The organism is Ditibartonella apis (assembly GCF_001952075.1).
Classification (GTDB): domain Bacteria; phylum Pseudomonadota; class Alphaproteobacteria; order Rhizobiales; family Rhizobiaceae; genus Bartonella; species Bartonella apis.
Window position 1 is genome coordinate 810,172 of sequence record NZ_LXYU01000001.1, and the last position, 57,671, is coordinate 867,842.

General features: G+C 46.2%; 52 protein-coding genes and 1 riboswitch (1 of these 53 running past the window's edge). Of the genes, 22 read left to right on the plus strand and 30 right to left on the minus strand.

Translation table 11 applies throughout. The features are described from left to right. On the plus strand, positions 1-158 hold the 3' end of the coding sequence (gene edd, locus PEB0122_RS03655; protein ID WP_075869230.1) for a phosphogluconate dehydratase. It extends 1,678 nt beyond the left edge of the window; only the last 158 of its 1,836 coding nucleotides appear in the window; its start codon lies beyond the left edge, outside the window; the stop codon is at positions 156-158. 122 nt (positions 159-280) lie between these two features. On the opposite strand, the gene folD is transcribed toward edd, so the two are convergent. From folD to PEB0122_RS03675, 3 genes are all read right to left on the minus strand, one after another. Continuing rightward, complete coding sequence (gene folD / locus PEB0122_RS03660) at positions 281-1,180, minus strand: bifunctional methylenetetrahydrofolate dehydrogenase/methenyltetrahydrofolate cyclohydrolase FolD (protein ID WP_075915493.1); 900 nt, start codon at positions 1,178-1,180, stop codon at positions 281-283. A gap of 453 nt (positions 1,181-1,633) precedes the next feature. Beyond that, positions 1,634-2,344 carry an LrgB family protein gene (locus PEB0122_RS03670; RefSeq protein WP_075869873.1) on the minus strand — a complete coding sequence of 237 codons (711 nt, stop codon included), beginning with the start codon at positions 2,342-2,344 and terminating at the stop codon, positions 1,634-1,636. Between the two features lie 19 nt (positions 2,345-2,363). Further along, entirely contained in the window at positions 2,364-2,771 is a 408-nt protein-coding gene (locus tag PEB0122_RS03675) for a CidA/LrgA family protein (protein ID WP_075869228.1), read from the minus strand. A 91-nt stretch (positions 2,772-2,862) separates the two neighbouring features. On the opposite strand from PEB0122_RS03675, the gene PEB0122_RS03680 reads away from it, so the two are divergent. The 7 genes from PEB0122_RS03680 (at position 2,863) to PEB0122_RS03710 (ending at position 10,495) form a co-directional block, all read left to right on the plus strand. Further along, entirely contained in the window at positions 2,863-3,744 is an 882-nt protein-coding gene (locus PEB0122_RS03680; protein WP_075915495.1) for a LysR family transcriptional regulator, read from the plus strand. A 233-nt stretch (positions 3,745-3,977) separates the two neighbouring features. Continuing rightward, a complete protein-coding gene (locus tag PEB0122_RS03685) occupies positions 3,978-4,604 on the plus strand; it encodes a glycosyltransferase family 29 protein (RefSeq protein WP_075915496.1) in 627 nt (208 codons plus the stop codon). 106 nt (positions 4,605-4,710) lie between these two features. Then, on the plus strand, positions 4,711-5,451 hold the full coding sequence (locus tag PEB0122_RS03690; RefSeq protein ID WP_075915497.1) for a glycosyltransferase family 25 protein: 741 nt from the start codon (positions 4,711-4,713) through the stop codon (positions 5,449-5,451). A gap of 1 nt (position 5,452) precedes the next feature. After that, positions 5,453-6,151: a polysaccharide deacetylase family protein gene (locus tag PEB0122_RS03695; protein ID WP_075915498.1), complete on the plus strand. Its 699-nt coding sequence runs from the start codon at positions 5,453-5,455 to the stop codon at positions 6,149-6,151. Between the two features lie 185 nt (positions 6,152-6,336). Then, entirely contained in the window at positions 6,337-8,235 is a 1,899-nt protein-coding gene (locus PEB0122_RS03700) for an AsmA family protein (protein WP_075915499.1), read from the plus strand. Between the two features lie 52 nt (positions 8,236-8,287). Next, entirely contained in the window at positions 8,288-8,974 is a 687-nt protein-coding gene (locus PEB0122_RS03705) for an MOSC domain-containing protein (RefSeq protein WP_075869222.1), read from the plus strand. A gap of 672 nt (positions 8,975-9,646) precedes the next feature. Then, complete coding sequence (locus tag PEB0122_RS03710) at positions 9,647-10,495, plus strand: aldo/keto reductase (protein ID WP_075915500.1); 849 nt, start codon at positions 9,647-9,649, stop codon at positions 10,493-10,495. A gap of 576 nt (positions 10,496-11,071) precedes the next feature. On the opposite strand, the gene PEB0122_RS11800 is transcribed toward PEB0122_RS03710, so the two are convergent. The 4 genes from PEB0122_RS11800 to PEB0122_RS03725 form a co-directional block, all read right to left on the minus strand. Next, entirely contained in the window at positions 11,072-11,215 is a 144-nt protein-coding gene (locus PEB0122_RS11800; protein ID WP_178391758.1) for a hypothetical protein, read from the minus strand. Between the two features lie 178 nt (positions 11,216-11,393). Next, the gene (locus tag PEB0122_RS03715; RefSeq protein WP_075915034.1) at positions 11,394-12,269 is read right to left on the minus strand and encodes an efflux RND transporter periplasmic adaptor subunit; all 876 of its coding nucleotides are present in this window, start codon (positions 12,267-12,269) and stop codon (positions 11,394-11,396) included. A gap of 5 nt (positions 12,270-12,274) precedes the next feature. After that, the gene (locus PEB0122_RS03720) at positions 12,275-12,478 is read right to left on the minus strand and encodes a DUF1656 domain-containing protein (RefSeq protein WP_075869218.1); all 204 of its coding nucleotides are present in this window, start codon (positions 12,476-12,478) and stop codon (positions 12,275-12,277) included. Then, positions 12,475-14,565, minus strand: coding sequence for an FUSC family protein (locus PEB0122_RS03725; protein ID WP_075915501.1), 2,091 nt, complete (start codon positions 14,563-14,565; stop codon positions 12,475-12,477). The genes PEB0122_RS03720 and PEB0122_RS03725 overlap by 4 nt, the downstream gene beginning before the upstream one ends. 367 nt (positions 14,566-14,932) lie before the next feature. Here PEB0122_RS03725 and PEB0122_RS03730 point away from each other — a divergent pair, with 367 nt between their 5' ends. The 3 genes from PEB0122_RS03730 (at position 14,933) to PEB0122_RS03745 (ending at position 18,656) form a co-directional block, all read left to right on the plus strand. Beyond that, positions 14,933-15,691 (plus strand): 16S rRNA (uracil(1498)-N(3))-methyltransferase, encoded by a 759-nt coding sequence (locus PEB0122_RS03730; RefSeq protein ID WP_075915502.1) that lies wholly within the window; start codon positions 14,933-14,935, stop codon positions 15,689-15,691. A 91-nt stretch (positions 15,692-15,782) separates the two neighbouring features. After that, positions 15,783-17,156, plus strand: a complete 1,374-nt coding sequence (locus PEB0122_RS03735; RefSeq protein WP_075915503.1) for a glutamate--cysteine ligase — start codon at positions 15,783-15,785, stop codon at positions 17,154-17,156. Positions 17,157-17,567: 411 nt separating this feature from the next. Continuing rightward, on the plus strand, positions 17,568-18,656 hold the full coding sequence (locus tag PEB0122_RS03745; RefSeq protein WP_075869214.1) for a baeRF11 domain-containing protein: 1,089 nt from the start codon (positions 17,568-17,570) through the stop codon (positions 18,654-18,656). Positions 18,657-18,871: 215 nt separating this feature from the next. On the opposite strand, the gene PEB0122_RS03750 is transcribed toward PEB0122_RS03745, so the two are convergent. The 3 genes from PEB0122_RS03750 to PEB0122_RS03760 form a co-directional block, all read right to left on the minus strand. Beyond that, positions 18,872-19,681 carry a tetratricopeptide repeat protein gene (locus PEB0122_RS03750; RefSeq protein ID WP_075869213.1) on the minus strand — a complete coding sequence of 270 codons (810 nt, stop codon included), beginning with the start codon at positions 19,679-19,681 and terminating at the stop codon, positions 18,872-18,874. Positions 19,682-19,892: 211 nt separating this feature from the next. Next, the gene (gene rpsU, locus PEB0122_RS03755) at positions 19,893-20,120 is read right to left on the minus strand and encodes a 30S ribosomal protein S21 (protein WP_075869212.1); all 228 of its coding nucleotides are present in this window, start codon (positions 20,118-20,120) and stop codon (positions 19,893-19,895) included. A 798-nt stretch (positions 20,121-20,918) separates the two neighbouring features. Further along, a complete protein-coding gene (locus PEB0122_RS03760; protein ID WP_075869210.1) occupies positions 20,919-21,392 on the minus strand; it encodes a MaoC family dehydratase in 474 nt (157 codons plus the stop codon). 389 nt (positions 21,393-21,781) lie between these two features. Between PEB0122_RS03760 and PEB0122_RS03765 the strand changes: the two genes are divergently transcribed. After that, the gene (locus PEB0122_RS03765) at positions 21,782-23,098 is read left to right on the plus strand and encodes an NAD(P)H-dependent oxidoreductase (protein WP_075869209.1); all 1,317 of its coding nucleotides are present in this window, start codon (positions 21,782-21,784) and stop codon (positions 23,096-23,098) included. Between the two features lie 813 nt (positions 23,099-23,911). Here the strand turns inward: PEB0122_RS03765 and PEB0122_RS03775 are convergent. Genes PEB0122_RS03775 through PEB0122_RS03790 form a run of 4 tightly spaced genes read right to left on the minus strand, consistent with a single transcriptional unit; the run spans position 23,912 to position 28,262 of the window. Beyond that, positions 23,912-25,114 carry an NnrS family protein gene (locus tag PEB0122_RS03775; protein WP_075869207.1) on the minus strand — a complete coding sequence of 401 codons (1,203 nt, stop codon included), beginning with the start codon at positions 25,112-25,114 and terminating at the stop codon, positions 23,912-23,914. Positions 25,115-25,162: 48 nt separating this feature from the next. Continuing rightward, positions 25,163-26,563 (minus strand): NAD(P)(+) transhydrogenase (Re/Si-specific) subunit beta, encoded by a 1,401-nt coding sequence (locus tag PEB0122_RS03780; RefSeq protein WP_075869206.1) that lies wholly within the window; start codon positions 26,561-26,563, stop codon positions 25,163-25,165. Between the two features lie 11 nt (positions 26,564-26,574). Next, entirely contained in the window at positions 26,575-26,985 is a 411-nt protein-coding gene (locus PEB0122_RS03785) for a proton-translocating transhydrogenase family protein (RefSeq protein ID WP_075869205.1), read from the minus strand. Then, positions 26,985-28,262, minus strand: coding sequence for a Re/Si-specific NAD(P)(+) transhydrogenase subunit alpha (locus tag PEB0122_RS03790; protein WP_075869204.1), 1,278 nt, complete (start codon positions 28,260-28,262; stop codon positions 26,985-26,987). The genes PEB0122_RS03785 and PEB0122_RS03790 overlap by 1 nt, the downstream gene beginning before the upstream one ends. A 286-nt stretch (positions 28,263-28,548) precedes the next feature. On the opposite strand from PEB0122_RS03790, the gene PEB0122_RS03795 reads away from it, so the two are divergent. Further along, the gene (locus PEB0122_RS03795) at positions 28,549-29,361 is read left to right on the plus strand and encodes a gamma-glutamyl-gamma-aminobutyrate hydrolase family protein (RefSeq protein ID WP_075869203.1); all 813 of its coding nucleotides are present in this window, start codon (positions 28,549-28,551) and stop codon (positions 29,359-29,361) included. Positions 29,362-29,780: 419 nt separating this feature from the next. Here the strand turns inward: PEB0122_RS03795 and PEB0122_RS03805 are convergent, their stop codons facing one another. Beyond that, the gene (locus PEB0122_RS03805) at positions 29,781-30,806 is read right to left on the minus strand and encodes a LacI family DNA-binding transcriptional regulator (RefSeq protein WP_075915506.1); all 1,026 of its coding nucleotides are present in this window, start codon (positions 30,804-30,806) and stop codon (positions 29,781-29,783) included. 331 nt (positions 30,807-31,137) lie between these two features. Then, positions 31,138-31,617, minus strand: a complete 480-nt coding sequence (locus PEB0122_RS03810) for a MarR family winged helix-turn-helix transcriptional regulator (RefSeq protein WP_075869200.1) — start codon at positions 31,615-31,617, stop codon at positions 31,138-31,140. A 193-nt stretch (positions 31,618-31,810) separates the two neighbouring features. Between PEB0122_RS03810 and PEB0122_RS03815 the strand changes: the two genes are divergently transcribed. The 3 genes from PEB0122_RS03815 (at position 31,811) to PEB0122_RS03825 (ending at position 34,721) form a co-directional block, all read left to right on the plus strand. Next, complete coding sequence (locus PEB0122_RS03815) at positions 31,811-32,554, plus strand: creatininase family protein (RefSeq protein WP_075869199.1); 744 nt, start codon at positions 31,811-31,813, stop codon at positions 32,552-32,554. 87 nt (positions 32,555-32,641) lie between these two features. Continuing rightward, complete coding sequence (locus PEB0122_RS03820; RefSeq protein WP_075869198.1) at positions 32,642-33,733, plus strand: CobW family GTP-binding protein; 1,092 nt, start codon at positions 32,642-32,644, stop codon at positions 33,731-33,733. Between the two features lie 16 nt (positions 33,734-33,749). Beyond that, a complete protein-coding gene (locus tag PEB0122_RS03825; RefSeq protein WP_075869197.1) occupies positions 33,750-34,721 on the plus strand; it encodes a WD40 repeat domain-containing protein in 972 nt (323 codons plus the stop codon). Between the two features lie 80 nt (positions 34,722-34,801). On the opposite strand, the gene PEB0122_RS03830 is transcribed toward PEB0122_RS03825, so the two are convergent. Then, positions 34,802-35,917 carry an alkene reductase gene (locus tag PEB0122_RS03830; RefSeq protein ID WP_075915507.1) on the minus strand — a complete coding sequence of 372 codons (1,116 nt, stop codon included), beginning with the start codon at positions 35,915-35,917 and terminating at the stop codon, positions 34,802-34,804. 157 nt (positions 35,918-36,074) lie between these two features. Between PEB0122_RS03830 and PEB0122_RS03835 the strand changes: the two genes are divergently transcribed. Further along, positions 36,075-38,384 (plus strand): Tex family protein, encoded by a 2,310-nt coding sequence (locus PEB0122_RS03835; protein WP_075915508.1) that lies wholly within the window; start codon positions 36,075-36,077, stop codon positions 38,382-38,384. A 560-nt stretch (positions 38,385-38,944) separates the two neighbouring features. Here PEB0122_RS03835 and PEB0122_RS03840 read toward each other — a convergent pair. The 11 genes from PEB0122_RS03840 to PEB0122_RS03895 form a co-directional block, all read right to left on the minus strand. Further along, entirely contained in the window at positions 38,945-39,397 is a 453-nt protein-coding gene (locus PEB0122_RS03840; protein ID WP_075915509.1) for a hypothetical protein, read from the minus strand. A gap of 29 nt (positions 39,398-39,426) precedes the next feature. Then, a complete protein-coding gene (locus PEB0122_RS03845; RefSeq protein ID WP_075869194.1) occupies positions 39,427-40,086 on the minus strand; it encodes a methionine ABC transporter permease in 660 nt (219 codons plus the stop codon). Next, positions 40,079-41,110 carry a methionine ABC transporter ATP-binding protein gene (locus tag PEB0122_RS03850; protein WP_075915734.1) on the minus strand — a complete coding sequence of 344 codons (1,032 nt, stop codon included), beginning with the start codon at positions 41,108-41,110 and terminating at the stop codon, positions 40,079-40,081. The genes PEB0122_RS03845 and PEB0122_RS03850 overlap by 8 nt, the downstream gene beginning before the upstream one ends. An 8-nt stretch (positions 41,111-41,118) precedes the next feature. Next, positions 41,119-41,949, minus strand: coding sequence for a MetQ/NlpA family ABC transporter substrate-binding protein (locus PEB0122_RS03855; RefSeq protein ID WP_075869193.1), 831 nt, complete (start codon positions 41,947-41,949; stop codon positions 41,119-41,121). A gap of 250 nt (positions 41,950-42,199) precedes the next feature. Continuing rightward, positions 42,200-42,385, minus strand: a complete 186-nt coding sequence (locus PEB0122_RS03860) for a hypothetical protein (protein WP_075869870.1) — start codon at positions 42,383-42,385, stop codon at positions 42,200-42,202. Positions 42,386-42,964: 579 nt separating this feature from the next. Then, positions 42,965-43,999, minus strand: a complete 1,035-nt coding sequence (locus PEB0122_RS03865) for an aspartate-semialdehyde dehydrogenase (RefSeq protein WP_075869192.1) — start codon at positions 43,997-43,999, stop codon at positions 42,965-42,967. Between the two features lie 662 nt (positions 44,000-44,661). Beyond that, positions 44,662-45,774: a 3-isopropylmalate dehydrogenase gene (gene leuB / locus PEB0122_RS03875; RefSeq protein WP_075915010.1), complete on the minus strand. Its 1,113-nt coding sequence runs from the start codon at positions 45,772-45,774 to the stop codon at positions 44,662-44,664. A gap of 158 nt (positions 45,775-45,932) precedes the next feature. After that, positions 45,933-46,124 (minus strand): Trm112 family protein, encoded by a 192-nt coding sequence (locus PEB0122_RS03880; RefSeq protein WP_075869189.1) that lies wholly within the window; start codon positions 46,122-46,124, stop codon positions 45,933-45,935. A 36-nt stretch (positions 46,125-46,160) separates the two neighbouring features. After that, positions 46,161-46,823 carry an LON peptidase substrate-binding domain-containing protein gene (locus tag PEB0122_RS03885; protein WP_075869188.1) on the minus strand — a complete coding sequence of 221 codons (663 nt, stop codon included), beginning with the start codon at positions 46,821-46,823 and terminating at the stop codon, positions 46,161-46,163. 107 nt (positions 46,824-46,930) lie between these two features. Further along, positions 46,931-47,881 carry a thioredoxin gene (trxA, locus tag PEB0122_RS03890; protein ID WP_075915511.1) on the minus strand — a complete coding sequence of 317 codons (951 nt, stop codon included), beginning with the start codon at positions 47,879-47,881 and terminating at the stop codon, positions 46,931-46,933. A 69-nt stretch (positions 47,882-47,950) separates the two neighbouring features. Continuing rightward, on the minus strand, positions 47,951-48,457 hold the full coding sequence (locus PEB0122_RS03895; protein ID WP_075915512.1) for a prolyl-tRNA synthetase associated domain-containing protein: 507 nt from the start codon (positions 48,455-48,457) through the stop codon (positions 47,951-47,953). 136 nt (positions 48,458-48,593) lie between these two features. Between PEB0122_RS03895 and crcB the strand changes: the two genes are divergently transcribed. The 4 genes from crcB (at position 48,594) to gcvP (ending at position 53,698) form a co-directional block, all read left to right on the plus strand. Next, complete coding sequence (gene crcB, locus PEB0122_RS03900) at positions 48,594-48,977, plus strand: fluoride efflux transporter CrcB (RefSeq protein ID WP_075915513.1); 384 nt, start codon at positions 48,594-48,596, stop codon at positions 48,975-48,977. A gap of 194 nt (positions 48,978-49,171) precedes the next feature. After that, positions 49,172-49,274: riboswitch (glycine riboswitch) on the plus strand. Between the two features lie 143 nt (positions 49,275-49,417). Continuing rightward, complete coding sequence (gene gcvT / locus PEB0122_RS03905; protein ID WP_075915514.1) at positions 49,418-50,524, plus strand: glycine cleavage system aminomethyltransferase GcvT; 1,107 nt, start codon at positions 49,418-49,420, stop codon at positions 50,522-50,524. A 5-nt stretch (positions 50,525-50,529) separates the two neighbouring features. Beyond that, on the plus strand, positions 50,530-50,898 hold the full coding sequence (gcvH, locus tag PEB0122_RS03910; protein WP_075869183.1) for a glycine cleavage system protein GcvH: 369 nt from the start codon (positions 50,530-50,532) through the stop codon (positions 50,896-50,898). 4 nt (positions 50,899-50,902) lie between these two features. After that, a complete protein-coding gene (gene gcvP, locus PEB0122_RS03915) occupies positions 50,903-53,698 on the plus strand; it encodes an aminomethyl-transferring glycine dehydrogenase (RefSeq protein ID WP_075915736.1) in 2,796 nt (931 codons plus the stop codon). Between the two features lie 487 nt (positions 53,699-54,185). On the opposite strand, the gene PEB0122_RS03920 is transcribed toward gcvP, so the two are convergent. Both PEB0122_RS03920 and alr read right to left on the minus strand, forming a co-directional pair. Next, positions 54,186-55,442, minus strand: a complete 1,257-nt coding sequence (locus PEB0122_RS03920) for a D-amino acid dehydrogenase (protein ID WP_075915515.1) — start codon at positions 55,440-55,442, stop codon at positions 54,186-54,188. Further along, positions 55,439-56,584 (minus strand): alanine racemase, encoded by a 1,146-nt coding sequence (gene alr / locus PEB0122_RS03925; RefSeq protein WP_075915516.1) that lies wholly within the window; start codon positions 56,582-56,584, stop codon positions 55,439-55,441. The genes PEB0122_RS03920 and alr overlap by 4 nt, the downstream gene beginning before the upstream one ends. A gap of 193 nt (positions 56,585-56,777) precedes the next feature. Here alr and PEB0122_RS03930 point away from each other — a divergent pair, with 193 nt between their 5' ends. Beyond that, positions 56,778-57,227 carry an Lrp/AsnC family transcriptional regulator gene (locus tag PEB0122_RS03930; RefSeq protein ID WP_075869179.1) on the plus strand — a complete coding sequence of 150 codons (450 nt, stop codon included), beginning with the start codon at positions 56,778-56,780 and terminating at the stop codon, positions 57,225-57,227. Positions 57,228-57,671 lie beyond the last annotated feature (444 nt).

A 57,671-nucleotide genomic window follows, 5' to 3' on the forward strand; every position in this document is an offset into this window, starting at 1 on the left:
TTGTTGATGAAAAGGAATTCAACAATAGACCAATCAAACACCCTGATCTTTCAGCCAATGAATTCGGAACCGGACGCGAACTTTTCCGTGTCTTCCGCGAATTTGTCGGGCGGGCCGATCAAGGAGCAAGTGTTGTCGTCGGGCCTTTGAGCAAATAGCTGGTCCAAACTTTTCTATTCATAAAAAACGCTCCGGATTTGAACATTCCGGAGCGTTTTTCGTTTATTTCATGAAATGACATCCATCCAACAAATGTTGGAAAAGAAATGTTGCAATCACATCAGAACTTTGGCAATGGCAAATTGTTTGCTTTGCACGCAGCTTTCAACGTATTTGCCATTAACATTGCAATTGTCATCGGACCAACACCGCCCGGAACAGGGGTAATGAAGCCCGCCACTTTTTCTGCGGTTTTATATTCGACGTCACCGACGAGACGGGTTTTCCCCTGACCTTTTTCAGGTGCGGGAATGCGGTTGATGCCGACATCAATGACAGTTGCACCGGGTTTTATCCAGTCACCTTTGATCATTTCCGGTTTACCGACAGCGGCCACAAGAATATCGGCGCTACGGCAGACATCATCAATCTCGCGGGTGCGGCTATGGGCAATCGTTACTGTCGCATTGGCAGCAAGAAGGAGCGCTGCAACAGGTTTTCCAACAATATTCGAGCGGCCGACAACTACGGCATCAAGGCCTGAAAGATCTTTACCCAGTCCATGTTCAACCATCAGCATGATACCGGCGGGAGTGCAGGGAACGAATGCATCTTCGATTGCACCGGTCATAACTTTACCTGCATTGATATAGTGAAAACCGTCAACATCCTTATCCGGAGAAATTGTCTGTATCACATGATCGGCATTGATATGCGCGGGCAATGGCAATTGCACCAGAATACCGTGAATATTTTTGTCGGCATTCAATTCCTTGACGAGGGCAAGCAAATCCGCCTCGCTGGTTTTTTCATCCAGTTCATATTTGTTGGATAAAAAACCACATTCTTCAGCGCGCTTTTCCTTGGACGCGACATAAACTTTACTGGCAGAATCTTCCCCTACAATAATAACCGCAATTCCCGGTTGGATATCGTGTTGTTCACGTAAAACAGCTGTTTCCTGTTTTACCTTGGCAAGGATATCTTCAGAAAGCTTTTTCCCGTCAATCACATTGGCCATAAAGGAATCCTTTCACTAGGCTTTTTGTTCTGCTTTAGAGCATTTTCCTGAACTAGAACAGGTCATTGTGTCAAGATTGTACATGTTTGGCACAAAGGAAGTGGAAAATAACCACTTCAAGCACAAGTGCAGCGCAAGTGCGGGAAAAACCGGTTCAGCTTTACCTGATGTCGTTCATTATCCGGAAGGCATAAAGGGCACCGGTTGCTATTTTAAAGAGTGGTCAAATTTTAAAGGATCAAAAATCCATTCTTTTCATACCGAAAAATTTCCGGAATTGATTTGAAAGGGGCAAACCTTGCTGGCCCGATAGAAATACAGCAAAGGCTGAATAGCAAGACAGCAACCGCTATTTTTAGTGCAAATTGGCGTTATGGGAGATCTGTGTGAAAACGAATATCACTCAACAAACGAAGATATGCGATTTTTATAAAGAACCGCATATCTTTTGTTCTATTTCAAAAGCCACCCGAGAATCGGTGCCAACAAGACGTTGACAATACCGACCATCACCATAACGAGGCCGGCAATCGAACCCTCCTCGCGTCCCATCTGGTGGGCGCGGGCGACACCTGCACCATGCGCGCCCATGCCGAAAAGGGCACCGCGAGCAATTGAAGAGCGCAGCGGCAAATATTTGACAATAACCTCGCCTAACGCTGCTCCGAGAACGCCGGTCAACACAACAAATACTGCTGTCAAATCCGGAATGCCGCCAATGTCGCCCGAAACTTCCATGGCAAAAGGTGTACTGATCGAGCGCGGCATCAAACTTAGCCGCAAAGCAGGGTCCAATTGCATAAGTGTTGCAAGTCCCCATGCTGACATCATCGAGGCAAAAGAACCGACGATAATGCCAATAGCGAGAATGAACCAGTTTCTGGCAATGATGCGGCGTTGCTGCCAGATCGGAACTGCAAAGGCAACGGTAACCGGCCCCAGAATTGCAACCAACCAATGCGTTGCTTTGATGTAATGGGCGTAATCGCCTTTAAGCAGAACAACAACAATCATCAGCAGCAGTGGCGTTACTGCCAATGGTGTCAGCCACCAGTAAGAAAAACGACGGTAAAAAGCTTTAGCCGCCATATAGAGGAGAATTGTAACGAGTGACCAGAAAACAGTTTTGAAAACCGGGCTCGTATAAAGCTCGATATCCGCCATATAGCGTTCAAGGTCGGTTTCAATGTTTGACATGGCGCATTAACATCCAACGGTAACAAAGGTCTATGGTCAAGGCGGTAATGCTCATAACAACAAAGGTACCGCCCAAAATAACGACCAGAATTTTGATACCTAATAATCCGATAAATTCTTTGTGATTGAGAAGGGCCAGAACAGCCGGAACGAAAAACAAAAGCATTTCGGCAATAAGCCAATCGGCAGCACGTTTCATGCTTAATATGCTAAGTTTCCCGCTAGCCAGTGCAACGAGCGCCAGCACCATGCCGATAATTGCCCCCGGAATCGGTAGGTTAAATGCCCAGGTAATAATTTCGCCAATAATCCAGAACACGCAAATGAGCCCGATCTGGGCAAATATGTTGTGATGAAAAAGATGGCGCGTTTGAATTGCTAGACGATGTATCATTTTGTACTCCTGACGGAGCGTTAGATAAGTGATCAAGTGCCATTCGTAAAATGAATTGAATTCATGTTAACTATTCCTATATAGCATAGTCATGCAGATCAGAACCCTTGAAGCTTTTGTAGAAATTATTCGTCAAAACGGCTTTTCCGCTGCGGCGAAAGTTTTGAATGCCACTCAATCAACAATTAGCAAATCTTTGGCCCAGCTTGAAAATCAGTATGGAACCAAATTGATCAATCGCAACAAGGGAAAAATGCAACTTACAGCTGCGGGTGAATATGTCTTTCGGCATGCCCAACGGATACTTGCCGAAGAAACGGCGATAGAACGCGAGATTGCCGAATTGAAGGGCTTGAAACGCGGTGTGTTGAAAATCGGACTTCCGCCGATTGGCAGTTCGGAGCTTTTTGCTCCGGTTCTTGCGCGCTATACGTCTTCACACCCGCAAATCGACATCAATATTGTTGAACACGGAAGTAAAAAATTGGAGGAACTGGTGCGGACGGGAGAAATCGAACTTGCGGGTTCTCTGGTGCCGATTGCAAGTGGCTTCGATTATCAGGACGTGCGCAACGATCCCGTTGTCGCGTTAATGCCTGCAAGCCTTGCAGGAGATCGTAAAAAAATCACAGCCAAAGAGCTTGCCGAATATCCGTTCGTGCTTTTTGCAAGCCAGTTTGCTTTAACGCCGCTTGTGATGGAGGCATTTCACGAAAAGGGGCTGGAACCGGTGGTCTCGGCACGCTCGAGCCAGATCGACTTTTTGTTCGGCCTTGTTGCAGCCGGTATGGGGGTGGGGTTTTTGCCAAGGATGATTGCAGAAAAACGCAATGTCAAAAATGTTAAAACCGTCGAAATCACCGATACAGCGATCGAATGGCATATGGCATTAATTTGGCGCAGTAACAATCACCTTTCCTATGCGGCTCGCGAATGGTTGCGTCTATCACGGCAATATCACGGCACGCCGTGATCAATATGGTCGAACGAAGTTTGTGCGAAAATTCGACAAAAGGTGGGCTGTTTAATTACAAATATCGGGAAGTTGCTTTTAAAAATTTTTTAGAAAAGCTGTTATTATTTTGTTTTTCTTTTAATAAAAATGCCGTAATCCTTTGTTCTTTCCATGAAAAACGGTCACTATAAGCATTGACATCAATGCATTAAAAAAGAACGGGCGAAAACGTCATAATTGGGATCAGGCGTATGAAAACTCAAAAACGACGGTTTATTGTTGTAGGAAATGCCGATTTACCGCGAGATCTTTCTCGTGAAATAGACAGTGCCGACTATGTTTTACGCTTCAATCAGCCACGTTTGCTTGATGGTTGGAGCGGCTCGAAGACAAGTTGTTTGATGATGTGTAATTCTGGCAAACCGATGCAGGAAAAGCTGGAAGACCCGACTTTCCTTGAAGGCAAGTTTTTCAAACAGGCAGAATTGATTACATTTGTCTACCATCCCTATATCATGAAAACTTATTTTGCCCGTCCGCGTTTGCTGTCGCAATTATTCAAACATCGTCGGGTCGATTGGACAAAGCAGGCAATTAAAGTCCTCGGTGAAGCGGGTAAGGATATTCTGATAAAATCTGCACAATTTTACCTTGATGCCTGTGCCGAAATTGGCATTAAAGACGAAAAGTTGAAGGAATGGTTTCCTTCAACCGGCTATCTCGGAATCTGGGATTTCCTACACCACTACGATTTGACCGAGTGGGAAATTTACATTTGCGGCTTCACCTGGAAAGGTTGGAAACATCACGCTTGGAACGCGGAAGAAAGATGGGTTCGCGAACGTGTCAATGAAGGAACATGCCATTTCCTTGAATAAGCGATTTTAAGAGCAAGCGGCATAATTCACATTGTTTTCCTTTCCATTCGTCCCTAGTATGGAAGCCGGGCTTTAACCGCCCGTTTTTAAAACTTTCGGGTCGAATATGAACGGTTCAGAGAAAACCATCAAAGCGCTGATTATCCATCTTGATCGTGCGGATGAGCGACAGATACAAGTTGAATTGCTCGAAAAAATGCTGCCTTGTCCTGCAATGGTGTTAAGAGCTGTTGATAGTCTTGACCTTGCTGACAAGACGATTATCCAATTTTACAGAAAACATCTCTATCGTCCTTTTTATCCCTTTGCTTTGTCAAAAAACGAAATTGCGTGTTTTTTGTCGCATAGACGCGCCTGGCAAAAAATCGTCGACGGGGGAATGGATGCAGGATTTGTCATTGAAGACGATGTTGCTCTGGACGAGCGATTTGATGAAGTTTTCCGGTTTGCTGTTGAGGAAGCCAATGAAGAAAGTTTCATCCGTTTTCCTTTTCGGGTGCGCGAAACAGGAAAAATAATCGCTGAAAAAGGCGATATTAAACTTATCAGGCCGACAGAAATCGGTTTGGGGCAGGTTGCCCAACTGGTGGGTCGTAATGCTGCCCGAAAACTACTTGATGCGACAGCCACATTCGATCGTCCCGTTGATACGACCGAACAATTATATTGGAAAACCGGCGTCCATCCGCAGGTTGTTTTACCTCCGGTGGTTCGCGAGATTTCAAAAAAACTGGGTGGTTCGACGATCAAAAGCAAACATTCTTTTTTGGGCCGCCTTTATCGAGAAATAGCCCGCCCGCTCTACCGGCAGCGCATAAAGGTTCTATCGAAACGTCAGGAAGGTTGATATGGCTGTTCCCATACTTCTTTATCATCATATAGGTACGCCGCCCAAGGCAGGTATTCCGGGGCGCTCCAATTATGTTACGGTTGAAAAATTTATAAGGCAAATGCGCGTTCTGAAACGTATCGGCTTTCAAGGATTGTCACTCAAAGAAGCAATGCCTTATATTCGGGGCAGCAAAAAGGGAAAAGTGGCGGCGATAACTTTCGACGACGGTTTTTTATCTGTTTATCAGGATGCTATGCCTGTTCTTGATGAATTGGGGTTCAGTGCAACCAATTTTTTTGTCTCTTCGCGTATGGGGCTCGACAATTCATGGGATAATGAACGTTCACAGCGCGACAAGATAATGACATTCGACCAAATGAGCGATTGGGCGGCGCATGGGCATGAAGTCGGTGGCCATACAAATGACCATCCGCATTTAAAAGATATTCCGATTGAGGAAGCAGAGCACCAGATAATAGAAAACAAGGCAAAACTTGAAGAAGAACTTGGCTCGCCCATTATATCTTTTGCCTATCCCTTTGGTGACGAAAATGAAGCCATCCAAAAAATCGTAAAAAATGCCGGTTATCGTTATGCCGTTACAACAGTCAAATCGCGTGCACGGGGAAACGAGGGGGATTTTGAATTGCCCAGACACAGTATTCGCCGCAATGACACGATTTTGCATTTTTTAGCCAAGTGTCTTCTGCGCTAGCGGGGCATAAGTTACGCTTTCACAGCATTTTCATTGTTGTTGGAATAAAATTCGATTAAAAAAATGCCGGGCAATAAAACCCGGCAAAAATTTAAACAAGGGCATTTCAGAAACAAGCTTTCACTGGAAGCCGAAATGTAATTCGGTTTTAATCATTTATGGTTAATAAAAGGTAAAGGGACGAGGTGCACAGAAAAAACGTAAAATATGTCGGCGCGCTGGTTGTGCTGTTGGGACTTATCGTTGTGGCGATTTTCCTGCTGTTGCCGGCTCTCGTTTCGACCGATGCGATCCGCATCCGCCTTGCACAGGATTTAAGTGCATGGACGGGTTATAATGTGCAATTGCGAGAAGCGCCGAAACTTGATCTTTTCCCTTATCCTAAAGCATCATTGGCCGGTGTGATACTCACGCCGACAAATGATGATACGGCACCACTTATGGAAGCAGAGCGCATTGAAGTCGATTTATCACTCATTGATGCTTTGTTCGGGCACATCACATTTTCGCAAACCCGCATTATCAATCCACATTTTGTTATGGAAGAGCCGGTCAAAACAGTTACCGATTTTTTTGACGCACTTTCAAGGTCGCAAGGTAGTTTCGGAGCAGCCGTTCGTGAAGCCCGCGAAATTGTTAACAAGAATCCTGATCATCCTGATATAACCCGCCTTCTTAATCAACCATTCGGGCGGATAGTGATTGACAATGGAGAGCTCCTCTATCGCAAAAACCTCGGAGGGATGGCAGAAAAAATTACGGCACTTAACGCTGTGCTTGAATGGCCGGAATCAACAAGAGCGGCAAGTTTTCGTGCCAATGCCATGTGGCACGGAAAAGCAACCGATTTGCGTATTGATGCGATGCAGGCACTGATATTTTTTTCCGGCGGTACCAGCGAACTTAGAGCCAGCCTTAATTCTTTAAGCGGCGGTATTACTTTTGAAGGAAAAGGGCGCCTTTCCGAAAGCTATATTTTTGACGGACGAATAGCAGCCCGTTCTCCGGGCTGGAACAAGACCATGGATTGGCTCGGTTACCGTCAGGTGCTGGGACAAGGATTGAAAGCGCCGGTTGTCTGGGAATCGGATTTTTCTGCCCAACCCGGTCATATGCAATTTAACAATGTCAATTTCAAACTGGGAAATGATAATGCCCGCGGCGCACTCGCCACCGGCTATCAGGATCATCTGCCTGTCATCAGCGGGTCGCTTGCTTTTGACAAGCTCAATCTTGACACATTGGTTGCAACATTTTTCCCGGATGAAGAAAAAAACGAATTTCTTGATCTTTCGGTTCTTGACCTGATTGGTCTTGATATCCGCATGTCGGCACCGGAGGCACGGCTTGGAACAATAACTCTCAATAATCTTGCAGCTGCCATACAGATCAGAAGCGGGCGGGGAATTTTCGATCTCGGCAATGCCAATGCATTTGGTGGAGCCATCCAATCCAATATCCAGATCAGTCGTGATAATGATAACGCCAGCATTGAAGGCCGTGTTTCAGGAAATTCTCTCGACCTCCAATCAATAGCGCGGGCTTTCGGTCATCCTTCCTTTGTCAATGCAAAAACCGGTCTTATCTTGACAATGCATGCCCCGTTCAGCCGGTGGTCGGAAGTTGTTTCCAAAATGCAAGGCCATCTGACGTTGAATATGTCGCAGGGCAATATCAAAGGATATGATATTGAAAAGCTGCGGACAGCAATAGGCGGCGGTGATGAAGCGCAGATTGAAAATTCCGCGGATGCGTCGACGGATTTTGACAGATGGGATATCGAAACAACGATTACCGACGAAAATCTTGTTATTGATAAATCGGTCATTCAAATGGGCAATTGGCAACTTTTGACCAAAGGAACGGCAGATCTTCAAACTGAAGATAATAAAAGCAATGGTTACGAAATTAAACTTGATGCGGTCTTGAAAAAAGTGCCACGCTCCGACAAAGCTTGCTCCGATGTTACCTGTCTGATGAACAGTCTTGTCAAACCATTAGGTTTTTCAATGTCTGGCAGACGATTTCCATACGGCATCGTCGATCTTCAGCGCAATAATGCGTCAGAAGGGAAACTGGACTAAAAGCAATTTCGAGGCATAACCACCAGCACCTATTATTATCGGTTTTAAAAAAATGGTAAAACTTTTGGCACTGTCAGTTGGTCCGATAAAAGCAATAGGACCAGAAAACTTGCAAAGCGGGATTGACAAAAAACCGGTTGACCGACCTTTGTTTCTTACCAAAACCGGTTTTATTGGTGACGAACAGGCAGACAAGAAACATCATGGTGGAATGGAAAAGGCCGTTCATCACTATGATTTTGACCATTATGCTTTCTGGAAAAACGAGCTTGGGCATAAAGCGGTCTTTGATACGCCGACTGCCTTCGGGGAAAATCTGTCAACCTCCGGTTTGAGCGAGAAAGATATTGCTGTCGGGGATGTTTATCGTCTAGGGAAAGCGATCATAGAAGTTTCGCAAGGAAGACAGCCCTGTTTCCGGCTCAATGTCAGGTTCGGTGTAGCCGATATGTCGGTGCGCACGCAAAAAAGCGGGCGAACGGGCTGGTACTATCGTGTGTTGCAGGAGGGGGAAGTAGCTCTGCAAGACGAGCTTCAACTTATCGAACGGTTGCACGAAGAGTGGACGATTTATCGTTTATGGAAGGCTTTTTATGTAACCAGAACCGATTATGAAGAATTGTCGCATATTGCTTCATTGAACGAATTATCACCAAGCTGGCGCTCTCTTGCCCAAAAGCGGTTGGATAATCACGAGATAGAAGACTGGACAAAGAGATTATATGGAGCAGCGAAATAATAATCCGGTATGCGCTTTTTCGCTTCAGTGCTTTATTGGTGATCATAGCTTTTACTTGTCTACACCTTCAGCCTTATTAACGTGGAAAATAACAAGAGTTTTCATGTTTCCTTGCGGGGTTTGATGTTGCTATCCGCAAAATAACGCGTTGCGGGTAAATTGGAATTTGCTTCAGCGTTTGTCACCTGTTCGTTATATAAACATCGTGAAAAGCCAAGGGATCAAGGCATTTTGTTGCAACGGCTGAATAAGCCGGTTTTGAAAAAAAATGCGAACCAAAAATGACATGTCAGGCGAAGCACCTGAATATCTAAAGGAGTCTGAAGGACGCATAATTTTAAAATTTTTTGAAAAATTAAAAATATAAAAGAATATTTTTTGAAGATGTTTTTATAAAATATAAAAATTCACTTAATTTAATCGAGATGAAAAATAGTCATGGAAAACAAAATATTCCGATTTGAATTTTAACGTTTAATTGTTGAATTTAATCGGAATAACATATTTCAAATAAGTTATGCTATGCACATCACTTTTTATTTTTGAATTCTGTTTTTACCTTACTGTCAATTCAGGTGATTATGCATTATGATCTACTCCAATGAAAATCCATGAACGTCGCTGACGGGATGGAGTGTGGTTCATATTGCATAGGATAATCAAGGAGAATAGATGTCAGAACTTTCACAAAATAAATCGGTTCCCTTGCTTAAGATGAATGATGGCTTGTTCATTCCACAATTGGGCTTCGGGGTTTTTAAAATTCCCGAACGCGATACCAGAGACGCTGTTAAACAGGCAATAAAGACAGGCTACCGGCACATTGATACAGCCAAAGCTTATGATAACGAAGAAGGTGTCGGGCTTGGTGTTGCCGATTCAGGCATCGACCGCAAAAATATTTTTATTGCCACCAAAGTCTGGAATAGTGACCAAGGCTATGACAATACGATGCGCGCTTTTGAAGAAAGTGCAAAGCGGCTCCGCATGAACGCGGTTGATCTTTATCTTATCCATTGGCCCTTGCCAGCGCGTGATCTGTTTGTGGAAACGTGGAAAGCTTTGATCAGACTCAAACAGGAAAATCGTGTCCGGTCTATCGGCGTTTGCAATTTCCGTATTGTCGATCTTGAACGGCTTATCAAGGAAACAGGTGTTGCCCCCGCAGTCAATCAGGTAGAACTGCATCCGCATTTTCAACAAAAGCAATTACGCATTTTCCATGATAAAAACAATATATTGACCGAAGCATGGGCACCTCTCGGACGCGGCCAATTTTTTGATGATCCTGTGCTGAAAAAAATTGCAGATGAACATCATAAAACTGTCGCACAAATCATTTTGCGCTGGCATATGGAAATGGGCACGATTGCAATTCCAAAGTCCAGCTCTCCGGAACGTATGGCCGAGAATTTCAATATATTCGATTTTGCGCTTACCGCTGCAAATCATGACGCTATTGCCGCGCTTGATAAATTGGATGGGCGTATGGGGCCGGACCCTTCCGAATTTCAGGCATGAATCTTATGAAAAATTCAGGCTGAAAGTTTTGAGAAAACAGAATTTTAAAAGCGGAAGCTGTTTCAAGCTTTTGCTTTTTGTTTAGACATCAAACGTCCGATTTTCGGCGTGCTTGCTTATATTTTATTGCCAAATAATTTCCTCAATTTTTACAATCTTGTTTGATGAGAATGCCGTTGCCGATTGGTGATATAGTTATCTAAAATCCGATAATTGATGGCCTTGTTCCGATCACTGTAATGGGAGTGTGCCCCCGCGGAATTTGAAAATGCTTGGCGATAACAAAAGCAACCATATTCGACTTTTTAATTCAGGAAAAATCGGGCTTTTCACGTTTGTGAAGTTCGATTTGTTTACCGACAAAACGGATAATCAAAATTTATGAAATTCCGCAAGCCGCCTTCAATCGGCGGAAAGAAGATTCCACAAAATTCAGCCGGTAAATTGAAACGGGAACAAACAGACTTATCGGAAACGGACGAAGAAATCATAAAAAGAAGGGGCCTGAAGGCCCCTTTTAAAATTATGACTGCCGGCTTTAGTTTGACAAGGTAATCCGGTCAGATAGTTCAGATATTAACGCATCGAGCTATGAACACCATAACCGTCTTTGCTCATAAACTCGTTATTTCCGGCACCGACCGAACCAATTCCGGCAGCAACTAGAATAAATGTGAAAAGAGCAGCAACAGTCACCAAGGTGGCTCTCTTGGCTGACATTTTATCTCTCCGATCAAATGTGATTATCAAGTTTTAAATTGTGTGTTGTCATATAGCGAAGTTTCTTTTTCGACAATGAATGAACAGCGCTTTATTCGGAGTTTTTGCCGATTAAAGTAAAAAAAAGTTAAATCTGTTGCACTTAAGTGACGAAAAAATCTTGACGAAAATCAACCGGTTATTTCTTGTTTTCTTCGATTGCGACACTGACAGTGCGTCCCGAAACAAGGTGGATATTGTCAGGTACCGGATCAAGTTTGATACGCACCGGTATACGTTGTGCAAGGCGAACCCAGTTGAATGTCGGCGCAACATTGGCAAGCAGGCTTGTGGTTTGCGTGCGCTCACGATCTTCGATGCCTGCAGCAAAACCTTCAACAACGCCGGTCAACACAGTGCTTGATCCCATAATGTGGATGGTTGCACGACTGCCGATATGAATGCGGTCGAGTTTGTTTTCTTCAAAATAGCCGGATGCATAAAACGAATCGGTATCGACAAGCGCGGTAACCGGTTTGCCTTGCGTAACATATTCACCAGGTTCCAGAGAAAAATTGGTCAGTTTACCATTTACAGCAGCACGAACTGTCGAACGTTCAAGATCGAGTTTTGCCGTATCAAGCTGGACGATTGCCTTGCGCAATGTCGCTGCGGTTTGCAATTCTTGCATAGCGGCTGTTTCCAATTGTTGGCGGGTGATGGTTTTGTCATCCAGTTTCTGGTCACGCTCGAGATCGCGTTTTGCCTGATCGTGAGCAGCTTTTGCATTGTCAACCATGGCTTGTGCATCTTCAAAAGCTAGAGAAAAACGTGCCTGATCAATCTTGAAAAGAACATCGCCCTTTTTGACATGTTGGTTATCGACGACATTGACCTCGGTTACAAAACCGGAAACATCAGGCGCAACACGAACAACATCGGCACTTATTTTACCGTCTCTTGTCCATGGGTCATTCATGTAATAGTTCCATAACTGCCAGAGGAGAAGGCCGGCCACCAGAGCCATGACAAGGGTGAAAAATATACGACCGGAATTGGCTATAAGCTTGTTCATATCCGTTAAATCCGAGTTACAATGAAAGAAAGAATACTCAAAATGATGAAATAGGTTGCCGCTGCAAAAAGCGCATGGTGCCAGATGAAGCGTTCCAACCCTTTGCGCAAGATGAACCGCTGGAGAGCAACATTCAAAAAATAGCTGACAAGTGCCAGAATTCCGATTGTCGGAATATAGACACCATAAATATCAACCTCGGGGTTCATGAGTCATGTCCTTTGAAAATCGGAGGCAAGACTGCTTTGTAAGGCTTTGCATCACCAAACAAATTTTGCCGCAATCCGGTTAATGCAAACGAGATCTTCTGATGATCTTCCGAATCCGGAAGTGCAAGAGTCCAGTTGAGTGTTGTATCAATTGCTTCTAGCAATTCTTTGCCTTCGGGCACGTCGGTGCTACTTACTTTTACGCGATAGTAGAACGCGAGTTCCTCCAAAACATTGGCAAGATTTTGTCGATTGGTTGGCCCTTGTGAATCCTTCAAATGTTGCAGTTCGATTGTATCAAGCCCCACACGGACATCTTTGAGAATATCGGTCTGGCGAACGCGTGAATGGATCGGGATCAAGGCATAACGGGGCGCAATCAAGCCATAGCGGTAAAGCATACGATGTAACAATTCGTTATAGGCTTTGGTATTTGTCGGCCTTTCGGCAACCTCGATAATATCAAGCCAGCTTGCACGGATGAGGCGAAAAGCGCTCCATTCCGCACCGACGGAGCGTACGATGGAAGCCGTTGCTGCTGCAACAATAATTCCCAAAATCATTGCTGTATTGATATTGATGAAATTATAAAAATCTCCGCTTAATCGAGATTGCAGCAATAACAGATTGGGCAGGTTGACTGTCATTGTCATGCCCATGGCAAATTTTGAAGGGATCGCCATCATGATGCCGGCCGGTATCAGGACAAGTGCCAGACAAAGCATGAGCGGCAAATAGCCGTCGACAAGTGGCAAAATACCGAATTGCAGGACAAAGGCAATAACAAGAACCAAAAGAATTTGTTTCAGCATCCCGCGAATTGCCGGAACAGGGTCGTCTTTCGTTGCAAAAAGGCTACTAAAAATACCGGTCATCATTGCAGCAGTGGCGCCTTGTGTCCATTCTGTCATACGCCAGAGAGTGACAATAATGAAAATGGCAAGGATTGCAGAAAAGGCTGAAAGAAAGGCAATGCCGAAGTCATAGTGGATAGACCGGACTTCGCCCAGAAAATCGAAACGGTGCCAACGCAATTTGTGTTGGGTGCCGTTGACGATATCATTACGCAAATGCAGACAGTCGGAATAGATTTCCATAATATCAACAAGGCGTAATGTCAGATTGCGCGAAACAAGATCAAGCCACACTTTCGAACGGCCAATATCATCCAATATGGATTGCTTCAAAGCCTTGATGCGGGCGATGCCTTCCGGCTTCATCGGCTCGTGGGTTTTAAGCCAGGCAGCGGTTTCTTCAATCAATTCGTCAAGTTTGGTGCTGTTGCTTTTGCCATCACATTGCTCTGTAATCAATTTGTTGCGCCGGTTGATAAGATCGTTACAGCTTGCAACCATCGGCAATAAAGAAACCATGCGGCTTTGCAAAACGCGCATGGCATTGACAGTGGATGGCAATGTCGAAGAGTCATAAGTGACATGCGTGGTAAAAGCGCGCAAATCAACGGCATCAATTGCAAGTTTTTGGCGTCTTTTTAATGCGTCTTCGCTTTTGCCTTGTCCTCTAATGTACATAATTGCAAGATCGGCACTGTTTCTGAGCCATTTATCAATACGCTCTGCCAGAACCGGCCCTGCATGACGGGGAAAAACAAGGCGGCCAACTAGCGCGGCAGAAATGATGCCAACGCCGATTTCTTCCACACGACTTGCCGAATAATCAAAGACTGTTTCCGGCGCGTCGACGATCATAAATCCGATAATGCAGATGCTATAGCCGGCAAGCATCGAGACGTAAGCGCGCGGTGACCGGTCCAATACGCTGATGAACAGGCATCCGCCGAGCCATAACGCAAGTCCCAAAGTTGTAAGCTCGGGTGAGGGGATAAGCATGGGCAACATGATAACGGTTGCCATGCCGCCGATTACCGTTCCAAGAAGTCGATAAAATGCTTTGGAAGTCAAAGCCCCGGATAGCGGATTGGCAACAATATAAACGGCTGTCATCGTCCAATAAGGGTTAGGAAGATCGCATAAAAAGGCGATATAAAGAGCCAAAGCCGCGGCTGCAAAAGTTTTCAGGGAAAAGACAACATCCCAAACAGTCGGTTGTTTAACGCTAACAGTCATAAATTTTCAAACAAACACAATAAGCGGGCAAAAAGACAATTCCCCTTTGTCCGGAATAACACAATAAAGCTGCTTTCCTACGAGATCACTAATCTGACAGCGTTGAGAGAAGGTAGTTTCTTCTCATATTTAGTTTTATTTTTTTAAAGTTTCTAGTCACCTTTATGTAAAAAGTAACTACGAATTTTGAAACACTCACTATATTGTTGAGCTTGATTTTTTTAAAAGGCTGGAAAACCGGCCTTAAGAGCCCCTATCGACCGGCATTTTGAAAAATTCCCGACGGGTGGATAAGTTGGTGGGTGATGGGGCATTCGGAAATTTTAAAAGCTTTTTTAAAAAAGCACGGGCAGAAAAGTGAGAAGCAATGCGCGCCAATTATAAATTACAGAGGCTTTTTGTCGAAGAACCGTTGTCAGCCTGCGGGAAACTGGATCTTGATGAAACCCGTTCGCATTATCTTAAAAATGTACTGCGGATGAACGAAGGAAGCGAGCTTCTGCTTTTCAATGGAAAAGATGGCGAATGGCGTGCAAAAATTTATGAAATCAAAAAGAAAATTGTAGTGCTGGAGCTCGTTTCAAAAGAGCGTGGGCAGGCCGCACCTGCCGATCTCGTCTATTGTTTTGCGCCGCTTAAACACGCCCGCCTTGATTATATGGTGCAGAAGGCGGTGGAAATGGGGGCATCGGTTTTGCAACCGGTTATCACCCGTTTCACACAAGTGACGCGGCTGAACGAAGAGCGTATGCAAGCTAACATTATTGAAGCATGTGAACAATGTGGTGTTCTTTCTATCAGTTCTTGCCGCAGTCCGGTTTCACTCGGAGAGCTTTTGAAAAATTGGCAGCAGGAACGGCATCTTATTTTTTGTGATGAAGCTGCTGATACGCAAAATCCGCTTGAAATATTGAAAAAGATGCCGCGAGCTCCACTTGGTGTGCTTATCGGGCCGGAAGGTGGTTTCAGTGATGAAGAACGCTCTCGACTCAAGCAATTTCCGTTTGTTCATGCGATCCCCTTGGGACCCAGAATTTTGCGAGCGGATACCGCTGCGGTTGCTGCCCTTGCAGTTATCGATGCAACTTTGGGTGATTGGCGCGACGACGAGCGGTCTCTGATATGAGGGCAGTGGGACTTGAAATTGTGGTACTTGAAAGAGTGATGAAAACGATTAAAAGATAAGATAAATTACAAAAAATTGGAAATTGTGAGTTATGGCGCGCGACATTGAAGATGAAACAGCAATCAACGGTTTTGATGATCTGGTAAACTATCTTGCGGGTGGCGCGAAAACTTCCGATAAATGGCGAATTGGTACCGAACACGAAAAATTTCCGTTTTTTGTCGAGGGTAACCGCCCTGTCCCCTATGAAGGTAAAAGGAGCATTCGTGCCTTGCTTGAAGGCATGCAAGCCATGCTCGGTTGGGAACCGATCCTTGATGAAGGAAAAATTATCGGATTGTTAGAGCCGACGGGTGCTGGCGCCATTTCTCTTGAACCGGGTGGGCAATTCGAACTTTCGGGTGCACCACTCAAAACAATTCACCAGACTTGCCGCGAAGTAAATGCCCATCTTGCACAAGTCAAGGAAATTGCGGCACCTCTTGGTATCGGCTTTCTGGGACTCGGCGGTAGCCCCAAATGGCGTCTTGACGAAACGCCCCAAATGCCCAAGTCACGTTACCATATTATGACCAACTATATGCCGAAAGTGGGCAAGCACGGTCTTGATATGATGTATCGGACCTGCACAATTCAGGTTAATCTGGACTTTTCATCGGAAACAGATATGCGCCGTAAAATGCAAGTTTCGATGAAATTGCAATCAATTGCCACAGCACTTTTTGCCACTTCGCCATTCACAGAAGGAAAGCCGAACGGCTTCATGTCATGGCGTTCGGAAATATGGCGTGATACCGATAACCGTCGCGCCGGCGTTCTGCCTTTTGTTTTTAACGAAAATTTCGGTTTTGCCGATTACGCCGCATGGGCCCTTGATGTGCCTATGTATTTTGTTGTTCGTGACGGACATTATCATGATTGCACCGACATCACATTCCGCCAATTCATGGAAGGTGCTTTAAAGGGAAAAGTTGACGATTACCGCGCCAATATGGGCGATTGGATCAACCATCTTTCAACATTGTTTCCGGAAGTTCGGCTCAAACGTTTTCTGGAAATGCGTGGTGCCGATGGTGGCCCGTGGCGTCGTATCTGTGCACTGCCGGCTTTCTGGGTTGGCTTACTCTATGATAAAGAAGCACTCGATAGCGCCTATGAGATGACAAAAGATTGGGGCTATGAGGAAGTTCTTGCTATGCGCAACCTTGTTCCCGTCGAAGGGTTGAAAACACGTTTCCGCAATACAACCATACTGGAAATTGCCCGTCAGGCCCTTGATATTTCCCGAAAAGGTCTCGCCAACCGTAAAAAATTGAATGCCGATGGTGACGATGAGACATGTTTTCTCGACCCGCTCTTCGAGGTGGCAACGACCGGAAAATGCGATTCGGAAAGACTGATATCCAAATTCCATTCGGTTTGGGGTGGTTCGGTTGATCCGGTCTTTTTAGAATATGCATATTAAGCTTTTGGGTAAAGTTTAAGCGGGTGGCATCAATCTGCCTGGCACTCGCTTTTGAACTGTGCTTGGTTTTGGTACTGCATCCGCTTTTGGAACTGTCTTCGCGTAATTTTAAAAACCGGAACGGGAAAAATAAGCATTTTATCACCTTCTATTTTTGCGGTTTGTTCAAAGCAAATCCGGCTTTAATCAACAAAGAATGTTGATTGTCCGGATTTATGAAGAACCGCTTTCCCGATCCTGTAAAGTTTGCGGGTTTTGAAAGTGGTTAAAAGCATTATTATAGAAGTTATTTTTTAAAAAAATCCGGATTATTGCATTTTTAAGAAAAATAAAATCCCGATTGTCTTGTTTTTGGACATGTCGAATGCCCATATCAATATTGAGTAAACAAGAGAGGAAAGGGATTTCTCAATGCAGCATGTCGATATTCCATCAATGACGGATTTTAACAAATTGCGAGAGGTGAGAGCTGATGCATGTGTATCAATATACTTGCCGACTACACCGATTACATCCGAAATTGGTGCCAGTAAAATTGAATATGCAAATCAGGTGAAGGAAGCGTTGGCGCAATCCCAGTCTTTGACTGACAAAAGACGTCTGGCAGCGATGGAAAACCTGTTGACCGGTCTTTCCGATTATGAGGAATTCTGGTTGAAGCAGGCACGCAGTCTTGCAGTTTTGGCAACCCCCGATCACATCTGGACTTTCCGCCTTGCAAACCGGTTGAAGTCTTTTGTCGAAGTGGCCGACCGTTTTATGCTGAGCCCGCTTCTTCGTTCGATTACTTTTGCCCATACGGCTCATGTCGTGGTTATTTCTGAATCAACCGCGCGTCTTATTGAAATAGCAAATGATATCGAACCATTCGAAGTCAAGGTGCCGGATATGCCGAAAAATATGAATAGCGCAACCGGTACGGGAAACGAGAAAATCAGTTCCAATACGGCAGGCCGTTTGACCCAATATTGTCGTCTGGTTGATTCTGCTTTGCGTCGTTATTTGACGCGGTCGGACATTCCTTTGATTGTTGCCGGAAGTGATGCGGCAATCAATGCTTTCCGTTCCGTTTATAGCGGCAGCAACCTGATCGGAGAGATTGTGAATGCAGGGCTTGACCGCGCAAATCCGACGGAAATCGGTGATCTTGCCCGTCCGGTTCTTGATCGCTATTATGAACGGCAAGTTGCCGATATCCGCTCGCGTTTCGAACATTTGACGAACGAGGGGCGTACCACAACCGATATTGCACTTGCTGCACGTGCAGCAACATTCGGCCAGATTGATACTCTGCTTGCCGATATGGATGAAATGGTTCACGGCACTGTTGACGAAAAAACCGGTGCGGTTACTTTCGGTAAGGAAGGGCCGGATACCTATAATGTGGTGGACGAGATAGCAAGCCGCGTTCTTGCCAATGGTGGGCATGTGCTTGCAGTGCGCAAGAGCGATATTCCCAATAACCAATCGCTTGCAGCGATTTTCCGTTTCAGAATGTAGGAAATACAATTTTTCTGGTGCCGCTCCTTCGTTGAAGGGCCGGCTTTTTCAAAGCTGTAAATTCTTTTAAAACACATTGTCAATTCAGAGCCTGAAACAAATTTTTGTTTCAGGCTTTTTGATTTTTCCAAACAGGCTGTCATGTGCCCACGGATTGATTGAATTGCGGGCATAAATAGAACAGCAGTGATGGACTTGCTAACGAAGTCGGATAATCACCCACGCGTACGGCGTTGTCCTTCCTTTGCAGGCTTGAAATTCGGATCAAGGGTGACTGCCTTTGTGTAGGACGCGTAGGCTTTCTTCTTCTCGCCGCGATGTTCATAAACCATTGCCTGGTTTGACCAACTTTCAGCAATGTTGCTATCAAGACGTATTGCTGCATTGAAATCATCAAAGGCATTATCCCAGTCGCCAAGTGCGGCATATGAAAGTCCGCGTCCGTTATAAGGGGCGGGAGCATTCGGCTGGCGCGACATGGCTGCACCAAAATCCGAGATTGCCTGCTGCTGATCACCACGAGCCTGTTCGATGAGCGCACGGTTGTGCCAGGCACGTCCATCGGTTGTGCCAGCCTGAATGGCACTGTTGAAATCGTTATAGGCAAGATCAAGCTTACCGCTTAAACGGTAGACATTTCCGCGTCCGATCAATGCAACGTCATAATTCGGATTGATTGCCAAAGCACGGTTATAATCGGCAATTGCAGCCGACATATTTCCCATATTGCGATAGATCAAAGCACGATTGGCATAGGCGTTATAGAAATTCGGGTTAAGTGAAATGGCCGAGGTAAAGTCGGCAATTGCTTCCTTGTTACGGCCGGCGCGCCCATAAGCCGAACCACGCACGTTATAGCCTGCTGGGTCACGCGGATTGGCCTTGATAACGGCAGTGAGCGAAGAAATATTCTCGTGCGAGCCTTGAGCAACATCATCAGGATCGAGGACGTTATTGGTCGAGCTGCATCCCGCAAAAACGACAGCACCTAAAAGAAAGAAAGCAGAAAGTTTCAATTTTTTCATCGGGTACGATCCTGTTCAAGACAAATTCACGGTTGCTAAATCACCCAAATTCGACAACTAAGATACAACAAAAAAGTGGAAATGCGTTCTGCATCTCCACTCGTATGAGGCGAAAATTCAACTTCGCAGAATCCATCTTTTGCCAAAACACTTTACACACCGCGAGAGAAACCCCACACGTTCGATAGAATATTTCAGCAACTTCTGAATATCAGTGAGCAGAACCGCGGCCGCTCACCAAACCTTCACGCTGTGCGCGTTTGCGTGCCAACTTACGGGCACGACGGATAGCTTCAGCCTTTTCACGGGCGCGCTTTTCCGACGGCTTTTCATAATGGCCGCGCATCTTCATTTCACGGAAGATGCCTTCACGTTGCATTTTCTTTTTCAGCGCACGGAGCGCCTGGTCAACATTGTTATCGCGAACGAGTACTTGCACGTTTAATCCTGCTTTGTTTTCAATATCTCAGTTAAATGGGTAAAACCCAGACGTACCAAGCCAGCAAAGGCATGGTTTCAAATGATTGCGGTGCAAATACCACAAAAAAGGCGTGCTTGTCTATATTGCTTTTCCAAAAGCTGTGTTTTTTAAAAAATTTATTGGTCTTTATTCGCTGTGAGTGATGAAAACACGAAAAAAGAGCCAAAACAATCGCTTATTTTACTCGATTTTCTATAGAAACGACCCAGTTTCAAAAAAACTTCAAACAAAAATATCGCAAAAATTGTTCCCGATAGAAAGGAAACATCAAAGAGCGACTCGCTTTTTAACAATTGCGATTTCGATGATATTTCCTGAAAAGAGGCGGTGAAAAGTGACCATTTCGATGAAATTCCGGAACTAGGATTAAATTGCCAGAATTAAACAGAATGAAATAACAAAAAGAAGAGTTGAAAAAAATCTAATAAAAGTCGGATGAAACTTGTAAACGCAATGCGACAAGTGTTGCATGAAAATGTCGCTTTTATCGGGAAATGATATTGTCTTTACCAGCATAAACGGAGTTTTATCGGCGTTAGTGCGGAATTTTTAAGCGATATTGCCGATCTATCACATGTTGAAAAGCTCCGACCTCAAAACGATTTCCGTTATCTCGTCTTTTTCAGACAATTCTCGAAAAAGCGGTCTTTAGCAAAAGTTCCCAAATGACATGAAAATTATGAATTCCGGATGAGCTCTCCCCGATCTTCAATAATTGTGAATCTTGTTGGGGGAGTGCCATAAAATCGGCCAAACTCAAGAAGCTTTTGGGGGAACCATAGCGATTGTAATCCAGTCGGCAGTCAAAGCCGGTTTTTTCACATTTTCGATTTCAAGGGTTACGCCATAATGAAAAACGATTCGGCCGGAAGGGCGAATTTCCGCATTGGTCAAAACAAAATGGGCGCGAACCTTTGCACCGGTCTTGACGGGGCTCATCAACCGCACTTTGTCAAAACCGTAATTGATACCCATTGTTGTCCCCTCAAGCTCGGGAAGGGCCTCGTAGGCCAATGTCGACAACAGCGAAAGGGTTAGAAAGCCGTGGGCAATTGTGCCGCCAAAGGGCGTTTCTTTGGCTCGTTTTTCATCAACGTGGATCCATTGATGGTCATCGGTTGCATCGGCAAACTGGTTAATCATTTCCTGCGTGACAGTACGCCAATTCGAAACACCTACTTCTTTGCCGATTGAAGCGGGAATATCATCAACAGTCACTTTGCCGGGCATGAATGTTTTCCTTATCAATATTTTGTCGCGGTCGCCTTTCATCGGCGAAAGGCCGCTTATTTATGAGCTCAAGCTGCTTATACAGGCCAAATAATTTTCGCGCAAATTTTTGTTTGGAAAATGTGGGGTTTTGTTATTCTGCTCTCTGCTCTCTGCTCTCTGCTCTCTGCTCTCTGCTCTCTGCTCTCTGCTCTCTGCTCTCTGCTCTCTGCTCTCTGCTCTCTGCTCTCTGGACTTTGGCATCGACCAATCACGAGCCTTGCAATTTTTAACTGTTGTTATTAGACCTTTGAAGAAAAGATTATGCGCTGAACGAGTGGCAAAACCCGATTTTAGAAATATTTTATCGGGCTGATGAATGACCGTTTTTTACCGGAGAATTTTTTGAAATGACAAGCAATGTAGCCCTTATCGGTTTGGCCCGCGACCTTAAAAAACGCGAAGAAAGTGGCAAGCCCATCCGTATAGGGCTTGTCGGTTGCGGGGAAATGGGAACCGATCTGTTGACAGGTGTCGCCCATATGGATGGCATCGAGGTTGCAGCGGTTTCGACACGCACGCCCGAACGGGTGCTTGATGCGGCAAGAATTGCTTATGACGAAACGGGGCATGCAAAGGAAGTTTCCAATGCGTCGGAAATGACCGCAGCAATCGAAGAAGGAAAAATTGCCGCCACCGATGATCTCGATATGTTGCTAAAAAACGAGCTTGTCGATGTTATTGTCGATGCGACAGGCTATCCTGAAGCAGGTGCGGAAATCGGTTATAAAACGCTGCAAAATAACAAGCACGTCGTTATGATGAATGTCGAGGCGGATGTAACGATTGGTCCTTATCTTAAACATGAAGCTGAAAAACGTGGTCTTATCTACACGCTTGGAGCCGGTGACGAGCCATCTTCCTGCATGGAACTTATCGAATTTGTTTCAGCACTCGGACACAATGTTGTTGCTGCAGGCAAGGGCAAAAACAATCCGCTCGATTTTGATGCAATTCCCGATAATTATGAAGAAGAGGCAAAGAAACGCAATATGAATGTGCGTATGCTTGTCGAATTCATTGATGGTTCAAAAACCATGGTCGAAATGACGGCGATTGCCAACGCAACCGGCCTTGTTCCCGATTGCCCCGGTATGCATGGCCCGAAAGCCGATATCGACCGGCTAAACAAAGTGCTTATTCCGGAAAAAGATGGTGGCGTTTTGTCAAAATCCGGCGTTGTCGATTATTCGATCGGGCGGGGTGTTTCACCGGGAGTTTTTGTGGTTGCAGAAATGCGCCACCCCCGTGTTTGGGAACGTATGGAAGATTTGAAAATCGGTGAAGGACCTTATTTTACATTCCATCGTCCTTATCATCTCACAGCAATGGAAGTGCCGCTCACCTGCGCACGCGTCATGCTTTACGGAAAGGCCGATATGGTGCCACTTGATCGGCCGGTTGCCGAAGTTTGCGCCGTTGCCAAGAAAGATTTGAAACCCGGAGACAAGCTCGATTTTATCGGACTTTATACCTATCGTGCCTGGAACATGACAGTCGAGGATGCACGGAAGCACCAGGCAATTCCTTGTGGTTTGCTTGAAGGGGCAACCGTTACCGCACCGATCAAGAAGAACGAACTCATTACGGCAAAAAATGCTGCAATCAATGAAGACCAGTGGATTGCACGCTTGCGTAAAAAACAGGATAAACTCATTTACGGCTGATCGGGAGTTTTTAAACACCGCCGCTAATAAACGATAAAAATACAGTTATATCCACCATTTGATAAGGCTTTGTATTTGACAAACAGGAAAGTTGGTTTTTTGCCAAATGTGAAGCCAAGTGTTTGTTTTTTGCGTCAGACAACGTCTCTCGTCGAAAGGGGCCTATGCTTATGCTATTGAGGTTTTCAAAGCCCTTGACGCCGTAACGTTGCCGGATAGCAACCGTCGAAAAGGGGAAACGGAGAGGCATAATCCGTCATCTACTATCTGAATTTCTCATGTGCCTTGGCCAACAAGACGGACTTCTCTTTATCAACGACACGCAATATCAAAGACCGGCAATTTTCCGTTTGGTCGCTTTACTTTCGATGATTCATGCAGTCGAGATTCCCATAGTTTCAAATTCCCGTTGGAATGAAAAAGGCCAAGAAAGAAGAAAAAGCGAACAAAGCGGGGCGTTCGAGAATAAGTGTAACCGTTCTTGACACTACAAGTTTATTACGCTGCGAGGTTATGGCTGCTACTGCGGTTTTTAAAGTGGACTTACGCGGCGGTTTAAGAACCGGAAAAACAGAATTTTCGTCAACATGATTCAACCGCAAAGGCATTCTTCAACAAGCGCAATCACGAAAATCAGGGCGAGAAGAAGTCCTACATGATCGTTTTATGAAATGCCGGTAGGAACCCGCTTCTTCACATTGTGTGATTTCAAAAACGGAGACCGACCGTTATGTTGGCTGTGAAAGCTTTTGAAATGCAATCAGGCAAACACTTTAAAGGGAAATTGCGTTTTGCTTATCCCGATAAAGACCATCAATTCGGAACGCGAGGTTTGCGTGGTTTGGTGAGGACATTCCAGTAAAGCACAACGAACCCCAAAAAAGCCAGAATCCATAAAGTTCCGGCAAGGTGAAGCGTTGGCAGATTGTTATTGGCAATGCCTGCAAAAAGCCTCAGCCAGACCGATAGGAAAAGTGCGAGGTAAACCAGTACGACCGGCCAGGAAACTGTAAGCGGGCGGCCTGCGTGACCAAGGCTTGCACGCGTCATAACGGCCATTGTCATCATACCGATGCCACCGACCATCCATAAATGTTGCACAGGTGCGCGTCCCCCCGGAATAATTCCGAATGTACCAAGAGCCAAAGCGATAAACCCTAGCGGAATAAACAGGAAGCCGACATGAAGCACAAAAACCAGCGGTTCTTTTAAAGTTGCCAAACCACGCCACCTTTTAAGCCGGTAAAGATTGGCAATGCCACAAAGGCCGCACAATAGGGCGGTCAATTTTGTGTCGGGAAAGAGAATCCACAGAACGAGGCAAATAGCCGTAAAAACCATGATGGTTTGATCAACGCGCCCGTGCGGGGCAGGTAGTTTTGTTTCCCCGCGTTTGGCAAGCCAATTGCGTGTAAAACTTGGTACAATCCGTCCACCGATAATGGCAATAAGGAAAACCGCAATGGCAAGGGCAAGACGTGCTCCATAACCATCGGCAGCATAACCATTATTAAAGGCTTCCCAATCAAAAATCAGATTGGCGCAGAAAAGCAAAACAAGCAAAATAAGCACTTTGAGATTGCGCCAGTTTTTTCCATATATAATTTCGCGCCCGATTGCGATGGTGAAAAGAAGCGGAAACAACAAATCAAGGCCAACTGTTACAGTCGCCGGCAAATCGGATGACAGCACCATGGCAATGCGCCCGATAAGCCAGATGGATACGAGGCCCAAAAGCGGCCAGCCGACAATTGGCAATCGTCCGGTCCAATTGGGAACGGCAGTCATCAAAAAACCGGCAATGACAGCCCATAAATAACCGAAGAGAAAGCTGTGGGCATGCCAGGAAAACGGATCAATCCCGATTGCCAGCACATCTTTGCCGGAAAAAAGGAAAATCCAGATAAACAGACTGAATACAGCCCAGATACTTGCGAACAAAAAAAATGGCCGATAGCCATAACTCAAAAGTGCCGGGCCTTGCCATGCTCTCATCTGTTCGGCCGAACTTGCCATGATCATGTCCTCAAAAAAAATGCCGCCTTAGTGGCGGCATCTTAAGGTTTATTCCATGGCTTTGACAATGCTTTCGACCATTTTTTTGGCATCGCCAAAAAGCATCATAGTATTGTCACGGAAAAACAGCTCGTTTTCAACGCCTGAATAGCCTGTTCCCATGCCACGTTTCAGAAACAGAACTGTTCCCGCTTTCGACACGTCGAGAATCGGCATGCCATAAATCGGCGAAGAAGGATCCGATTTGGCAGCAGGGTTGGTCACGTCATTGGCACCAATGACAAAAGCAACATCTGCTTCGGCAAATTCGGAATTAATATCGTCAAGCTCGAAAACTTCGTCATAGGGCACATTGGCTTCGGCAAGCAGCACATTCATGTGGCCGGGCATACGACCGGCAACCGGATGAATGGCATATTTGACTTCGACGCCGTTTTCCTTGAGCTTGTCGGCCATTTCACGCAGTGCGTGCTGAGCCTGTGCAACAGCCATGCCATATCCCGGTACGATAATGACCTTGTTGGCATTTTTCATAATGAACGCCGCATCGTCAGCCGACCCCTGTTTGACAGGACGGCGTTCGACTTCGTTATGTCCGGCAGGACCGGCACTTTCACCACCGAATCCGCCAAGGATCACGGAAATGAACGAGCGGTTCATGCCTTTACACATAATGTAGGAAAGGATGGCACCGGAAGATCCGACCAGTGCACCGGTGATGATCAAAGCCATATTTCCGAGAGTAAAACCGATACCCGCGGCGGCCCATCCCGAATAGGAATTGAGCATGGAAACAACAACCGGCATATCAGCGCCACCGATCGGCACAATCAGTGTGACACCGATAACAAGCGACAAAAGAACAATAAGCCAGAAAACCAGATGGCTTTCGGTTCCGACAAGTGCGGCGATGAGAACAACGATTGCCGCTGCAAGAACAATGTTGATCAAGTGCCGGTTCGGCAAAATGATCGGCTTACCGGACATACGTCCATCAAGTTTCAGGAACGCAATGATGGAACCGGTAAAGGTTATCGCACCGATTGCGACACCGATTGCCATTTCAACAAGTGCCCGCCCGTGGATAGAGCCGATTTCGCCAATGCCGAATGAATGCGGCGAATAAAGTGCACCGGCGGCCACCATAACGGCAGCAAGACCGACGAGCGAATGGAAAGAGGCAACAAGTTGCGGCATTGCCGTCATGGCAATGCGGCGGGCAATGATAGCACCGATAGCGCCACCGATGGCAAGACCTATAATGATGAGGACAAGGCCACCGAAGCTTGGACGGGCAAGCAATAGTGTTGTGATGATGGCAACAGCCATGCCGACCATGCCATAGGCATTGCCCTTGCGGCTTGTTGTCGGATGGGAAAGCCCGCGCAGCGCCATGATGAACAGGACACCGGAAACGAGATAAAGAAAGGCGGCAAAATTAACACTCATAGTTTCAAGCCTCACTTATCTTTTTTCTTGTACATGGCAAGCATGCGTTGGGTAACGAGAAAGCCGCCGAAAATATTGACGCTTGCAAGTACCAGTGCGATGAAGCCGAAAGTGCTTGCAAGGCCTGAAGACGAAAGACCGACAGCAAGCAGCGCACCAACGACGATAACTGAAGAAATCGCATTGGTAACAGCCATCAGCGGTGTGTGGAGAGCCGGCGTGACTGCCCAAACAACATAATAGCCGACAAAAATCGCCAGTACGAAGATCGCAAACTGGAAAATGAACGGGTCAATAATACCGCCGGTCACATTGTGGACGGCATCAACGGCATTACTGGAGATTTGGCCGCCTGCTTCGCGCACAGCGGCAATGGCCTGATCCAGACCTTGAAGGGCTTTGTCGAGAGCCTCGTTAGACATTATCTGGCTCCTTTTTCATCTGTTTTTTTATCCGCTTTGGCGGCTGGTTCTTTATGTTTCGAGGATGTATGGTTTGCCGTTTTTTCAGCCTTTTCATCCGCTTTTTTTGCCGGAGCCGGTTTTTTATCGGCGGCTTTTTTCTCTGATTCTTCTGCAAAGCGGGGATGAACTATGTCGCCATCGAAAGTGAGCAATGTCGCTTTGACGAGCTCGTCATTCCGGTCGATAGTAAACGCTTTTGTCTCCTTGTTTGTCATGATATCGACAAAGGCATAAAGATTGCGCGCATAAAGCTGGGAAGCGGTAGCGGCAATACGACCCGGAACATTGGTGAAGCCGATAATCTTCACCCCTTCAACTTCGACAATCTTATTAGCGACAGCGCCTTCGACATTGCCACCTCTTTCAACGGCAAGATCAACCACGACCGAACCTTGACGCATGGTTTTAAGCATCGCTTTAGTGATAAGGCGCGGTGCGGGACGACCGGGAATCAATGCGGTTGTAATGACGATATCCTGTTTGGCAATATGCTCGGCAGTCAAAGCAGCCTGTTTTTGCTGGTATTCCTTCGACATTTCCTTGGCATAGCCGCCAGCAGTTTCAGCAGCTTTGAATTCATCATCCTCGACGGCGATAAATTTTGCACCAAGGGAAGCGACCTGCTCTTTTGCGGCAGGACGTACGTCATTTGCCGTGACCGATGCACCGAGACGCCGTGCAGTGGCAATGGCCTGAAGACCGGCAACACCCGCCCCCATGATGAAAACCTTGGCAGCCGGAACGGTACCGGCAGCGGTCATCATCATGGGAAGGGCGCGGTCATAATATTCGGCTGCATCAATCACTGCCTGATAACCGGCAAGATTTGCCTGTGATGACAGAACATCCATGACTTGCGCACGCGTAATGCGCGGCATGAATTCCATTGAAAAGGCATTCAATCCGGCTTTGGCCATGGCCTTGACATCATTCTCATGGCCGAATGGATCGAGAATGCCGATAAGGCTTGCACCCTTTTTATATTGCGACAGTTCCTTGGCATCTGGACGGCGCAATTTTAAAATGATGTCGGCTTTGCTTGCCTCGTTTGCACCAACGATTTTTGCACCGGCTTCCTTGTAGTCCTCGTCACTTATCAAGGACTGGAGACCGGCACCTTTCTCGACCGACACATCATAGCCGAGATTGATAAGCTTTTTGACAGTTTCAGGAGACGCGGCAACGCGTGTTTCCCCTTCGGCTGTTTCTTTGGCAACAAAAACTGTTTGACCCAAATGTTATCTCCTTGAGTTTCAGGGAAGACAAACTGTCTAACGACAGTCTCTTCTCCCCACCTATTCACAATGCCGGATTATTTCAGAAAAATTGAAACGATTTAGTAGTAACGATAAAACCACATCATTTCCAGTGGTTTTGCTAAAATTTCATTTTTCAAGATTTCTGACCGTGAAAAGTTCAGGGAAAATATTTTTAAAAACACCTGTCTGAATGGAAATAGGGCATTTGACAAACCCCCGTTTTCTTTGAATATTGACCGGATAATATATAAAGGGAACACAAATGGCTGATCGTTTAAAGCCGCTTGTTGCGGTACCCTCCGATTGCCCCGAGTTTGACGGTTATGTCTGGAATGGCACGCCCGTACAATATCTTGAGGCCGCGTCAAAGGTCGCTGATGTTGCGCCCCTTATCGTGCCGTCACTTGGGCGAGATGCCGATATACAATCCATACTTGCGGTTGTGGACGGTGTTCTTATCACCGGAGCGAAATCCAATGTAAATCCCGCGCGCTATGGCGAAGCCGCCACGACAGATCATGAGCCGTTCGATTTTTCTCGTGATGAAACGTCGTTTTTCCTCATCCATGCGGCAATCAGGCTAGGTTTGCCGCTTCTTGCCATTTGCCGCGGTATACAGGAACTCAACGTCGCTCTTGGGGGGACATTGTCACCGGCGCTACAAAAAATACCGGGGAAACTTGATCATAGAGCCAATGATAAAAGTGACAGTGATAAAAAGTTCGCCATAAGACAACCGGTGCATGTGAGCGAGAATACGTCGCTCGCAGAAATTGTAGGAACCGGCGAAATCATGGTGAACTCCGTTCACCAGCAGGGAATCAACAAGCTCGCGCCACGTCTTGTTGCCGAAGCGATAGCCGCCGATGGCACGATTGAAGCAGTCAGTGTGAAGGATGCGAAAGATTTTGCCCTCGGGGTACAATGGCATCCCGAATATTGGGCAACAAGCGATATACCATCAAACAAGATATTTAAAGCATTTGGCGAAGCGGTTCATCATCATAATGATAAGCGGCTTGAAAAAAACGGGTGCCGTAAAAAAGATAATCACCTTGAAAAAGGCAAGCCGTGAAAAAATAGGAAACACTTATTCCAAAAAATATCGGCTTTCGTAAAAGTTCGCTATTGGGAAAAATTATGGAACCTTTTTCAAGTTTATGCGCAAGATCCATTTTGTTATGGTTTTTGAATGCAAGATTTTTTTGTTTTTGTTGCAGCATTTTCAAAAATTGTTTTGATGAAGCCGGAGCAACCATTCCGGCTTTTTGAAACAGAGTGGTATCCGTTACTGTGTCCGAAGAGAATGGACGCACCAACCGGAAAAAGGTTTTGCTGTTTTTACACCGAATTCCGCCCCATATTCTGTTTTAAAGTTATGTATGGAACTGTCGGAAACGCGAAAAAACAACCGCAGTTTATCATAAAGCGAAAGTCACCTTATGATGTCAGAATCATAGATTATCGGAAACGGATATCAGAAAATTAAAGTTTTCAGTCTTTTCGCGGAACCATGCGACCGGTTGATTGGCGAATGTGCAATTCCGGTTTGATAAGATCGTGACCATTTTTCACTTCGATACCGTTCAAAAGGTCAAGAAGAGCACGCGCTGCACGCCTTCCCACTTCCCTTTGTCCATTCCAGACTGTGGTGAGTGCGGGTGTGGCAATTGCAGCTTCCTCGAGATCATCATAACCGGTGACAGAAATATCCCGCCCTGCAACGAGGCCTGCACGGGCAATTCCGTTCATCAAACCGATTGCGGCAAGGTCATTGAAACAGACAGCGGCTGTCGGTTTATCTTTGAGTGCCAGAAATTGTGGTGCAATTTCGAAGCCGGCCTGTTTGGTCCGCGGTCCTTCAAGGCGCCATTCGGGTTTTGCTTCAAGGCCTGCAAGCTGCATGGCGTGGCGATAACCTTCATAACGGTCATGGCCTGTCGATGTGTAATCGGTGCCGCCAACCATAGCGATGCATTTATGCCCGAGCGAAATAAGATGGTTGGTAGCAAGAGAAATACCATAAGTATCATCGCCACAAAAAACCGGAACATTTACCCCTTCGACATGACGGGCGACAAACACAACAGGCAAACCGTTATTTTGCGCCATCTCGATGTCTTTTGCGGGAGTTCCGATTGCCGGTGACATGATGACGCCATCAGCTCCGAGCTGGAGTAACGTTTCCAGAAAATTGCGTTGCTTATCCAACTGGTCATAATGGTTGGAAAGAATGAAGGTTTGCCGCGACCGGTCGAGTTCAGTTTCGATCGAGCGCAATATTTCGGCAAAAAACGGATTCATAATGTCGTGAACAACGACACCGACAATGCCCGAGCGTGATGTGCGCAAGCTTGCTGCGCGGCGGTTATAAATATAACCGATATCACGAGCATAATCCTTGATTCTGTCACGCGTGTCATCTGCTACAAGCGGACTGTCACGTAGCGCAAGTGAAACCGTAGCTGTAGATACATTCAATGCATCGGCAATGGTAGAAAGCTTGATTTTTTGTGACAATGCCCCTCATCCTTCAAAGATAAAACAACAGCAAGCTTCTGTTACCTTCAAGAGGATTGAATGAATACCCCATTGGGAGGTTCCGGAAAAGCCTGAAACGTTATTTTCACCTGACAGGTGATAATAAATTTAAAAGGCTTGTCCAAACAAAACTGTGTTATTTCCGGTACCAGACCGCAAACATAGACAAGTCGCAAAACATCAATGCACTTGAAAGAGCTCACGCCGAATGAAACAAATACGGAAAGCTTGATCGGATGGTAAAACCGGTCATTTGATAAGCCGGTGGCTATGTTCTTTCCTTTTTTAGGAGTTTGGCTCCATCATCAAACTAGAGCACGTCGTTTTCGCCATCAATATAAAGGTTGGAAAATTCCACTTGTTGTTCCTGAACATTTTTTTGAATGCGCCCCAGCAAGGCAAGCAGCATCAAATGTTCCCCCTCGTCAAGGCCATTTGTGATATCTTTTTCAGTATCGGCAATGGCCGACTCGATAAGCTTGACAATTTTATGGCCATCTTTGGTCAGAAAAACGTGAAGTTGGCGCTGATCTTTATGGGAACTGCGTTTTGTGACAAAGCCTTGTTCTTGAAGCCGCGCAATTGTTTTGGTGATTGTGGGAGGTTTGACGCCCAGCTGTTTTGCAAGATTCCCGGGCGATTGCCCGTCTTTTAATGCCAACGAAAGAATGATTCTGTCCTGGCCTGCGTATAAGCCGAATTCATAGAGTCGGCGTGCCAATAATGTTTTCATCATTCTTGCAGTGGATTGAACAATATCCAATGCAGGTATCTGGTTTTTTTCGACCATTTAAGTTATGTCTCCCCGAAGACGTTTTAAATGAATTATCTGGTTTCTTGTAGTATTCCTGTATGATTCGTATTTTCACTTAGAATTTCATATTCTTCTATAGTGAAGAAAGATAACAAATTCTTGCATAGCGAAGATAGATAACAAAACTCTGTATAAAAAAGAAGAAAATATTTTATCGGGAATTTTAGCATTGAAAGAAAAAGATAAAATTATAGCCATTTTGCCTCTCGGATCGTATGAATATCATGGACAGCATCTGCCTCTTTCCACGGATGCTGTCATTGCAACAGCATTTTCGAAAAAACTTGAAAACAAAACTTGTATTGGAAAAAAGGTTGTTGTTCTCGATAGCGAAGATATTGGTTATTCTATTGAACATGGCGGTCGGGGGGGGACAAAAACACTTGGATATTCTCAAGCAATAGACAGGTGGATCGAAATCGGCGCTGACTGTTACAGAAATGGAATAGACAGATTTCTTATTCTCAATGCTCATGGAGGCAATTCACCATTGATGAACATTGTCATCACCGAATTGCGCAATCGCTTCAAAATGCTTGCTGTCGCAACAAGCTGGGGACGCTTCGGTCTTCCCGAAGGAATGATGACAGTTGAAGAAAAAGAGCTTGATATTCATGCCGGCTTTATCGAAACTTCGCTCATGCTTTATCTTGCACCTGACGAAGTAAAAATGGGCAAAGCACAAAATTTTGCCAATTGGCAGAAAGAGCTCAAAGAAAAATTCAAATATTTAAGAGCCTATGGACCATTTCCTTTTGGCTGGCAAATGGCAGATCTTAACAGAAAGGGTGTTGCGGGAAATGCGCTTGCCGCGAATAAAGAGGCAGGAAAGGCAATTTTCGATCACGCCCTGAAAGGTTTTCGCGAGTTACTCGAAGATATGTTTGCGTTTGACGTTGATGATCTTTCCTAGAAAGCTCCGGTTCAAAAGGTAGAAATCGGTATTGAGAAAGCCTATATCGACAACAGTAAAAATTCCCGTCATTTGAAAGGTCATGCTATGAGCGAGACTGAAAAAACACCCCGTAAAATTCCGGTAACTGTTCTGACCGGTTATCTGGGGGCTGGTAAAACCACGCTTCTTAACCGGATTTTGACAGAAAATCATGGCAAGCATTACGCTGTCATTGTTAATGAATTCGGCGAGATCGGTATTGACAATGATCTGATTGTCGAATCCGACGAAGAAATTTACGAGATGAATAATGGTTGTATCTGCTGCACAGTGCGCGGCGACCTGGTCCGTGTTGTTGATGGTTTGATGCGCCGTCCGGGCCGGTTTGACGGTATCATTATCGAAACAACCGGTCTTGCCGATCCGGTTCCTGTTGCACAGACATTTTTTATGGATGATGATGTCAGGGCAAAATCGCAACTTGATGCTGTTGTCGCGCTGGTTGACGCAAAACATTTGCCGTTGGAGTTGAAAGATAGCAGAGAAGCAGAAGACCAGATTGCTTTTGCCGACGTGGTCCTTTTGAATAAGACCGATCTTGTCAGCCCGCAGGAACTTGCCGATGTCGAAGCAACAATACGTGCAATCAATCCTTCTGCTGTTATCTTTCGCACTCAACGTTCCAATGTCGATTTGAACGAAGTGCTTGATCGCGGTGCGTTCGATTTGAGCCGTGCTCTAGAAAATGACCCGCATTTTCTTGATCATGACGAAGAAGAGGAAGAACATGTTTGTGGGCCAGAATGCGATCACGATCATGATCATCACCACCATCATCATGACCACGACCACGAACATCACCACCATGACGGGGAGGAGCATGTCCATGGGGCAGCGCTTCACGATGTAACAGTGAAATCCGTTTCCTTACGGGCGGGCGAGCTTGATCCGGGCAAGTTTTTCCCTTGGATCCAGCAAATCACCCAGACTCAAGGGCCGGATATTTTAAGACTGAAAGGCATTATCGCTTTCAAAGGTGATAAGGATCGTTATGTCGTACAAGGTGTCCATATGATTCTGGAAGGCGACAGCCAGAGACCCTGGAAAGAAGGCGAAAAGCATGAAAGCCGTCTGGTCTTTATCGGCCGCAAACTTGATGCCGAAAAGCTCAAAGCCGGCTTCGAAAATTGTGCCTGATTTTTGAGAGGATTCTATGCCGACAATTGCACATTGTGACCTCGACAGCTATTGCCTGTTGGCGGGGTTTTTAGATGATCAGCCGGTCTTTGTGACGGCAAGTGGTGAAATCACCCTGCTTGGCGACAAGCAAAAGGTAGTCGAGGCGCATCAGGGGATTGCCTCTGTTGCTTTATCGAGAGACAAGAAATCGGTTATTACCGGCGGTGAAGACGGCCGGATTTGCCGCACGAAGAGTGATCTTCAATGCAGCGAACTTGCCCATCACGAAAAAAAGTGGATCACTTCGGTTGCAGCCGGTCCCGACAATGCCTATGCCTTTGCTTTTTCACGCACTGCATGGGCCGATGGCGGCAAAGGGCTTCAGGAATTTGACCACGAGCGCAGCGTTGAAGATCTTGCTTTTGCACCAAAAGGCCTAAGATTTGCGGTGGCACGATATAATGGCGTGACATTGCATTGGCTTGGTGCTGACACCAAGCCTACCGACCTTACATGGAAAGGCGCACATTTTGCCGTTACATTTTCGCCGGATGGCCGTTATGTCATTTCGTCGATGCAGGAAAATGCCTTGCATGGCTGGCGGTTGAGTGATGACCAGCATTTGCGCATGAGCGGCTATCCTGCAAAGGTCAAAAGTTGGTCATGGAGCGCGAAAGGTAAGTGGCTTGCCACGTCCGGTGCTCCGGCTGCCATTGTCTGGCCGTTTCAGGCTAAAGATGGCCCGATGGGAAAAGCTCCCCTTGAACTCGGCACTCGTGCCGATGCCATGGTCACATGTGTGTGCTGCCATCCGGAAGAAGACATTGTTGCTGCCGGTTTTAATGACGGCATGATTTTGTTCATCCGCTTTGCCGATGCGAAAGAAGTGCTTTTGCGCCGTCCCGGAAAAGGTGCTATTTCAACCATGGCCTGGGATGATAAAGGCTATCGGCTGGCATTCGGCTCGGAAAGTGGTGAAGCAGGCATTATCGATATTTCTGCCTGAGAGCGGAAACGGAACTTTTTTGAATAAAATAAAACCACCTGCTTTACGCAGGTGGTTTTTTATTGGAAAGCTAAAACCTGTCACCCCAAAGTCGGGTAATCGGTATAGCCTTTTTCATTGCCGCCATAGAGCGTTGTCTGGTCCACCTCGTTCCATGGAGCATGCTCCTTGATACGACGGACAAGATCGGGATTGGCAATAAATGGACGGCCGAAAGACACAATATCGGCATAGCCGGATCCGACGGCTTTTTCAGCCATTTCGGCGGTATAGCCGTTATTGACCATCCACGCACCATTGCCGCCGGCATCGCGATAGACGTGTTTCAAACGCTTATAGTCGAATGCATAATCGGCTTCCGTATAATTGCGGTCGCCTCCTGTGGCGCCTTCTATCAAGTGGATAAAAGCAAGTTCATAGGCTGCCAAAGCATCGACATAAAAATCAAAAAGCGGCTGCGGGTCCGGATCATGGGCATCATTGGCGGGCGTGACCGGAGAAATGCGGATACCTGTTCTGCCACCGCCGATTTCTTTTGCAACGGCTTCGGCAACAAGGAGCGGAAAACGGCAACGGTTTTCAATCGAACCGCCGAATTCATCGGTGCGGTGGTTCGATTCGGAGCGTAAGAACTGGTCAAGCAAATAGCCATTGGCCGAGTGAATTTCCACGCCGTCAAAACCGGCAATATCGACAGCATTGCGCGCGGCTTTGCGATAATCGTCGATAATACCGGGAATTTCCGATGCGTCCAAAGCACGTGGTGTCGATGTTTGTACAAATTCACCCTGACCATTCTTGTCTTTGATATAGGTTCGGGCTTTTGCCTGAAGGGCAGAGGGGGCGACAGGCGGTTTACCTGCAGGTTGCAATGAACTGTGGGAAATACGTCCCGTGTGCCAAAGCTGGGCAACAATTTTGCCGCCCGCTTCATGAACGGCATCGGTTACTTTTTTCCAGCCGGCAAGCTGGGCTTTTTCGTAAAGCCCCGGAACGTCGATATTGCCTTGTCCCTGTTGTGAAATGGCCGTACCTTCAGAAACAATAAGGCCGGCGGTCGAACGTTGGCGATAATAGACAACGTTCAAATCATTGGGTGTTGCATTGGGCGAGCGAGCGCGAGTCAACGGCGCCATGGCAATGCGGTTTTTTAGAACAAGGTCTCCTGCCTTGATCGGGTCAAAAAGTGATGTCATGAAAAGCCCCTTTCATATTGGCTGCAAATTTAAACATAAGGTGAACCGGCCCGATTAAAAAGGGCTTGATTAATTTTTATGAGGGGAAGAATTACAGTTGCGTTCCGGTTTGCAATCCGTAATCTCTCCTCAAAATTGAAAGAATCTGGTAAATAGAATGACTACAATTGCGCAATCAATCTGCCAAACAATTGCTGGTGATATCAAGGCGAGTCAATCTCAGGTTGCTGCCGCTATCGGCCTCATTGACGAGGGGGCAACCATTCCCTTCATTGCCCGCTATCGCAAGGAAGTAACCGGTGGCCTTGATGATGGCCAATTGCGCCTGTTGTCGGAACGGCTCATTTATCTTCGTGAAATGGAAGCACGCCGTGAAGCGATTATTCAAGCTATTCGCGAACAGAACAAGCTTAGTCCGGAACTGGAAGAATCTTTAAGAAAAGCAAGCTCGAAGGCAGAATTGGAAGACCTTTATCTGCCGTTCAAGCCGAAGCGGCGCACCCGTGCCGAAATTGCCAAAGAAAACGGATTATTGCCGCTTGCCGAGGAAATTTTGAAAAATCGAAACGAAGAGCCGGAACTTCTTGCCAAAGATTATATCAATGACAAAATTTCCGATGTTAAAGCTGCTCTTGACGGCGCTCGCGATATTATTGCGGAAATCATGGCGGAAAATGCCGAACTGGTCGGAAATTTACGTCACTATATGCAATCACATGCCTTTATCCATGCCAAGGTTGTTGCCGGTAAAGAAGAGGAAGGTGCGAAATTTTCCGATTATTTTGACCATAGAGAAAAATGGTCGACTGTGCCAAGCCATCGCGCATTGGCAATGTTTCGCGGGCGTAATGAAGAAATTCTAAATGTCGATATTGAAGTCGACGAGGATATTCCGAATGGCGAAAAACCGGCCATAAAGCTTATCAAACAGGCCTATCAAATCGGCGATCAGCTTCCCGGAGATATTTTCCTTGTTAATGTCGCCTTATGGGCATGGCGCGTAAAGTTATCTTTACATCTTTCGCTTGATCTCATGCGCGATTTGCATGAGCGCGCCGATGAAGAAGCAATTTCTGTTTTTGCCCGTAATCTCAAAGCGCTTTTATTGGCTGCACCGGCGGGTGAAAGAGCAACAATGGGACTTGATCCGGGTATCCGCACCGGTGTCAAGGTTGCAGTGGTCGATAAAACCGGAAAGCTCAAGGAAACTGCAACCATCTATCCGTTCCCGCCGAAAAATGATGTTCGCGGTGCAGAGGCGGTGCTTGCCGCCCTCATTAAAAAACATCAGGTTGATCTCATCGCTATCGGTAACGGCACAGCAAGCCGCGAGACGGAAAAACTTGTTGGCGATTTGTTGAAACATATGCCAGCGCCGCGTCCGACAAAGGTCATTGTTTCGGAAGCCGGTGCTTCTGTCTATTCGGCTTCCGAGCTTGCCGCAAACGAATTTCCCGATCTTGATGTGTCATTGCGCGGGGCAGTGTCGATTGCACGGCGCTTGCAGGATCCGCTTGCCGAATTGGTTAAAATCGAACCGAAATCTATCGGTGTCGGGCAATATCAGCATGATGTCGACCAGTTCGAGCTTATGCGGGCGTTGGACGGCGTTGTCGAAGATGCGGTGAATGCCGTGGGCGTTGACCTTAACACCGCTTCGCCATCTCTGCTTGCCCGTGTTTCGGGGGTAGGGGCATCATTGGCCGATGCAATTGTTGCTTATCGTGATGAAAATGGTCCATTCAAAAATCGTAACGGGTTGAAGTCTGTACCGCGGCTCGGTGCAAAAACATTCGAGCAATGTGCGGGTTTCTTGCGTATCCAGAATGGCGACGAGCCGCTTGATGCTTCGGCAGTACATCCGGAAGCCTATAGCGTTGCACGTAAAATTGTTGCTGCATGTGGCTGTGACTTGCGTTCATTGATGGGCGATAGTGCAGCTTTGAAAAAACTCGACCCGAAAACATTTATTGACGAGCGTTTCGGCTTGCCGACTGTTAAAGATATTTTGAGCGAATTGGAAAAACCCGGCCGTGACCCGCGGCCGGAATTCAAAACAGCGACTTTTGCCGAAGGTGTTGACGAAATTTCCGACCTCAAACCGGGGATGAAGCTTGAAGGAACCGTGACCAATGTCGCCAATTTTGGGGCATTTGTCGATATAGGCGTGCATCAGGATGGACTTGTCCATATTTCGCAACTTGCCGACACTTATGTGAGTGATCCGCATAAAGTGGTAAAAGCCGGAGATATTGTTTCTGTGATAGTGCTTGATGTTGATCCAGCACGTAAACGCATCTCGTTGAGTATGAAAAAACATCCTGATAATCCGGATAGTCGCACAAAAGCCGCTTCGCCGGAAAATTCGGGACGCAATCATTCGCGTAATATGAAAAATGAAAAGCCGGTTTCCCAAGAGGGCAGTTTCGGTTCGGCTCTTGCAGAAGCATTGCGCAAACGCCATTGAAATTGCGCAAATGCTATCAAACGTCGAGAGGCAAAGAGGGCAGGCGAGGAAGTTTGCAGGATGTTCTTTTTGCCGAACGAAGAATGATTGTGTTTTAAAAGAAGAAATTTGCCTGTTTTGAAAACTGCAAAAAAATTTATCGGACAAGACTGTTTATGAACGGACAAAGCCTTGCACTCAATCATAACAGGGAAAGGCTATGCCGTCCGGTTTTATACCGAAAGGCATTTGTCTTGTTTATTAGAGCTTGAGAAGGTCACCGTTAATCAAAACGTTTTCATGTTGAAGATTTGAAAGCTGAAAGCAGATCAAGCTTAAGGAAAAATCGAAAGGCTGTTAGGCGCGTGTAACTGCACACATACCCGCCCGCGAAACTTCTCAAACCACGATGAAAATTGACGTTGTTTCAGGAAAACCGAATTTCTATTTATAAAGCCGGTGTTTGTTCTTTTGCCCGTTTTGTTACATTCCGATAGCAAGCAATCATGAATAAATAGGAATGCAATAAAAACAAAAAGCCGGTTTAACCGGCCTTTTATTATAATCAATTCATTTTCCGTTTATTTCTTTTGTGGCTTGGCCGCTTTTTGACTGTCAAGCTGTTTATAGGCTTCCGTCAATTCCGATTGCATGGGAGCACAGTTTTTGGTGCGTGCGATTTCCTGTAATACGCCGTTACGGTTGCGCAATGCATCAATTTCCACTCTTTCCGGCGATTTCGGGTCCATAAAAAACCACGCAGGAAAGAAGAAAATGCCGGCCGCCCCTAATGCAACATTCTTTCCTTGTGCATTTGTGCGCTCATGGATGACTGCTTTAATCTGGCGTTCATTGGCGTGGAATTCTCGTGAAATACCTGCACAATCCATGACACTGTCGTTCGGATTGGTTAAAGCGACCGGATGGGCGTCGCGTCCGCCACAGCCGGAAAGCAGCATGGAAGTGGCAATTAAAGTGGCAATTGGAGCCACAGACACAAAATTTGTTATCCGGCTTTTATTATCTTTCATCATTCTTCCTCCCCTTTTCCAAGTGAAATGAGCTAACGTTTCGAACGGTCAAGCTTGCGCGCCAACCGGTCGCCACAGGATTGCACAACCAGATTCATGATAATCAGAACACCGATAACAATGTTCATAATCTCCGGATTATAGCGCTGATAGCCATAGCGGATAGCCATGTCACCAAGACCACCACCCCCGAGAAAACCGGCAAGCGACGTTGCACTGATAATTGAAATAACCATTACAGTAAAGCCGGTCACAAGGCTTGAAAATGATTCCGGTACAATGACATTGGTAACAATTTGCATGCGTGACGCGCCCATTGAGCGGATAGCTTCGACAAGTCCCTTGTCAACCCCACGAAATGACAGTTCTGCCAAACGCGCATAAAGTGGTGTCGCCGATAATATCAGCACAAAGATAACAGATTTGATCCCGACACCGGTGCCGACAACAACGCGCGTCACGGGAAGAAGGTAAAAAGCGAAAATGATAAACGGAATGGCGCGCACACAATTGACAAGGAAGCTTAATAACCGGTTAAGATTTTCCTTGGGAAACAGGCTTCCCTTTGCCGTCATATAGAGGATAAGCCCGATCGGCAGACCCAGAATGAGCGCCATCAGCGAAGAACTCACCGTCATGATGATGGTGTCTATAATCGCTTTCGGCAATTCTTTTGAAAGTACATCATACATAACCGAGAACCTCGCAATAACGGCCATGCTTGATAAGCCAGGAAACCGCCTTGTCAAGTTTGTCTTTGTCTTTCGCCGGAAGGCCTAGAAAGAAACGGCCGACCGGTTCTCCCTGAATCGTATCAATGCCGCCATGAAGAATGCGCGGGATCAATCCGCTTTCATATTCTATCAAATGCAGGAATGGTTCTCTTGCTACGTCACCGGCAATATTGAGCTCGATAACAGCTTCATCGCCTTCGGGCTTCAACCTTTTGGCAAATTCGGCCGGTAATTGTGGTGTCACAATGCGCAGCATCGCAATAGTGGTATCATCTTGGGGAGAAGCAAAAATATCTCTTACCTGACCTTCTTCGACAATTTTTCCCTTATTCAGCACGACAACGCGGTTGGCAATGGAACTTACGACTTCCATTTCATGCGTAATCAGAACCACTGTGAGATTGAGCCTTTTATTGATATCGGCAATCAATTCAAGGATGGATTGGGTTGTTTCCGGATCAAGTGCCGAAGTTGCCTCATCGGATAAGAGCACTTTCGGATTTGCAGCCAAGGCTCTGGCAATGCCGACGCGCTGTTTTTGCCCGCCGGAGAGCTCGGCCGGAAAATGTTGTTCTTTCCCTTTGAGGCTCACAAGCTCGATAAGTTCCATAGCCCGTTCACGGCGTTTTTCTTTCGGCACACCGGCAAGCTTTAATGGCAATGCAACATTGTCGATCACACGTTTGGACGACAACAAGTTGAAATGCTGGAAAATCATGCTGATGCGTTGACGATAGGGCGCCCATTCGCTTTCGCTTAAATGCGAAACATCATGGCCTTCAAAGAAGATTTGTCCTTCATCAATGCGTTCAAGACCATTGAGACAGCGAATAAGCGTAGATTTACCGGCGCCGCTGCGCCCGATAATTCCAAGAATTTCGCCTTTTTCAATATCAAGTGACAAATGGTCAACGGCCGCCGTTTGGGAAAAACGGCGGCTGATATTTTTAAGTGATATGATTGGTTCGGATGTTGAACCCATGTTTGAATTTACCATAATGGCTGGGCAGTTACGCCAAATACTTCCTTGATTTTTGCGCGAACCGGTTCCGAATTATAGGCAGCAACGAGTTTTTTCACCCATGGTTCGTCTTTATCGGCGGTGCGCACGACAATAATATTGTTATAGGGATTATTTTCGGACTTTTCCCATGCAATCGCATCTTTGTCGGGTTTAAGCCCGGTGGTCAAAGCCCAGTTGGTATTGACGACGGCAATGTCGAAATCATCAATGGCACGACCGAGCATACCGGCATCAAGCTCGCGAATTTCAAGTTTTTTAGGGTTTTCGACAATATCAAGCTTGGAAGCAAGAACATTGTTCGGGTCTTTGAGTTTGATCAATCCCATATCATTTAATAGACGGAGCGCGCGGCCACCATTTGACGGGTCGTTGGGAACGCCGACGACAGCACCATCACGAAGCTCTTTCAAGTCTTTGATTTTGTGGGAATAGACGCCCATCGGGAAAAGCACTGTATAGCCCACGACGGAAAGCTTGTAACCGCGCTGTTCGATTTGTGCATCAAGATATGGCTTATGCTGAAACGAATTCGCGTCAATATCACCGGCATTGACGGCCTCATTCGGCAAGGCGTAATCAGAGAAAAAAACAAGATCAATGTTGAGGCCCTGTTTTTTGGCTTCCTGAACAGCAACCTTCCAAACTTCCGATTCTTCACCTTCCATCGTTCCAAGCTTGATGCTGGTTTTATCTTCGGCATAAGCGAGAACCGGTGCCAAAGCTGAAACACTTGCAAAAGTGGCAAAAGAAAAAGCAAGCCCGAGAACTGTACGTCTTTTGATTTTATCAAGAAACATTATTGAAACCCTTCATGTTCTTTTCAGGATGTTTCATCTCAAAACATAGGCTGAAAAATTTCCGTTCATTCATTGGTTTTAAAAATTCTGAATGCCGGTTCTAACAGGGCCCAAGATTTTCTAACCAATATGCCGATCAGTTTTACCGGAAGTGGTATAAAAACCAAGCAACATTTTCAATAGACATTAGTCATGTGGCAGGATGATTTTTTTATAAATAATCAAATAAAGGAAAATATTTTTTTGTGTATCAGTGAGAGTGCTTGCCGTTGTGAAAAAGTTGAGGAAGCAGCCAACACAAAATCGAGAAGAAAATCAACATCATTAGTGCGACGCCCATGCGGATGAAGTCAAAATTCGTTGCGTCTTCAGGAATAAAAAGTGCGGTGATATAACCGGCACAATCTAGTATAGCCTGTGCAACAGCGCGTATCATTTTTGCCTCCACATATTACCGGAAGATTGACCGGTATTTCTGCATGGTTTTCTTGATTTAGTTTTATATACAATCATGAATGTTGCAAAGATAAAAAACTATCTTTTGGTAAAAAAGGCCGATTTGCAGCATTTTTGTTATTTAAAACGGTTTTAAATTATCTATCAGGTGCTATTGACTCTCGAAAAACGCAGTTTCTCTGCAATTATCTCTCCATCTTCATCAGTCTTCATGAGTCGCTGGATTTTTGCGACTGGAATCTCGCGATATGTGTGCTTCCGCCGAAAGTTGTCATTCAATCCCGTGACAGTATGAGTGCCTGAAAAACGCTTCCATAAATATCGGAAAATCATCGCCAAGTGGTCTATTGGCTTTAGAGGTGTTGGGTTCCGGCGTGGTTCATGATGGTGCTTGTTCCTGTTTATGTTTCAAACTTGAGTAAAGCCGCCCTGACTATCGAATGATATTTTATAGCTTTAAAAAAATGCCCCCGCGAGAAAACCTCGGCAGGGGCATTTTTAGCTTGTTAAAACAGCTTTAAAGCAGGTAAAGACTGAATACTTCTTATGATTACAAGATTTATGCTTTAGCTTTTTTCGGTGTAATCAGATTGCGAGCAATCAGAAGTTCGGCAATCTGCACCGCATTAAGAGCTGCACCTTTGCGCAAATTATCAGCAACAACCCAGAAAGACAGGCCATTTTCAACAGTGATATCCTCGCGGATGCGGCTGACAAATGTATCATCTTCTCCGGCTGATTCATAAGGCGTCATATAGCCGCCGTCCTCATGCTTGTCGACAACCTGACAGCCTGGAGCATTGCGCAGGATTTCGCGTGCTTCATCGGCACTGATAGGCTTTTCAAACTCGACATTGACTGCCTCGCCATGGCCGATGAAAACCGGAACACGAACAGCAGTTGCAGTAAGCTTGATTTTCGGGTCGAGCATTTTTTTGGTTTCGGCAACCATTTTCCATTCTTCTTTGGTGTAGCCGTCTTCCATGAATACGTCGATATGGGGAATAACGTTGAAAGCAATACGTTTCGTGAATTTACGTACTGTAATAGGATCTGCCACAAAAACGGCGCGTGATTGCTCGAATAGCTCGTCCATTCCTGCCTTGCCGGCACCGGAAACAGATTGATAGGTTGAAACCACAACACGCTTGATGGTTGCAGCATCATGAAGAGGTTTTAGAGCAACCAGAAGCTGGGCTGTCGAGCAGTTCGGATTGGCGATAATATTATGTGTTTTAAAACCTTCGATTGCATCCGGATTAACTTCCGGAACAATGAGCGGAACATCAATATCATAACGCCAGGCAGAAGAATTATCGATAACGACAGCACCCGCAGCGCCGATCTTTGGTGCCCATTGTTTGGAAACATCGCCACCGGCTGACATCAGGCAAATATCGGTATCGGAAAAATCGTAATTATCAAGAACTTTGACCTTCAGTGTTTTGTCACCGAAAGAAACTTCTGTTCCCAATGAACGATGCGAGGCGAGTGGTACAACTTCATCAGCCGGAAAACCGCGCTCTTCAAGGATGTTGAGCATTTCTCGCCCAACATTTCCTGTAGCACCTACAACAGCAACCTTAAAACCCATTTAATCAGAACTCCTGTCTCTCTCCGTGTTTTGTGAAGAAGCCCGGCGGCCGTCAGGCTTACCCCCCGGGCCGCACCCGGGAGAGAGCAGGTTGGCCAAGGGACGTCAGATAATTTTCTTTGTCGTTTTTTTGTGGCCAATAATTGTCAAGGATGCGCAGCAGTCATCAAAGCCGCGATGGCAGCTCGGAAACCGATTGATATGGAACCCGTAAAAGCCCATTTTTAAACTCCTTGATTGCATTGGTTTTAGCGTATTTTCAACCTCTGTCAAGAAACACGATAGCAATCAACTATTTTTCATAGTGAATTCTTGTGGTCTTAACAGGTTGCATAAGAAAATCTTGCCATTTTATCAGAGGTCGAGACGAAGATTTGCATATCAGGAAAGCTTGAATTTCAAGCACTTGAAAGGAGAAGCAGTTAGCAGCAAAAATTTTTGAAAGTTTCAAGGCTGATGAAACCGGTTCTGAATATCTAAAAGCAATAAAACTATTGAAAAACAGTCTAAAAATCGCAGCTTCCCGCCGTTTTCGGGGTTTATCTTTATTCAAAAAACAAAGTTTATTGATACTTGGCCGACGCCACTTGAGCTTGACCGGAATTAATCCGGTCAAGTTTTTCACGAAAGTCCATTCATCAATCCCGTCAGGAAAGCGGGTTTCATGCAACCATGGTTTTGAATTTTTGCAAAATGGCATCCCCCATTTCACTGGTTGAAACTTTTTTCATGCCTTCCGAATAAATGTCGGCTGTGCGCACACCATCATCAAGAACGGCAGAAATCGCTTTTTCCAGCCGGTCGGCTTCTGCCCCCATGAGGAAAGAATAGCGCAGACACATAGCAAGTGACGCGATCATTGCGATAGGATTGGCAATGCCTTTTCCGGCAATGTCGGGAGCAGAGCCATGAACCGGTTCATAAAGCGCATGGCGCTTGCCGGTTTTCTTGTCTTCTTCTCCCAGCGAGGCAGAAGGCAACATGCCGAGCGAACCCGTGAGCATAGCTGCAATGTCGGAGAAAATGTCGCCGAAAAGATTGTCGGTCACAATAACATCGAACTGCTTGGGCGCGCGCACCAATTGCATTCCGCCGGAATCGGCCAGCATATGTTCAAGCGTTACATCCTTGTAATCCTTGTCATGGACTTCTGTAACGACTTCGTTCCAGAGAATGCCGGTTTTCATGACATTGTGTTTTTCAAGAGAAGTCACTTTGTTTTTGCGGGTGCGCGCAAGGTCGAAAGCAACCCTTGCAATGCGGTCAATCTCGTAAGTGTCATAAATCTGGGTATCAATTGCGCGTTTTTGCCCATGATCGAGTTCGATAATTTCTTTCGGCTCGCCGAAATAGACGCCGCCCGTGAGCTCGCGTACTATCAAAATATCAAGTCCATCAACAAGCTCGCGTTTAAGCGACGAGGCAGAAGCAAGCGAGGGGTAGCAAATGGCCGGTCTCAAATTGGCAAACAAACCGAGATCCTTGCGCAGCCGCAACAACCCGGCTTCGGGTCTTACTTCATAAGGTACTTTTGCCCATTTTGGACCACCAACAGCACCAAAAAGCACAGCATCGGCTGCCAAAGCCCGTTTCATATCGTCTTCGGAAATTGCCGTGCCATAAGCATCATAAGCGGCACCCCCGACAAGCCCTTCTTCACACTCGAAATCAAGCCCGAGTTCTTTATCCATATAAGCAATGATTTTTTTAACTTCGGCCATCGACTCAACGCCGATTCCGTCTCCGGGAAGAAGAAAGAGTTTTCTGGAAGCCATAATGATTGTGCCCTCTCAAATAATCAAAACGATTGGACAACAAAATTCCGTGCGGTCTTGATAACAATATAAAGGATCACCCGCCTTGAATGGAATAATGTGACCATAATTTACGTTATAGCATGCTCTTTCGAAAGCGAAATAAGGTTTTGGAAAAATTATATTTCGTTTTCTTCCAACGGGCGAGCCTCGGAGGCGAGCATAATCGGTATGCCGTCACGAATAGGAAAAGCGAGCCTCGCCTTTTTGGAAACAAGTTCCTGCCGATCTTTGTCATAGTGAAGCTCGCCCCCTGTTACAGGGCATATGAGGAGTTCAAGCATTTTCGGGTCGGTCGTATATGTGACCATCAGTCCATGTCCAATTATTCAAACCGCTAATGGCATTCAATTGAGCGGTTTATCATCACCACTGTGTTCCATAAGCGAGCGTTCTGTCAGAGCAACGAGGGTCGCCGCGCGGGCGACAATATCGGGTGCCTCAAGAAGTGCCTGCTTTTCGGCAGTTCCGAAAGGCGCCATGATAGAAAGCGCATTGACGAGTGATTCTGTTGGTGCCTGCATGATCGAATCCCAATCGGCTTCCATTTCGTGGGCATCAAGAAATTTTTCAAAAGTATCAAGAAGCTCTTCGCGATTGATTTTATCGCCTGTATCCAGTTCTACAAGGTCGCTCTCATCAATCGAAATTTTTGCAATCCGGTAAGGTTTGTCACTTGCAATTTCTTTTTGAAGTTTGAAACGACAAACACCTTGTAAGCCGATCATCAGCCGGCCGTCCCCCGTTTCGGCATAACTTGTGATGCGCCCGATACAGCCGGTTTTATAAAGCTCCGGCTTTTCGGGATTCTTTGATTCCGGTTCGGGCTGGATAATGCCGATCAACCGGTTTCCCTTCATTGCATCTTCAACGAGTTCCAGATAACGCGGCTCGAAAACATTAAGCGGCAAATAGCCATTTGGCAAAAGAAGAACCCCTTCAAGCGGAAATAGACCGATTTCGTCGGGCAGGTCTTTCACCTGAATATAATGGGCATTTCCAGCTTTCATTGTTTTTTATCGTCCAGAGCCTTAACAGATTACAATATTTTTGAGGAGACGCATTTTCAACGTCCCGATAATGATAAAGTCTTGATGGGAACGCAAAAAGCACCTTATCAAGAAAACAACAAAGATGACAGTTTTCTGCGCGCGGTCAATGTCGCCGGATCCATGGCGCCCCAAGCTTCAAAAAACTGCAATAATTGTTTTCTTGCTCCGTCATCATTCCAAGCCCTATCCGCTTTCATGATGCCAAGCAACAGATCGGCTGCATCGTCGCGCTTGTTTTCGGCATTATAAACAAGAGCAAGATCATAAGCAGCCTGATAATCTTTAGGATTTTCAGCAATGCGTTTTTTCAAAGCTGTCGGGTCGCCCAATTTTGCGGTTTCCTCTTTAAGGGCGATTTTCGCTTCGACAGCGCGAATTGCCGGGTCGGACTTTTTAGCGTCCGGTACAGCTTTGAGAATGCCTTTGGCCTGATCAATTTCGTTATGCTCGACAAGCATATCGGCAAAAGCGGCGATAACTGTGACGTTATCAGGCGCCTGTTTTAAAACCTGCGCATAAAAAGTAGCAGCACCCGTCACATCGCCACTTTTGCGCAATTCATTGGCTGTCTCCAAAGCTTCGTCAATTGCTGCTTCTTTTTCGTTGCCCGTTAGTTTTGCAACAAATTTCTTGACTTCGCTTTCCGGCACCGCCCCCATGAAACCGTCAACAGGGTGCCCATCAACAAAGGCAATGACGGCAGGTACGGAACGTATTCCCATCTGTCCGGGAATAGCCGGATGTTTATCAATGTCGAGTTTGACGAGTTTGACAGCACCTTTTGCTTGCCGGACAACTTTTTCAAGAACAGGCCCCAATTGCTTGCACGGGTTACACCATGTTGCCCAAAAATCGACGATAACAGGTTGCTTTTTTGATTCGACAAGGACATCCTTTGAAAAATCGGCCGTTGTTGTATCCTTGATGACAGAATTATCTGCTCCGCCTGTTTGATTGGCCAGATTTACATTTGCATTCATTCGCCCGCCTTGTGGCGCAAAGGGATTGTCACTCATTCTCAAGTCCTGTTTCTTACGAAATGTCTGTTCGTCCTATCCTCAAAATCGTGCCTGAGGGTGCGAATTTCAACCCTCTTCCTCTGAAACCTGAATAATAAGCGGTTCATGATTTGTGGCGCGGACAAATTTTACAAGATCTTCGCGCGCAATCGACGTTGTAGCTTCGTTGGTCATCGGGTGGCAATTGATAACAGGGTGATTGTAAAGGGCCTTATCAAGAATAAAGGTCACATGATTTTCCTTGTCATTTATGAGGCCGAAAGCGCTGACCGCACCCGGATAAAGGCCGAGATATTCGGAAAGTTTTTCAGGGCTGCCAAAGGAAAGGCGCCCCGATGCACCGATTTTATCATGAAGATGTTTAAGGTCGACAACCGAATGGGCACCCAATGTTACTAGAAAATAATGTCCCTTCTTGTCTTTCAGAAACAGATTCTTGGTATGGGCGCCGGCGATGCTTTTTTTAATATCCTCGCCGTCTTTGACTGTAAAAACAGCCGGATGGGTTGTTGTTTTGACATGAATGCCAAGTGTTTTTAGAAAATCCAATAATTCCTGTTTTCCCGCTGGCATTTTTAGTCCTTTATTTTGTTTTTTTTGGCATTCTGTTTTAAATCGTCATGCTAATTTACTGCATTTAATTTCCAATTCGGCATTTTATTTGATGCTGGAGTTGAAATATTTTTTCTTCCTTTAAGGAGATTATCCGATGACTGCAACATTATGGGTGGCTTTTGGCGGTGCACTGGGCACGGTTTTACGTTACTGGTTATCGCTCCTCATGGTTCCGGTCAGTAAACATCTGCCATGGGGAACAATTCTTATCAATATTGTCGGGTCTTTTGTAATCGCTTTTTTTGGCGTTATCACTCTTGCAGAGGCAAAATGGCCAGTGAGCGAGAATATCCGGCTCTTTGTCATGGTGGGGATTTGTGGCGGCTTTACAACCTTTTCTTCCTTCAGCTTGCAAAGCTTCGAGCTTTTGAAAAAAGGCGCAGTCGGTGAGGCCTTTTTCAATATTATTGTTTCGGTTGTCTTTTGTCTTTTCGCGACAGCTTTGGGATTTTACCTCGGCAGCAAGATCAATCATTAAGAGTTTATAGAAAACAAAATTGTTTTAGCTTTATTATCACAATAAATTGTCATGACCATATGGGGAATTGTTAGGAGCATGGGGGGCTAAATGCCCCGATATAGTCGGGGGAAATGATTTTTTGAGGATGACTTCACTTTGAAGATCGGCTAGAACCGGTTTTATGTCAGGGAGGGGTAAATTTAACCCTTTCTCATCTTTTTGCGGGAGAGTGTAAAAATACAGTCAACCGTGTTTTGGCCGCCGAAGGGGAAAACAGCCCGTAATCTCTCAGGCACAAGGAACCGTAAAAAGATCAAGACAGCTCTGGAAAGTCGGGTTTGTCCCGCGCCGAAGGTGTAAGTGGAGGGGGAGAGCTTTCCACAAGTCTCTCAGGCTCAAGACAGAGGGGTGTGAAATAGATGCATTGTGTATCTATTGGCGCAACCTCGGAGCAATTTATGGGCAACTCTCAAGAAGACCTTAAAACTTTGCCGCTTTTTCATATGCATGAAAAAGCCGGAGCCAAATTCGGCAATTTTGCCGGATGGAACATGCCGCTCACTTACCCGCTCGGTGTTATGAAAGAGCATTTGCATACGCGTGCCCATGCGGGTTTGTTCGATATTTCTCATATGAAACTGATACTGGTTGAAGGAAATGGTGCAGCCGACTTTTTGTCAAAAGCCCTGCCACTTGACGCCGAAGCACTGCAAATCGGCCAGTCACGTTATAACTACCTTTTGAATGAAGAGGCGGGCATCCTTGACGATCTCATTGTTACCCGTCTTGGCGAGAAACGTTTTATGGTTGTTGCCAATGCCGGCAATGCGCATGCCGATATTGCCGAACTTCAAAAACGCGCGCATGGGTTTGACTGCACAATCGTACCGCTCGAACGCGTGTTTCTGGCACTTCAGGGGCCGGAGGCTGCCGATGTTATCAAAAAAGCAAGCTTACCGGGAAATGAACTTCATTTCATGCATGGTTTCGAGCCGAAGAAAAACTGGTTTATGACACGTTCGGGCTATACCGGCGAGGATGGATTTGAAATCGGTCTGCCCGTCGGTGAAGCTGAAGCACTAGCCGAAAAATTGTTGAGCGACCCGCGCGTAACATGGATCGGCCTTGCCGCACGCGACAGTCTGCGACTTGAAGCGGGCTTGTGCCTTCATGGCAACGACATCACCGCAAAAACCAATCCGGTTGAAGCGGCAATTACCTGGGCGGTTACCAAAACGGTACGTGAGAAGGGCGATTTTTTCGGTGCCAAGGCTTTTCTCGAAGCATTGAAAAATGGTGCAACACGCCGCCGCGTCGGTTTGATGCCTGAAACACGCCAACCGGTGCGCGCCGGTGCAGAAATTTTTGACAAGACGGGCAAACTCGTCGGTCATGTTACATCAGGCGGTTTCGGCCCGTCATTCAATGGTCCGGTTGCAATGGGTTATGTTGCAATCGACCTAGCAAAAGCCGGAACCGAGCTTGAAACAGAAGTTCGCGGTAAGAAAATACCGCTTGTTGTCCACACACTTCCCTTTGTCGAACATCGTTATTTTAAAGGATAAAACACATGGTTAAACTGTATTTCACCGAAGATCATGAATGGATCAGTCTTGATGGTGATCTTGCAACGGTCGGTATCACAAACCATGCTCAGGAGCAGCTTGGCGACCTGGTTTTCGTCGAATTGCCGGAAGTCGGCAGCACGGTCAAAAAGGGCGACTCTGTTGCTGTTGTCGAATCGGTCAAGGCTGCATCCGATGTTTTTTCACCGGTTGATGGTACGATCAGCGAAGTCAACGAAGCTTTGAGCGATGATCCGGCACTGGTTAACCAGAAGGCAGAAAAAGAAGGCTGGTTGTGGAAGATGAAAATCTCCGACGCAAGCCAGCTCGACAGCTTGATGGATGCGGCAGGTTATGTCGCAATGATTGGATAATACAATGCAGGAACTTCCATTTTCATCACGCCATATCGGGCCGAGACCCGAAGAGGCAAAGGCAATGCTGCATAAATTGGGACTCGGTTCTCTTGAAGAACTGGTCGAACAGGCAGTGCCTAGCGCAATCCGTCTTCACCACCCGCTTCAATTGCCAAGAGCTGTGAGTGAGGGCGCTGCTCTTCACGAACTTCACGCTATGATGGAACAGAATCGTCTCCATAAAAGCTTTATCGGACAGGGCTATTATGGCACTTTTGTTCCCTCGGTTATTTTACGCAATCTTTTTGAAAATCCGGCTTGGTACACCGCCTATACTCCCTATCAGGCAGAAATCAGTCAGGGGCGGCTTGAAATGTTGTTCAATTTCCAGACTCTTGTCTGCGAATTGACAGGCTTGCCGATTGCGGCAGCCTCGCTTCTTGATGAGGCAACATCACTTGCCGAAGCGAACGCCGTTGCCGTGCGCTTTTCACGCAATAAAAAAACCGCGATTTCTGTGTTTGGCGAACTTCACCCGCAAACTTTGGCGGTAGCTCAAACAAGGGCTGAAACACAAGGTTACGAGATCGGGTTAGAGAGCGAGATCACCGATAAGACAGCGGCAATCGTTTTGCCATGGCCCGACACAAAGGGGCGTTTTATCGATCATAGCGATATCATCAAAAAGGCCAAAGCCAAAGGTGCATTGGTTATCGTTGTGGCTGATCCTCTGGCTTTGACAATCATGGAAGCGCCTGCCCTATGGGGAGCCGATATGGTTGTGGGCTCTATGCAGCGTTTCGGCGTGCCAATGGGATTTGGTGGTCCTCATGCCGGTTATCTGGCAGTCAGCGAAGCCCTGACACGCATGATTCCCGGGCGCATTGTTGGACAGTCGATTGATACCAAAGGGCGGGTTGCCTATCGTCTTGCTTTGCAAACGCGTGAACAACATATCCGCCGCGACAAAGCAACGTCGAATATTTGTACCGCTCAGGCACTCCTTGCCAATATGGCAACAGCTTTTGCAGTCTGGCATGGTCCGGAAGGTTTGCAGGCGATTGCCAATCGCGTTCATGATCTTGCAAGCCGGTTCGGTGACAGTGTCAAAGATGCGGGCTTTACTCTTGCCGGCGACCATTATTTCGATTGTGTTACCGTGAATGTTTCCGGCAAAGCGCATGAACTGCAACAAAAAGCGGAAAGTGATGGCCGTCTCATACGCGTTATCGACAAGGATACCGTTTCCATCAATTTTGATGAACTTTCGGATGAAGAAGACGCAAAAGCACTTGCCAAGCTTTTCGGTGCAACACTCATTGATAAAGCTCCGTCAAAACTTTTCGGCAAAAAACGCGATGGTTCTTTTTTAAGCCAGCCGTTTTTCCATGCTGTGCAATCGGAAACCGAAATGATGCGCTTTTTGCGCCGCCTTGCCGACAAGGATCTGGCACTGGACCGCGCTATGATTCCGCTTGGCTCCTGCACCATGAAACTGAATGCGGCTGCCGAGATGATGCCTTTGAGCTGGCCGAAGGTTGCAAATCTTCACCCCTTTGCCCCGAAGACCGATAGTCGCGGCTATCAGCAACTAATTTCTGAACTTGAAAAATGGTTGTGTGAAATTACCGGCTTCAGTGCCATTTCATTCCAGCCCAATTCCGGCGCACAAGGTGAATATACCGGTCTTCTTGCTATTCGCCGCTATCATGACAAAAATGGCGAACATAATCGCAATATCTGTCTTATTCCGGCTTCTGCCCATGGTACAAATCCGGCTTCGGCACATATGGCCGGTATGGAAGTGGTTGTGGTCGATTGTCTTGGCGACGGAGACGTTGATGTTGAAGACTTGCGCAAAAAAGCAGTCGAACACAAAGACAATCTTGCTGCTTTAATGATTACCTATCCGTCAACCCACGGGGTATACGAAGAAAGTATCAAAGAGATTTGCAAGATTATTCATGAAAATGGCGGGCAAGTCTATTTTGATGGCGCAAATCTCAATGCGCTGGTTGCTCTTGCCCGTCCGGCTGATGTCGGCGCGGATGTCTGCCACATGAATTTGCATAAAACTTTTGCTATTCCTCATGGCGGCGGTGGTCCGGGTGTCGGGCCGATCGGCGTTTCAAAGCATCTTCAACCATTCGTTCCCGGTCATGCGCTGTTTTCGACAAGCCATGCTGTTTCGGCAGCACCTTTCGGCAGCGCTTCAATCCTCACCATCACATGGATGTATATCCGTATGATGGGCGCGGAAGGGCTGAAACTTGCGACCGAAAACGCAATTTTGAATGCAAACTACATTGCAGAACAGCTTTCTGCGGCCTATCCGATCCTTTATAAAGGAAAGAGAGGGCGTGTTGCGCATGAATGTATTGTCGATACGCGTGTTCTCAAGGATAATTACGGCATCACCGTCGACGATGTAGCCAAACGTCTGATCGATTATGGCTTTCATGCTCCGACTATGTCGTTTCCGGTTCCCGGAACATTGATGATCGAACCGACCGAATCCGAGCCGAAATCGGAAATTGACAGGTTGTGCAATGCCCTTCTTGCTATTTCCGAAGAAGCCAAAAAAGTAGGCGAGGGTGTCTGGCCGAAGGATGATAATCCGCTCGTCAATGCGCCGCATGTTCTGGCAGATACCATTGATGACAATTGGTCACATGCCTATTCGCGCAAAATTGCGGCACTTCCTGATCCTGCTCAGGATCCCGCAGATAAATATTGGCCACCGGTTTCGCGTATTGATAATGTGGCCGGTGACAGGCACCTCATTTGTTCCTGTCCTCCACTTTCCAACTATCGTTAAAAAAAACCGGCTTCGGCCGGTTTTTTATTTGGTTTTCTATTCGGATTTTTATTCTTTTTGGTTTTTGGGTGCCATCTTCGGTGCTGCTGCAATGATGTAGAACTATTGGTGAAATGACCAAAACGGAAAGATGAAAGCTGCGGGCTTTTCGCTCTGTCTATCTCTGTTTATTTTTCATAAAATTTCTGGAAGTTTCGGAAGCGACAAAGAGTAAACTTTTAAAAGATAACGGACAGGCCAAGCGCTGAAAAAGAGTAAGCAAGCGGACCAAAGAATCAACCGGACAGTCTGGAACAGAAAAGCGCATGACCGCCGGAACAGAAAACCGAATGAAAAGCCCCCTAAAGACGTAACGAATAATCCGCAAAATGCAATTCACGGACTAGAAGAGGCAAACCGGATAGAGTGCACATGAAAGGCCGCAACAGGCTTTTTCGGGGGTAAGAAGAGCTGTTGCAGCGCATCTAATGCTCAATTGATCGAAAAATTATTGATACCGGCTGATGTCCAGTCCTGTCGGGTCAATTTCAGGCTTGTTGCCGCTGATAATATCGGCAATCAAATGGCCACTTCCGGTTGACATTGTCCAACCCAAAGTACCATGTCCGGAATTGATAAACAGGTTTTCATATTTTGTTTTACCGATAATCGGAACACTATCAGGTGTCACCGGCCGTAAACCTGACCAGAGCTGAGGCTTGAAGTCTCTATCATAGGAGCCGGAAAACATCATTTCCAAAGCTTCTTGCAAGGTTTTCAGGCGTGGTTCGCTGAGCTTTATTTCATAGCCTGAAACTTCTGCCATGCCGCCGACGCGGATACGGTTACCCAATCTTGTAACAGCGACTTTGTAAATATCGTCAATAACAGTTGAAACCGGTGCTTTCGCCTCGTCGGTGATCGGTACTGTAATGGAATAGCCTTTCACCGGATAGATTGGCGCATGAAGTCCGAGATCGTGAATAAGAAAAGGCGTAAAAGACCCCATGGAGACGAGATAGGCATCCGCACGCATCAAGCCACGTGACGTTTCAACGCCGGTAATTTTACCGCCTTCAACATCAAGTTTATTGATTATTGTATTATAGGAAAATTCAACCCCTTTATCGGCCGCGAGTTTTGCAAGCTTGGTTGTAAACATCTGGCAATCGCCGGTTTCATCTTCAGGGGTTTGCAATCCACCAACGATTTTATCTTTTAACGGCGCCAATCCGGGTTCTGCGGCAACGCAACCGGCACTATCAAGCATCTTAAAGGCAATTCCATCGGCTTTGAGAACTTCGACATCCTTATTGGCCGCTTCAAGCTGGTGGGGATCGCGGAAAAGCTGAATCGTGCCCTTCATGCGTTCATCGTAATGGATAGATGTTTCTTCGCGTAAGGCCTGAAGGCATTTTGCGGCATAGTCGGATACGCGGACCATCAGGGATTTGTTTTTCTTGTAACGGTTTTCATTGCAATTGATAAACATTGCAAAGAGCCACTTCATCTGGTCGAGGCTGAAAGTGGGATGAATAATAAGCGGCGGATTGGCCTGCCGCATCATTTTCAATGCTTTGAGGGTCAGCCCCGGTTGTGCCCACGGGGTTGTATATCCGAACGAAACCTGACCTGCATTGGCAAAGCTTGTTTCCAATGCAGGTCCTTCTTCACGATCAATGACCGTAACTTCGTGGCCTGCTTTGTTGAGATACCAAGCTGAAGTTACACCAACGACACCACTTCCCAGAACAAGCACTTTCATTTTTTGTTTCCCTCGCGATTTTTCACATAGATGCGCTGATAACGATGACTAAGCGACGTTAGAATTTCATAAGGAATTGTGCCTGCATCGCGAGCAACATCGTCAAGCGATTGGTGCTTGCCGATGAGTTCGACAAGATCGCCGGCTTTTGGTGCATTTTCACCAAGATGCGTTGTATCAAGTGTGATGGAATCCATCGAAACACGGCCAACAATCGGCACGCGCTGCCCTTTGAAATAGACCGAACCTTTATTGCCGAGTGCCCTTAGCCAACCATCGGCATAGCCCACCGATATTGTTGTGATTGTGCTTGGCCGTTCGGTTATAAATGTTCCGCCATAGCCGATTGCCGAACCGCGGGGAACGTGGCGTGTCTGGATGACATGGGCATCGAGGCTGACGACGGGTTTGATGACTGTCGGGCTTTTGCCGAGCGGGTCTACACCGTAAAGGGCAATGCCCGGACGCACCATGTCGAAATGATAGTCGCTCTTCAAGAAAATTCCGCCAGAAGCGGCAAATGCAACTTTTGAAGCCGGAAGTTTGGCAAGTGCCGTTTTCATCGCTTCAAGCTGGGCAGGATTTGCAGGGCTATTTTCCTCGTCACTTTTAGCCAAATGGCTAATCACCAGTTTTATATCGGCGTCGTTAAAAATCGATGGATCGGCGATAAGGCGGTAAAGCTCGCTATGATCAAGCCCCAAGCGGCACATGCCGGTGTCTATTTGAATGATCGCAGGAAAACGCTTTGCTTCACTCTCGCATAATTTTTGCCAGTCAAGAATCGCCTCCCAGGAATTGAGAACCGGAATTATACCGGCCGCTGCCGTTATTTTTTCCGCACCCGGTAAAATGCCATTCAAAACAGCAATAGAAGCATCTGTCGGCAATTGATCTTTGAGCCGGAATGCCTCGATAAGTTCAGCCACAAAGAAAAACCGGCATCCTGCTTCATAAAGCACAGGGGCTATTTTTTCTGCACCAAGGCCATAAGCATCCGCTTTGACAATGGCGGAACTTTGTGCCGGAGCAACCATTTTTTTTATGGTGTTATAATTTTCGACAATGGCATCAAGGTTGATTGTGAGAATTGCCCCATAGGCTAATGTCGGAATTTTATTGTCGTTTTGAATTTCACCCATTTCATTATTTCCCAGATAAATCCGGTTAAAAATCCGGATGTCCGTTTGTTCCCCTAGCATTGTTCCCGTGGCTTTTTTGCCATTTAATCTTCGCTATCATATGTGAAGAGCATTCGAATGTTGTATCTATTTTTGAAATATTATAGATATTTATCGTTGAATATTGAGCGTAAATCCGAAAAATTGAAATAATATGCAAAATCTTGATGCGATAGACCGTAATATCATCCGCCTGTTGCGCCGTGACGGGCGCATGAGCAATGCAAATCTTGCTGCCGAAGTGGGGCTTTCGCCCTCGGCATGTTTGAGGCGTGTAAAATTATTGGAAGAAAGCGGCGTTATTCGCGGCTTTACTGCCATATTGGGAAGTGTCGAAGGAGAAGACCGCCTCATTGCCATTATCCAGATTACACTTGAAAAACAAACGGAAGAATATTTGAACCGTTTCGAGGCGGCTGTGCGTCGCCATCCGGAAATCAAGGAATGCTATTTGATGACGGGGGATGCAGATTATTGGTTGCGTGCGGAAGCAGAAAATGCCGCCGCTTATGAAACCATTCACAAGGAAATATTGTCACGCCTGCCAGGTGTCGCGCGCATTCATTCGGCCTTTTCCATTCGCTCTATTTTGATGCAGCGATGAATAAAATTATGTGAATTATTCTTCTCACCCGAGTTTCAGGCAGAGCTCTTCATCAGGCAGAGCTCTTCATTATGTGAGCCGTTCGGGCATTTCTGAAAGCAGCATTTGTTTGCTCTACCCGACTTTTGTTTTGCTATACGTTTTGGTTCATCAAAATCAGCTTTATCAATCTTTGGACTGAAAACCGGTTCATGAAAAGCCGAAGAAGAGCTATTTTAAGCTGGCATTTCATTCCGCTTCCACTGTTAAAACAGGGTGTCATAAGAGAAGCGCTGAAAGGTGCCGTGACATCTCGAACATTTTGGCAAATCCGTGTGCTATTAACGCGATCAAGAAATCGGCGTTCTTTAACGCTCATCAATGATAAAATCGGGTCAATTGCAAAATCAGGTGAAATATTGCAAAATTAGGTAAAATAAAGAGTAAGCCTTTATACCAGAATTC

What these genes read in the sequence shown, in the direction of transcription:
- PEB0122_RS03820 (WP_075869198.1), top strand. Translation starts at nt 32,642, where the DNA reads ATGAGCGAGACTGAAAAAACACCCCGTAAAATTCCGGTAACTGTTCTG.
- PEB0122_RS03785 (WP_075869205.1), bottom strand. Translation starts at nt 26,985, where the DNA reads ATGTCTAACGAGGCTCTCGACAAAGCCCTTCAAGGTCTGGATCAGGCC.
- PEB0122_RS03930 (WP_075869179.1), top strand. Translation starts at nt 56,778, where the DNA reads ATGCAAAATCTTGATGCGATAGACCGTAATATCATCCGCCTGTTGCGC.
- leuB (WP_075915010.1), bottom strand. Translation starts at nt 45,774, where the DNA reads ATGGCTTCCAGAAAACTCTTTCTTCTTCCCGGAGACGGAATCGGCGTT.
- PEB0122_RS03705 (WP_075869222.1), top strand. Translation starts at nt 8,288, where the DNA reads ATGGTAAAACTTTTGGCACTGTCAGTTGGTCCGATAAAAGCAATAGGA.
- PEB0122_RS03780 (WP_075869206.1), bottom strand. Translation starts at nt 26,563, where the DNA reads ATGAGTGTTAATTTTGCCGCCTTTCTTTATCTCGTTTCCGGTGTCCTG.
- PEB0122_RS03675 (WP_075869228.1), bottom strand. Translation starts at nt 2,771, where the DNA reads ATGATACATCGTCTAGCAATTCAAACGCGCCATCTTTTTCATCACAAC.
- PEB0122_RS03670 (WP_075869873.1), bottom strand. Translation starts at nt 2,344, where the DNA reads ATGGCGGATATCGAGCTTTATACGAGCCCGGTTTTCAAAACTGTTTTC.
- gcvT (WP_075915514.1), top strand. Translation starts at nt 49,418, where the DNA reads ATGGGCAACTCTCAAGAAGACCTTAAAACTTTGCCGCTTTTTCATATG.
- PEB0122_RS03765 (WP_075869209.1), top strand. Translation starts at nt 21,782, where the DNA reads ATGACAAGCAATGTAGCCCTTATCGGTTTGGCCCGCGACCTTAAAAAA.
- PEB0122_RS03810 (WP_075869200.1), bottom strand. Translation starts at nt 31,617, where the DNA reads ATGGTCGAAAAAAACCAGATACCTGCATTGGATATTGTTCAATCCACT.
- PEB0122_RS03715 (WP_075915034.1), bottom strand. Translation starts at nt 12,269, where the DNA reads ATGAACAAGCTTATAGCCAATTCCGGTCGTATATTTTTCACCCTTGTC.
- gcvP (WP_075915736.1), top strand. Translation starts at nt 50,903, where the DNA reads ATGCAGGAACTTCCATTTTCATCACGCCATATCGGGCCGAGACCCGAA.
- alr (WP_075915516.1), bottom strand. Translation starts at nt 56,584, where the DNA reads ATGGGTGAAATTCAAAACGACAATAAAATTCCGACATTAGCCTATGGG.
- crcB (WP_075915513.1), top strand. Translation starts at nt 48,594, where the DNA reads ATGACTGCAACATTATGGGTGGCTTTTGGCGGTGCACTGGGCACGGTT.
- PEB0122_RS03895 (WP_075915512.1), bottom strand. Translation starts at nt 48,457, where the DNA reads ATGCCAGCGGGAAAACAGGAATTATTGGATTTTCTAAAAACACTTGGC.
- PEB0122_RS03775 (WP_075869207.1), bottom strand. Translation starts at nt 25,114, where the DNA reads ATGGCAAGTTCGGCCGAACAGATGAGAGCATGGCAAGGCCCGGCACTT.
- trxA (WP_075915511.1), bottom strand. Translation starts at nt 47,881, where the DNA reads ATGAGTGACAATCCCTTTGCGCCACAAGGCGGGCGAATGAATGCAAAT.
- PEB0122_RS03860 (WP_075869870.1), bottom strand. Translation starts at nt 42,385, where the DNA reads ATGATACGCGCTGTTGCACAGGCTATACTAGATTGTGCCGGTTATATC.
- PEB0122_RS03750 (WP_075869213.1), bottom strand. Translation starts at nt 19,681, where the DNA reads ATGAAAAAATTGAAACTTTCTGCTTTCTTTCTTTTAGGTGCTGTCGTT.
- PEB0122_RS03720 (WP_075869218.1), bottom strand. Translation starts at nt 12,478, where the DNA reads ATGAACCCCGAGGTTGATATTTATGGTGTCTATATTCCGACAATCGGA.
- PEB0122_RS03725 (WP_075915501.1), bottom strand. Translation starts at nt 14,565, where the DNA reads ATGACTGTTAGCGTTAAACAACCGACTGTTTGGGATGTTGTCTTTTCC.
- PEB0122_RS03920 (WP_075915515.1), bottom strand. Translation starts at nt 55,442, where the DNA reads ATGAAAGTGCTTGTTCTGGGAAGTGGTGTCGTTGGTGTAACTTCAGCT.
- PEB0122_RS03680 (WP_075915495.1), top strand. Translation starts at nt 2,863, where the DNA reads ATGCAGATCAGAACCCTTGAAGCTTTTGTAGAAATTATTCGTCAAAAC.
- PEB0122_RS03710 (WP_075915500.1), top strand. Translation starts at nt 9,647, where the DNA reads ATGTCAGAACTTTCACAAAATAAATCGGTTCCCTTGCTTAAGATGAAT.
- gcvH (WP_075869183.1), top strand. Translation starts at nt 50,530, where the DNA reads ATGGTTAAACTGTATTTCACCGAAGATCATGAATGGATCAGTCTTGAT.
- PEB0122_RS03760 (WP_075869210.1), bottom strand. Translation starts at nt 21,392, where the DNA reads ATGCCCGGCAAAGTGACTGTTGATGATATTCCCGCTTCAATCGGCAAA.
- PEB0122_RS03735 (WP_075915503.1), top strand. Translation starts at nt 15,783, where the DNA reads ATGGCGCGCGACATTGAAGATGAAACAGCAATCAACGGTTTTGATGAT.
- PEB0122_RS03685 (WP_075915496.1), top strand. Translation starts at nt 3,978, where the DNA reads ATGAAAACTCAAAAACGACGGTTTATTGTTGTAGGAAATGCCGATTTA.
- PEB0122_RS03885 (WP_075869188.1), bottom strand. Translation starts at nt 46,823, where the DNA reads ATGAAAGCTGGAAATGCCCATTATATTCAGGTGAAAGACCTGCCCGAC.
- PEB0122_RS03830 (WP_075915507.1), bottom strand. Translation starts at nt 35,917, where the DNA reads ATGACATCACTTTTTGACCCGATCAAGGCAGGAGACCTTGTTCTAAAA.
- PEB0122_RS03880 (WP_075869189.1), bottom strand. Translation starts at nt 46,124, where the DNA reads ATGGTCACATATACGACCGACCCGAAAATGCTTGAACTCCTCATATGC.
- PEB0122_RS03865 (WP_075869192.1), bottom strand. Translation starts at nt 43,999, where the DNA reads ATGGGTTTTAAGGTTGCTGTTGTAGGTGCTACAGGAAATGTTGGGCGA.
- PEB0122_RS03835 (WP_075915508.1), top strand. Translation starts at nt 36,075, where the DNA reads ATGACTACAATTGCGCAATCAATCTGCCAAACAATTGCTGGTGATATC.
- PEB0122_RS03690 (WP_075915497.1), top strand. Translation starts at nt 4,711, where the DNA reads ATGAACGGTTCAGAGAAAACCATCAAAGCGCTGATTATCCATCTTGAT.
- PEB0122_RS03840 (WP_075915509.1), bottom strand. Translation starts at nt 39,397, where the DNA reads ATGATGAAAGATAATAAAAGCCGGATAACAAATTTTGTGTCTGTGGCT.
- PEB0122_RS03850 (WP_075915734.1), bottom strand. Translation starts at nt 41,110, where the DNA reads ATGGGTTCAACATCCGAACCAATCATATCACTTAAAAATATCAGCCGC.
- PEB0122_RS11800 (WP_178391758.1), bottom strand. Translation starts at nt 11,215, where the DNA reads ATGTCAGCCAAGAGAGCCACCTTGGTGACTGTTGCTGCTCTTTTCACA.
- PEB0122_RS03730 (WP_075915502.1), top strand. Translation starts at nt 14,933, where the DNA reads ATGCGCGCCAATTATAAATTACAGAGGCTTTTTGTCGAAGAACCGTTG.
- folD (WP_075915493.1), bottom strand. Translation starts at nt 1,180, where the DNA reads ATGGCCAATGTGATTGACGGGAAAAAGCTTTCTGAAGATATCCTTGCC.
- PEB0122_RS03695 (WP_075915498.1), top strand. Translation starts at nt 5,453, where the DNA reads ATGGCTGTTCCCATACTTCTTTATCATCATATAGGTACGCCGCCCAAG.
- PEB0122_RS03845 (WP_075869194.1), bottom strand. Translation starts at nt 40,086, where the DNA reads ATGTATGATGTACTTTCAAAAGAATTGCCGAAAGCGATTATAGACACC.
- PEB0122_RS03745 (WP_075869214.1), top strand. Translation starts at nt 17,568, where the DNA reads ATGCAGCATGTCGATATTCCATCAATGACGGATTTTAACAAATTGCGA.
- PEB0122_RS03795 (WP_075869203.1), top strand. Translation starts at nt 28,549, where the DNA reads ATGGCTGATCGTTTAAAGCCGCTTGTTGCGGTACCCTCCGATTGCCCC.
- PEB0122_RS03855 (WP_075869193.1), bottom strand. Translation starts at nt 41,949, where the DNA reads ATGTTTCTTGATAAAATCAAAAGACGTACAGTTCTCGGGCTTGCTTTT.
- PEB0122_RS03825 (WP_075869197.1), top strand. Translation starts at nt 33,750, where the DNA reads ATGCCGACAATTGCACATTGTGACCTCGACAGCTATTGCCTGTTGGCG.